The organism is Actinomadura sp. B10D3 (assembly GCF_039871695.1).
In the GTDB taxonomy this organism is placed as follows: Bacteria; Actinomycetota; Actinomycetes; order Streptosporangiales; family Streptosporangiaceae; genus Spirillospora; species Spirillospora madurae.
Genome location: NZ_JBDPLY010000035.1, coordinates 1 through 55,956 on the forward strand (window position 1 = coordinate 1; position 55,956 = coordinate 55,956).

Genomic DNA, 55,956 nt, shown 5'->3' on the forward strand with positions numbered 1-55,956 from the left:
GCGCGCGGCTTCACCATCGACGACGACCTCCGCCAGCGCATCACCAACTGCAAGGACCTCCAGCAACTCGACACCTGGGCCCGACGCGCAGCCACCGCCCAAACCCTCGACGAGATCTTCACCTGACTGACACCCCGCCCGCCAGGATGCACAGACAGCCTGGCGGGCGAATCGTCACCACCGCGAGACACCACCTTCCAAGCGCGGGAAGAACAGCAACGCAGCTCGCGCAGGATCTCCAAGCTTCGAGCTGGGCGTCGACCTATACACCCAATTCGCAGAGCCATGCCTCCAGGCACGCATGGCCTGCCTGGAGGAGATCATGCAAGCCGGCACCTACGAGTGGAAAAGCGACTTCGCCCTGAAACACATAGCCGAAGGCGAAGCCAAGGGCAGGATCGAGGGCGAAGCCAAAGGGGAGATCAAGGTGCTCCTCGTCGTCCTAGAAGCGCGCGGCTTCACCATCGACGACGACCTCCGCCAGCGCATCACCAACTGCAAGGACCTCCAGCAACTCGACACCTGGGCCCGACGCGCAGCCACCGCCCAAACCCTCGACGAGATCTTCACCTGACCTGACGCAGTTTGCGTGAGTCTGCGTGGGCCCTCTACGCGTCGCTGTAGCTGAGGCTGGGGGTGGTGTTGAAGGTTGCTTCGAACGCGATCTGGTCTCCGACGCCGATCAGTTGTGGATCGCAGTCGGCGTCCACCATCGCGACTTCCAGATCGTCGGCGCCGGTGATAGCGAATTCACCGGTGCTGTTGGTCAAGCTCGCGTTGGCTCTGGCGGGCACTCCGGCCGGGCCGGAGATGGAGACATCGCAACCGGAACTGTCGTGATAGGTGAGCTCGAAGCCGGCGAGAGACCCAGAGGCGACTCCGGTGGCGGGGTCGTAGGCCGTCACGGTGGCCTCCCATGGGAACGCCAAAGTGAGTTGCACGACCAAGCCCACGGGGCCGACGCACCCATCGGCGGGATCGCCGAACGAACCGCTGCTGACGACGAGGTTGGGCGGTTGGATCGACGGCACGTAGCCTTCGAACGTCCCGCCGTCGCACACCACGGCCGCGCCGGTGCTCAAGTCGACAAGGGTCGAGTTGGCTGTGAGGGTGACCGGGCCGACGGGGTGAACGCCGGCCTGGGGAACGGCCTCCGCCGTCGCGGGTGCGGCGAGGAGGGCCGCTGCCAGGGTCATGGTCATCAGGAGGGACGCGCTCTTGCGTCGCATGACAGGGCCTCTTTCTCGCTCGAGGGTGGCCGTGCCCGCGGGCGTGCCGCGGGCACGGGCTCGTGTGCGTCAGAGTTCGCTGTACGGCTTGAGGGCCATGTACTCGTTGAAGATGACGGTGTTCTTGCCGGCCGCCGAGGGGAAGCCGCCGACCTGGTTGACGAGCCAGTCGGCGATGCCGCCACCGAAGACGCAGCCCTTCGCGCCGGGCACCGAGAACGCGTTGTCGACGTGCTTGGCGGAGCGCACGGTGGGCGGCGGGTCGGTGCGGACGACCCTCGCCGGCTCGCCGGTGATCGGGGTGTTGGGGGCGGGCGGCGAGGTGGTGGCGGTGGTGAGTTCGAGCGTGATCGGGTTGCTGTCGCTGCCGACCCGGCAGTTGGAGCCGAGGAACGGGTTGACGAGCCGGATCTTCAGGCCGACCTTGATGTGGAAGTCCGCGCTCGTCGGCTGGTCGAAGACGCCGGCGAACTCGGGCTGCGCGTAGACCGCGGTCAGCAGCGGGTCGCCGAACAGGCCGGGCTGGACGAGCATCCGCTCCGCGCGCATCTTGCCGAACACCGCGGTGTACTTGAACGTCTCGGGGTTGTAGGCGTTCGCGAACGTCATGCGGATCGGCTTGTCGATCGTCTGGTCGAAGGCGCCGATCTGGAAGGTTCCGCTGGTGACGACCACGGAGACGCATCTGGAGAGGCGCGGGTCGGAGCCTTCGGGAAGCGGCGGGCAGTCGGAGAAGTCGAAGGTGTCCGGGATGGGGTCGGGGTTGGCGGCGGGGGCGGCCTGCGCCGCGGTCCCCGCGCCCACGGTCAGCGCCGCGCCGAGGGCGGCGGCGGAAAGCGCGAGCCGGGTCACGCGCTTGGCGGGACGGGCGAGCTTCACGGTCGGTCCTTTCTCACGAGGGACGCCGAGCGAACGATGCCGAGCGGCGGGCGGACTTCGAACTGCGAAGATCCGTGATTCTCAATGGGAGGATAAGACCGCTACATTGATGATTCAATACATGCAGAGGAGCCATTTGCGGCAAATCCTCGATTTTTGTAAGGAGATGCCAGAATGACCTTTTGCCGGGACGGAGATATTGTCATCGAAGGCGAATCCGCTTTTTGACGCCTTTTGGCGCGAAGTGTGCGGGGGCGGGTTAGGGGCTGGTCATCGTTTGAGGCGGGCTCACAGCCAGTTGCGCGGCGAGCACGATCCGGTCTCCGGTCGCGATGAACCCGCTCGAACAGGCGAAGTTGACGAATGTGACGCCCATGTTCCCGCCATCGAGACCGAGCACGCTGCCTTCGTTGGTGAAGTCGGCGTCGGCCGCTCCCAGATCGCCGGCGGGATCCGCGACGTCGGCCTGGCACCGGTTCGTGCCTACGATGTTGAGCTGGAATCCGAACAAGGTGCCCGTGGTCTTCCCGGTCCCGGCGTCATAGGACGAGGCGTACATCTCCAGCTGGACGCCGCTGGTCATCGTGACCGTGTAACCGACGCCATCGGGCCCTGCGCAGTTCTCGAACGTCGCTTCGTCGAATTCGACGAGCGGATCGAACTGGTCCCCCGCGCCGGATTCGGCGTGCCCGCTGAACGTCGCCTGACCGCAGTCGATGTTCCACCCGCGGCTGACGTTCTGGACCCGCACCGCACCCGTGGCGGTCACGGCCCCACCGGGAGACACCGTCCAGGCGTCCTCGGCCAGGGCCGACGGCGCGAAGACCGCCGGAACGGCGGCGAGAACGGTCGCCGTCGCGGCGATCCGTCGAAGAATCGGGAGCATAATGCGTCACCTTTCAGACGTCGCCCGGGTGCCGGGGCCGCGCTCCAGAGCCCGCCGCGAACCAGAGGTCCGCGGCGGGCCGGTCATGCCGCTCGGGGTGGTGCGAACGGCGGGACCGTCTCGAGGCACCCGGTCTCCGCATCAGGGTTGGGTGATCCGCTGCTTCGGGTCGAGTTCGAAGGTGACCCCCGAGCGGTCCACCCCTCTTCCCTTCGTGAAACCGGGAATGGCGCACGTTGTGCTGGGCGTGACAATGATCTGGGATGGCGGGACCGTCAGTTTTCCAGTCTGGCTGCTGTATGCCCCGCTTATGTTCGTCGGGACTTCCCGGGGCGGCGGATCCAGGGAGAAGTTCCACACGCTCCCCAGACGCAATGAGCAGTCGAGTTCGTCGGTCTTCACATGTGCGTCGAGCAGTATGCCGTCGAACCTGAGGTTCGCCAGGCCATCGGACGTCATCGACGTTCCTCTGATCCAGGATTCCCCGTCTTGCTTGAGATCGATCGGCACGGTCGTACCACCGGCCATGTGCAGCCGACATCCGCGATATACGTGCTCAACTCGCGCCAGGCCGAATATGCCACGCCAGTGCTGAGCGTCGAGGTGGAACTTGGCGATTGCCTGCGTGCAGCTCACAGACGAGTCTCCACCTGTCACCGAGAAATCGGAAGCAGTGGCCGTGATGTCACCGCCGGGCTCGATCGTCCAGGTGTCCGGATTCGGCCCGTGTCCGCCCTCGTCACAGTTCACGCCGTTTCTCGGATTGCACCACCGCCCGGCATCCAACCGGCCGTAGTTCGCACCACCCGAGATGCTGGCCGTGAGCAGTGGGCTGAGGTCCTCCCCGACGCCACATCCCGAAAATGCAGGAATGCTGAGATCCCGAAGTTGGAGCGTCTGTCCATCCGTGGCATTGACGAACCCCATGTTGGGATCTCCCATATAGGAGTACGCGTCGAACAGCGTCGTCTCGGATCTGCAGTCGTCGCCCAACCTGAGCGGGACTCCATTGACAGACGCGTCGCCGGCCCTGAGCTGGATGTAAGCCCTGGCGAAGAGCTCGGACTCTTCTCCGGCGTTGGGCGGACGGTTCACATTGAACAGGCCGGAAAGTCGGAGGTTTCCCGTCTTCGGCTCGCCTTCCAGCCCCTTCGGTGGCCGAACTTGGATGGCTTGGGAGGTGGCTCGCGTCGGCATGAAGCCAAAGGCAAGAACCGTTGCCGAAATTGGCTGTGCGTCGCTCAACACATAGCCGAACTGCTCAGTTCTGTTGGTGCCGCTCAAGGTGTTCGTGGGCCGATAGCTGTACACTCCTCGCCGCAACTGGGTCTCGACCGACACCGGTACGGCGTTTCCTAGTTTCTCCACATTGGCGAAGCCGGTCGCCGTGATGCAGAAGGGCAGGCCGTCAACATATCCCGACGTGGGAACCCGGACCATGCCCGATGGGATGGCCGGGTCATCCAAAATCTTCTTGAGACCCGGATCCGTCTCGTTGATCGCATAGTTCGGGTCCGTGCCCGGCGGCGGTATCTCCGGGCACGGCTCCCGCGGTTCCTCCGCGGCGGCCGAGCTGGGCGTGCTCCCCGGCACTCCGGGAGAAGCCGTGGTCCTGTGCCCCCGTACCTCGACTCGCCCCAGTTCCGCCGTCTTCTTGAGTGAACACGAGACCGAAGTGCGCTCGCCCCCGGCACCCGACAGTGACAGGGTCAGGTGTCCGGCCAGCCACCTGATGGGGACGCCCTTGGCGCGGGGCTCCACAGGAGGTGTGACGCCGTGCCCTGTCATCAGGACGATGCCATCTCGCTGCTCGCCCACCGCCAGCGCGAAGTCCGGCCATCCCGCTCTGCGTGAGCGTCCTCCTTGCTCGACGGTGACGTCCAGCCGCGCGAACCCCACGGCCTGGTCTTGGACGCCGACTGGTGGGACGTCCCCTGCCGGCGTCTCGGCGGGTTCCGCACCGGACGTCTCGCCCACCAGCTCCGCGGGCAGTTCGACGGTGACCTCGGTCGTCCCGAGTTGGACGGGCTGGCCGACCACGGCGGCGGGCGGCGCGAACGCGCCGATCCGCACGTTGATCTCGTGCGTCCCCGTCGACGTGGTGCACACGTAGCGCAGCGCGGCTCCGATGTCCGCCACGGCGGGCGGCATGCCGGCCTGCAGACCGGTCACCCCCATCACGACGACGGTCGTCGCGAGTGACAGCAATCTCCGAGTCGTCGGCTGCATCAGGTTCCTTTGCGCGGGCTGCGGGCCGTACCCGCGTCGCGGCGCGGGTACGGCCCTGAGTGAGATTTCGCCCCTACATCACGGGCTGGTGATGGTCTGGCCCGGGGTCACCGAGTACTCGCCGTCGAGCACGACCTGGTCGCCCACGCCGATCAGCTGGGGGTCGCAGTCGGCGTCGACGGTCGCGACCTCGAGGTTGCCGCCGGTCACACCGAGCGTGTTGGCGCCGTTGGTGTAGCTGCCCTCGATCGTTCCCGGCGCGCCGCCGGGCCCGGTGATGGTCGCGTCGCATTCGTCACTGCCGTGGATGCTGGCGACGACACCGGTGAGCGTCCCGCTGGTCACACCGGAGGCCGAGTCGTAGGACTCGGCGTTGAAGTTCCACGGCAGGTTCTCCGCGGTGACCTTGACGACGATGCCCACGGGTCCGGTGCACCAGTCGTTGGGGTTGCCGGGCGTTGAGAAGTTGACATCGGTCAGTGAGGCGATGCCGTCGCCGCTGAGGCCGGTGCCGCTCTTCGCCGTCCCGGTCGCGGTCGACACGTCGCAGACGACCGGCGAGCCCGTGGTGGTATCGATGGCGGTCAGCGGACGGGTGTTGGTGCCGCTGATGGTTCCGCCGGGGCTGACCGTCCAGGTGCCGGCCGCCGAGGCCGGGACGGAGATCAGCGCGATGGCGCTGGCCGCCACGGCCGTCACGGTCAGCGCGTTTCGGGTGTGCTTTCGCATGTCAGTTCTGTTTCCCTTCGCGGGGGGTGGCTGCTTTCGACCTAGTAGGGACACTGACTGCGTTTTCTTCAGAAGCGACTCCTTCGAGACAGGTGAGAGCAGGACCCCTGAAGCCGACCTTGCCCGACTCCATTACGAGACCACCCGGCCCTGCTGATCTATAACACGAACCTACGCGCCGGTAACACAACCATCAAGAGGCGGCGAGCACTTTTCTCCCGTCATTTTCAAGCTATTGTCACCGACTTAGCATCTGATCTTTTCGCATTGTCACTTGCAGCAATTCAGGTAAGCCGACTCTTTTCCTGCGCACGTCGAGTGCGGTCCTGTTGCGCGTTGCACATGGTGGGAGCGCAGCTCGGTCGATCGGCCGTCAGGGGCTCGTCACCAACTGCTTCGGAGCCACCTCATATTCACCACCCAGGGAGATCTCGTCGCCCAGAGCCACGAGTGTGGGATCGCAATCGGGGTCGACGCCGGTTGCGACGAGGTTCGTTCCGTAGTCGGTCTCCATCTCTTCGGGCGAAGCACCCACCCACACCTTCCCGGTTCCGTTGTCGTACCTCATCTTCACCCAGCCGGACTGACCATCTGCTCCCGAAAAGGTCACGTCGCACTCGTCCGAGCCATGCGCCTTGACCGTGACACCGACCGCCTTTCCGACGACTTCGCCACTTGCCGGGTCGTAGGACCCGGCGTTTATCTGCCAGGGGAGGCCCACCGGCCGGACGTCGAAGACAATGCCGACCGGGCCGGTGCACCAGTCGTTCGGGTTCCCGGGGGTCGAGAACGTCAGCTCGTCGATCGCCGCGACTCCGGCCGGTTGCAGTCCCGAGCCGCTCTTCGCCACTGCCTTGGCCGTCATCGAGTCACAGACGATGGCGCCTCCCGTGTTCATGTCAACGACGGTGAGCGGCTGGGTGCCGGTCGCGGTCACAGCCCCTCCGGGGAGTACGGTCCAGGTCGTGGCCGCAGCAGCCACCGTTGCGATGACCGCGGAGGCGGCGAGAGCGGCGGTCGTCAGAGTGCTCGTGCCGGCTTTGCGCATCGTTCACTCCTACTGTTCGGGGTGAAGGCGAATGTCAGGCGCCGAGGGTGTCGATGTCGGCGATCTTCCATTGTCCGTTCACCTGGACGGCGTTCACGGCGAAGACGGCGGCCGAGTAGCTGGTCTGGTTCTTGTCGGTTCGGGTGTTGCGCTGGTCGACGAAGACCAGCAGGCGGGCGCGGTCCGCGGTCAGGGACTTGACCGCCGAGTCCGTGACGGTGGTGGTCAGGACCTGTTTCTGCTGGGGCGCCTGTTCGTGGACCAACGCGAAGAGCTGGTTGTACTGCTGGACGGCTTTTCCGGTGAGGACGTCCTGGGCGGCCTTCTCGGTCTTCGCCACGTCGGCGTAGTTGTAGGAGAAGGCCGTGTTCACCGCCGTGGTGATCTGCCCCTTCACCTCGCTCGTCCGGCCGTTGTCGCTGAGCGCCTCATTCTTGGCGGACGCCGCGCCGGTCCGTTCGCCGGCCTGGCCGTGCAGCCATGCGGCGGCGACACCGAACGCGATGGCCAGGACGCCGAGAAATGTGACGAGGCGGTTGCGGCCGGATCCTGGAACCGCGCGCCCGAGCGTGCCGATCGCTGCCATGCGACTCTCCTCGTCAGGACGTTCCGGTCGGAGCCTGCCCGAGGGCCGACAGTTTCCAGCCCGCGGACGTTCTGGTGAGCTGACCGGTGAACCGGCGCAGATTGTTCACCGGCTTTCCGTCCGCTCCCGTGATCGAAATACTGACGGCGGCGATGACGGCGGCCTTTCCGGCGCGGAGGTCGAGTTCGGTGAGGGCCGATTCCTGGATTTTCGCCGTGCTGGTCGTCTTCGCCTTCTGGATATCGCTCTTGAGCCGCTCGCCACCCTGGACGATCTCGTCGTAGAGCTGGGCGGTCGACGAGTCGCGCCAGACCTTCAGCCCCGCGTCGACGTCGCGGTAGTCGAGGGTGTTGAGGTTGACGATCGCCTGGTCCGCCGCGGCGAGGACCTTGTCGCGCTCGGCCGCGTAGGCGAGGGAGCCGTCACCGGACGCGGTGCGGTACGAGTAGCCGAACCACGCGCACACGCCGGCGGCGATCACGGTCACCGCCAAGGCGACCCTGACCAGGGGATCCGCGAAGAGGCCGCGGGGCGGCTTCACGGCCTCCTTCTTCTCCCGCCGCGGCGGGTCGTCGGATGCCGAGTCCTGACGAGGCTCTTCCGCCGCCTCGGGTTCGTCGGCCCGGGGTTCCTGGTCTTCCGCCGCCGGGTCGGCGGTCCTGGTCTCGGTCACCTGAATTCCACCCCTTTCCTTCAGGCGGCCCGGAGGTCGCTGATGCGCCAGCCGTGGTCGTCGCGGGCCGTGACGATGAGCTGGGCCGCGACCGGCGGGCCGGTCGCCGTGCCGCCGCGGGTGGCCGTCTGGTCGAGCATGACCAGCAGGACCGCCGTCCCGTCACGGGTGAGCTTGATGAGCCCGGCCTTGGCGACCTTCGTGGTGAGGGCGAGCCTCATGGCCGGGGCGTTCTGCTTGACCAGGCCGAACAGCCGCCGGTACTCGCCGACGGCCCGCCCGGTGAGGACGCCGTTCGCGGCCCGTTCGGTCGCGGCCGGGTCCGTGTGGACGTAGGTGAAGATCCGCTCGACCTTCGCCGAGACCTCCGCGACGACCTTGGCGGTCCGGGCCTTGTCGACGAGCGCGCGGTTGGCGGCCGGTGACCGCTCGCTCCGCCTGCCGGCCCAGCCGTCGATCGCGAGGGCCGACAGGCAGATCGCCAGGGCGAGGGTCACCGGCCACCCCAGCCCGGCGGCCCGCTTCAGTGCTGAGCCGAGCGAGCGCCGGGCGGCCTTGTCCTTCCGCGGGTTCTTCCGCGGGGTCGGGCGGCGCCGCGCGGGCCGTTCCTCGGTGATGCTCACGGCCTGCTCCCCCCGGGCGCCAGCGGGTTCAGCGAGCTGATCTTCCACGTCCCGCCGACCCGCCGCATCGCGACCTCGTAGCGTTTGCGCTGCTCGGTGCCCTGGGCGGAGTCGCCGGACGGCTCGGTGAAGACCCGGACGGAGGCGATGACGGTCGCCTCGCCCGCGGACCGGTCGAGCCGGGTGACGGCGAGCGCGGTGACGCGCCCGTGCGAGCGGGCCGTCTGCTTGGCGAACCTCGCGCGGGCGGCGGGCATGTCGCGCTTCAGCGCGTCGGCGAACGGGCCGGTGGCGACGTCCAGCCAGTGCTGGAGGTCGAGTTCGGCCACCTTGGGGTCGATGCTGTTGATCAAAGCGAGGTCGCGGACGGCGGTCCGGCTCACCTCGTCGCGCGCGGCGGCCAGGTCGTGGTCGGCGCCGCGCCCGGACTGGAACAGCGACCAGAGCGACAGGCACAGGAAGACCGCGGCGGCGGCCGTGAGGACGTGGCCCGCCGGGCGCACCCATCGGATCAGCGACCCCGGCTTGCGCAGCGACGCCGCGCCGGTCATCGCGGACCTCCCAGGCCGAGGAGGGCGGCCAGGTCCCCGGACGGCGCCGGACGCGCCAGCCCGGTGAGGCCCAGCGAGTCGAGAAGGTCCGTCGTGCCCGTTCCGCTGAGGGTTCCGGGCTTGGCCGGTTCCGGGACGCCCTTGCGCGGCGCGTTTGCGGCGCCGCGGACGTTGATGCCGGTGCTCGGGCTCTCGGCGCAGTGGGCGCCGGTGTTGAACGCCGGCGCGGGCGACAGGTCGAGGCCGTTGCGGTAGCGGGTCCTGCCGTAGCCGCGGGTGCAGGGCTGCGGGTTGAAGAACGTGGTGACCAGGCCGAGCCGGAGCTTGCCGCCGGACACGATGCTGGACCCCACGGCCGCGACGTTCGGGAGGTTCGCCAGCAGTTCCTCGATGGCGGCCTGCCGCGGCTCGCCGACCCGCGCGGTGGTGAGGAGGTTCGCCAGCAGGACGCTCAGGCTCGGATCCAGGTCGTGCAGCAGGCCGGACAGCTCGTTCGCGGCTCCGGGCCCGGCCGCGATGAGCCTGCGCAGGTCGGTGTCGGAGTCGCGGAGTTGCCGCGCCAACAGGCTGGAGCTGGACGCGAACGACTTGAACGCGGCCGACATCTCGTTCTGCGTCCGCAGCACCGCCCGGCCGTTGTGGATCAGTGCGCGCGAGTCCGGGAACGCCGCGTCGGACGCCGACACGAACCGGGCGCTCGTGTCGAGGAGCTGCTGGAGGTGCGGGCCCTGCCCGGCGAACGCCAGGCCCAGCTCGTCGATGAGGATCTTTGTATCGGCGAGCGGCAGCGAGGCGGCGAGGTCGTTGACGCTCTTGAGCGTCTCGTTCACCGGCGCCGGGGTGACGGTGACGCTGCGCGGGATCGTGGAGCCCTGCGCCAGGTAGGGCCCGGAGTCGGCGGCCGGCCGCAGGTCGACGTACTGCTCGCCCACGGCGGACCGGTTCGCGACGACCGCCTGCAGGTTCTTGGGGATCTTCGGGGACGAGTCGTCGATCCGCAGTTCGGCGATGACGCCGTCCCGGCTGAGGTCGAGCCTGCCGACCTTGCCGACGGTCACGCCGCGGTAGGAGACGGCGGAGCCCTCGAAGAGGCCGCCGGTGGTCGCCAGGTCGAGCCGGACGGTGTAGTACCCGCGCATCCCGACGTAGCGGCCGAGGTCGGCGTAGGTGGTCCCGATGTAGCCGACCACCAAGATTGCGATGACGGCGAACACGACGATCTTGATGCGGGTGCCCACGGTGAGCATGTCAGTCCCCCTCCCCGAGGGTCGGGAGCGGCAGGGCGGGCCCATCACCGGGCCCACCGCCAGAGCCGCCGGAGCCGCCGGACGGTGATCGCGGCGCGACCGGCTGCGGCGTGGGCGTCGCCGGGTCCGGCGTGGCGGACGGCCCGGTCCCGCCGCCGTCCGCGGTGCCCGGGCACGGCACCGGCTGTGGGCCGACGGGCGGGGCGGCCAGGGCGCGCGCGTTCGCCAGGCTCTTCGGATTCAGCTCCTTCACCGGAGGGATGACGCAGTCGTTGCCCTCGGCGGCGACGACGGTCAGGTAGCCGTTGAGGTAGTCGCCCTTGACGGCCTTGAGCGCCTCGTCGGTGAACGGGTAGGTGAGCAGGACCTCAAGGGACTTGGGCAGGTCCCGGCCGGAATCGGCGAGCTTGCGCAGGATGACCGCCAGCGAGCGCAGGTTCGCGACCGTGTCGTCCTTGCTGGCGTTGATGGTCCTGACGGCGACGTCCGACAGCTTCTCCAGCCGGCGCAGCATCTCGACGAGCTTGCCACGCTGCTCGTCCAGGACCTTCAGGCCGGGCGAGAGGTCGTCGAGGACGGTCTCGACCTGCCCGTTGCGGGCCGCGACCGTGGACGACAGCCGGTTGAGCCCGTCGAGCGCGTCCACGATCGACCGCCGGTTGCGGTTCAGCGTGCCGGTGAGGCCGTTGAGGTTCCGCAGCGCGGAGCGGACCTTGTCCTCCCGCCCGCCGAGCGCCTGGTTCAGCTCCTTGTTGATCGTCCGGATCTGCGGGAGCCCGCCGCCCGACAGCAGCAGCGACAGCGCGCCGAACACCTCCTCGGTGTCGGCGTTGCGGGTCGTGCGGGACACCGGGATCGTGGCGCCGTCGGTCAGCGGCTGCGGGGACGGCGCCGTGGCGGGCGCGGCGAGCTTGATGTACTTCTCCCCCAACAGGCTCGACTGCTCCAGGTTCGCGGTCGCGTTCGCCGGCAGCCGCACGTCGCCGTTCACGACGAGCGTCACCTCGGCGTTCCACGCGTTCTTCGGCAGCGACACCTTCTTCACCCGCCCGACCGGGACGTCGTTGACCCGGACCGCGGCCTGCGGGACGAGGTTCAGCACGTCCTCGAACTGCACCTTCACCGTGTACGGGTGGTCGCCGAGGTCGGCGCCGCCGGGCAGCGGGATGTCCTCGATCCGGGTCGAGCAGCCCGCCGCGAGGACGGTGCCGGCGGTGAGGGCCGCGACGGCCGTGAGGAGCCTGGGCGTGCGCATCAGCGTCCTCCCTCTCCACCGGGACCGGCATAGGTCGTCCCCGCGGGCGGCAGCGGCAGCGCCGGGACGCCCGGCGTCCGCGACGGCGGGACCGCGACCAGCCCGCCCTTCTCCAGGCGCTCGCACTGCTCGCGCAGCGCCTTCGTCGCGGACGCCGCCGCCGCGCACACCGGCCGCTGGTCTGCGCCGGGCGGGTCGACGCCCGGCTGACTCGTGCTGCCGAACGCCTTGGTGACCTCCAGGAGGTTGCCGCGGGTCATCAGCGAGCGGGTCTTCGGGTCGTAGGCGTTGAGCGCGTTCTGGGTCAGCAGCGGCGCGGTGTCGAGGATCTCGGCGAGGGACGCCCGCTGGTCGACGAGGACCTGGGTGATCCCTGCGAGCTTCCCGACGTTCTTCTTCAGCGCCGCGCGGTTGTCGGACACGAATCCCTTCACCTCGGCGAGCGCCAGGGCGAGGCTCCGCAGCGCCGCGGCGAGCTCCTCCCGGTCGGCGGCGAGGAACCCGCTCACCTCGGCGAGCTGGTTCTCGGCCAGCCGGATCTGCCCGTCGTTCGCGCGGAGCATCTCGCTGAACTTGTTGAGGTTGGCGACGGTGGCGTACAGGTCGCCGCTGGTGTCGGCCAGGGTCTGGGACGCCTTGCCGAGGTCGGCGATCGTGGTGTTGAGCGCCCGGCCGTTGCCGCCGAGGTTGGCGGCGCCGACCCGGACGACGTCCGACAGCGCGCCCTGGGCGTTCAGCCCCTGCGGGCCGAGGTCGCCGGAGAACTTGCGCACCGCGTCGTAGAGCTGGTCGAGTTCGAGCGGCGTCGCGGTGTTGCCGACGTCGATGGACGCGCCGTCGGCCATCTTCGGGCCGCCGTCGTAGGCGGGGTCGAGCTGCACGTACCGGTCGGAGACGAGGTTCGGCGCGATGACGACGGCACGGGCGGTGGCGGGGACGTCCACCTCGTCGTCCAGCAGCATGTCGACCTTGACCCGGTTCCCGAGCGGTTCGACGGAGTCGATCGACCCGACCTTCACGCCGAGGACGCGGACGTCGGAGCCGGGGTAGACGCCGATGGCGGTGGCGAAGTACGCGGTGATCCGGTGCGTCGGCCCGCCGGTCAGCAGCGGGACCAGCGCGATCGCGACCAGGAGGACGAAGGTCGCGATGAGCGCCTGGAGCACCCGCGTGCGGTGGTCGCGGATCGGCGACCCGAGCCGGGGAAGCTTCACCGTGCGTGTCGTGGAGGACGCCATCTCACCGACCCCCCGTCAGACGCGGCGGCTTGCAGCCCGTGACGGGCGGTTTCCACGCGCCGTTCTCCAGGTACTCCTTCGGAACGGTGCCGCACAGGTAGCCGTCCACCCAGCGGCCGTTGCCGGTCGAGTTGGCGACGACGCGCATGTAGGGGGCGGCGGTCTCCAGCGCCCGGTCCAGGTTCTTCTGGTTGCGTTCGAGGACGGTCGTGACCCGGTCCAGGGAGGTGAGCGTCGGGCCCAGCGTGCGGCGGTTGTCCTCGACGAGGCCGACCAGCTCCCGCGCGAGGCGGTTCGTGCCGACGAGCAGCGCGTGGATCGCGTCGCGCCGCCGGCGCAGCTCGCCGAGCAGCAGGTTGCCGTCCTTGAAGAGGGTCTGGAACTGGGCGTTCTGCGCGGAGATCGTGCCGGACAGCTGCTTCGTCCCGGCGAGGAGGCGGGCCAGCTCGGCGTCCCGCGACGCGATGGTGGTCGACAGCGACGACAGGCCGTCCAGCGCGACGCGGACGCTCGGCGGGGTGTCCTCGAACGTCGTGGAGATCGTCTCCAGGCTCGCCGCGAGCTTGGCCGTGTCGAGCCGGTCGAACGTCCGGCCGAGGTCCTCGAACGCGGTCGTGACGTCGTAGGGGGCGACGGTCCGGTCGAGCGGGATGGTCTCGCGCGGGTCCTGCCTGCGGTAGCCGAGGGGGTCGAGCTGGAGGTACTTCGAGCCCAGCAGGGTCTTGATCATGATCATGGCGCGGGTGGCGTTCCCGACCCAGGTGTCCTTGACCCGGAACGTCACCTTGACCTTGTTCCCGTCGAGCTCGACGCCGGTGACCTTGCCGACCTTCACGCCGGCGACGCGGACCTCCTGGCCGTCCTTCAACCCCGCGGCCTCGGAGAAGTACGCGCTGTAGGTCGTCCCGCCGCCGATGACGGGCAGGTCGTCGGCGCGGAAGGCGAGCATCCCGAGCACCAGCAGCAGGGCGACGCCGACGGCCGCGACCCCGATCGGGTTGCGTTCGCGCAGCGGCTTCAACCGCGGCCGGCCCTTCTTCATGCGCGGCAGGGCACGGGGCACGGGGCGCGGCGGCGGTGCCGCCGGACCGCCCGGGGGGTTCGGGGGCGTCATCCGCGGCACCTCGCGTCCTTGATCGGGATGCCGGTCGGCGGCGGCTGGCCCGTGACGTCGGAACCGGCATAGGTCACGCCGATCAGCTGGACCTCACATTGGTAGAAGTTCATCCACGACCCGTAGGAGCCCAGCCGGCCGAACGTCGCGAGCTTCTTGGGCGTCCGCTGGAGGAACCGCTCCAGCAGCGGCTCGTCGCGGTTCAGGTTGTCGCTGAGCCGGCCGAGCTGGACGATGTCGTCCTTCAGCGGGTCCCGCGCGACCTGGAGAAGCCCGGCGGTGGCGCTGGTCAGGTCGGCGATCGACCCGAGCGCCTCGCCGATCGGCCGGCGGTCGGCGGCCAGGCCGGAGGTGAACCGGCGCAGCGTCGAGATCAGGTCGACGAGCTGCCGGTCGCGCCCGTTGATGGTCTGGACGATGCTGTCGAGGTTCGTGATGACCTGGCCGATGACCCGGTCCTTGGCGGCGAGCGTGCTCGTCAGCTGCCCGACCGTGCGCAGCAGGCTCTCGACGGTGCCGCTCTCCCCCTGGAGCACCTTGACGATCGACTCTGAGAGCCGGTTGGCGTCCCCCGGCGACAGCGCCTGCATCAGCGGCTGGAACCCCTGGAACAGCTGGGTGAGGTTGAGCGTCCCGGTGGTGCGCTCGACGGGGATCGTCCCGCCGCGCTTCAACACCTGGCCGGGCGAGCCGGTGCCCTGGCCGAGCGCGATGTACCGCCCGCCGACCAGGTTGAGGTACTTGACCGCGGCGGTCGCCGAGGCGGGGATCGTCCGGGCCCGGTCGACGGAGAACTTCACCCGGGCGAGCCGCCGGTCGCTGACCTCGATCTCCTCGACCTGGCCGACCTCGACGCCCGCGATCCGCACGCCGTGCCCGGGATGCAGGCCGGCGACGTCGGTGAACTTGGCGTAGTAGGTGACGCGGTCGCCGCTGGTGGCGCCGGTGATGCTGGACGCCAGCAGCAGCGTCGCCAGCACCGTCACCGCGATGAAGATCAGCGAGCTGACGAGGGGGAACCCCAGCCCCTTGATCCCCTGTCCGGCGAGCCTCACCTGACCGTCACCTCCGTGCCCCGGTAGATCGGCCCGACGAGAACGCTGGACCAGTCCGGCAGCTCCTCGGGGACCTCGTCGAGCGACGGCCCGGCGAGCTCGTTGACCAGGTCGTTCTCCGACGCCGAGTTCGCGGGCCCGAGGCCGCTGCCGGCCGCGCCGCCGCTGCCCGGGGCGCCGCCGGCGGGCAGCACCCGCACGCCGTTCCCGGACGCCAGGTACGGGACGCTCGGGCAGTGCGGCCCGTCGCCGCCGTCGTAGCGGGGCGCGTCCTTGCCCGGCACGTAGCGGCCCTTGTGCGGGATGGACACGACCACGCCGTGGACGCCGTGCCGGTCGGTGCCCTTGCCGAGGACCTTGTTCATCTTCGGGACGAACTCGGCGAACGTGCGGAACGTGCAGGGCGCGGCCGGGGCGTAGCGGCGCAGCAGGTCCAGGCTTCCGCGGCTCGCCGACGCCAGCTCGATGATGTTCCCGGAGTTGGCGCGCAGGAAGTCGTCGAGGTCGGCGGACGATGCCGAGACCGCGTCGTACAGGCTCGCGAGCGCGAGGCGCTGCTCGACGATCGTCCGGCTGGTGGCGGTGAAGTCGGTGAGCGCCTGGAGCAGGTCGGGGGCGGCGTCGGAGGCGTGCCGCGAGAACTCCGCCAGCTCGTCGAGGTTGCGGGCGAGCGCCGGCACCTCGGGGTTGAGCCTGGTCAGGAACGCGTCGAGCTGCTCGAAGTTGCGGCCGATCTGGTCGCCGCGCCCCTCCAGCGCCCGCGACATGGCGTTCAGCGTCGCCGACAGCTTGGCCGGCTGGACGGTGTTGAGCAGGTCCATCGTGTGGTTGAGCACCTCCGACAGCTCCACGGCGTTCCTGCTGCGGTCCTCGGAGATGACGGCGCCCTCCGCGATCGGCGGGGCCGTCGACCCGTCCGGCGGGACGAGCGACACGAAACGGGCGCCGAACACCGTCGTCGGCAGCAGCCGCGCCTGGACGTCCGACGGGACCCGCCCGGTCATCTCCGGCTTCAGCGCCAGTTCGAGCTTCGCGCCCGCCCCGTCCGCGGTGATGGAGCGGACCTCGCCGACGACGACGCCGCGGACCTTCACGTCCGCGAGCGGGTGCATCTCGTGGCCGGCCGTCCCGGTGCGCAGCGTCACCGTCGTCACCTCGGTGAACTGCTTGTTGTAGATCGCGATCGACAGCCAGATCAGCAGCGCGGGGACGAGCAGGAACGCCACGCCGGTGAGGCGCTGCCCGACGACGTGCCGGGTGGTACGTCTAGCCATGTCAGCCCGTCACCTTCACCGTCGTCGTCGCGCCCCAGATGGCGAGGCTGATGAAGAAGTCCGTCACGCTGATCAGCACGATCGCGGTGCGGACCGCGCGGCCGACGGCCACGCCCACGCCCGCGGGGCCGCCGACCGCGCGGTAGCCGTAGTAGCAGTGCGCCAGCACGACCATGACGCTGAAGATGAGCACCTTGACGAACGACAGCACCACGTCCTCGGGCGCGAGGAAGATGTTGAAGTAGTGGTCGTAGGTGCCTGCCGACTGCCCGTTGAACCAGAGCGTCACCTGTCTGGACGCGACGTAGGAGCTGAGCAGCCCGATCCCGTACAGCGGGACGATCGCCACGCTGCCCGCGATGATGCGGGTGGTCACCAGGTAGGGCACCGACTGGATGCCCATGCCCTCCAGGGCGTCGATCTCCTCGTTGATCCGCATCGCGCCGAGCTGGGCGGTGAAGCCCGCGCCGACCGTCGCCGACAGCGCCAGGCCGGACACCAGCGGCGCGATCTCCCGGGTGTTGAAGTAGGCCGACACGAAGCCGGTGAACGCGGCGGACCCGATCTGGTCGAGCGCGGCGTAGCCCTGCAGGCCGACGACCACGCCGGTGAACACCGTCATGCCGATCATCACGCCGACGGTGCCGCCGATGACCGCGAGCGCGCCGCTGCCGAAGGCGACCTCGCCGAGCAGCCGCAGCGACTCGCGCAGGTAGCGGCGCAGGGCGCGCGGCGTCCACAGCAGCGCCCGCACGTAGAAGCCGAGCTGGTCGCCGGGGTCGTCCAGCCAGGAGACGAGCTTGACCGGCCGGAACCGGCGCGCACCGGGGATCGCCACGTCACGCCCCCTTCGGGGGGACGACCTGGAGGTAGATCGCCGTCAGCACCAGGTTGACGAAGAAGAGCAGGAGGAACGTGATGACGACCGACTGGTTGACCGCGTCGCCGACGCCCTTCGGGCCCGGGCTCGGGTTCAGCCCGCGGTAGGCGGCCACCACCCCGGCGATGAACCCGAACAGCAGCGCCTTCAGCTCGCTGACGTACAGGTCGGGCAGCTGCGCGAGGGCGGAGAACGAGGCGAGGTAGGCGCCCGGCGTCCCGTCCTGCATCATCACGTTGAAGAAGTAGCCCCCGGCGACGCCGACGACGGAGACCAGGCCGTTCAGCAGCACCGCGACGGCCATGCAGGCCAGCACGCGCGGGACGACGAGGCGCTGGATGGGCGAGACGCCCATGACCTCCATCGCGTCCATCTCCTCGCGGATCGTCCGGGAGCCGAGGTCGGCGCAGATCGCCGACCCGGCCGCGCCGGAGATCAGCAGCGCCACGATCAGCGGGCTCGCCTGCTGCACCACCGCGAGGACGCTGGCGCCGCCGGTGAGCGACTGCGCGCCGAGCTGCTTGGCCAGCGACCCGACCTGGAGCGAGATGACCGCGCCGAACGGGATGGACACGAGCGCCGTCGGCAGGATCGCCACCGACGCGATGAACCAGAACTGCTGGATCAGCTCGCGGAGCTGGAACGGCCGGCGGAACGTCATCGCCAGCACCGTCCCGGCGAGCGCGAACAGCCGCCCGACCTGGCGCAGCGCGCCGGCGCCGGGGACGGCGGTGTCAGGTGCCGCCACGCGCGTCTCCTTCCTCGGGCCCGCGCGTGTCGCCGCGCGGTGCGGTCGGCTCGTCAGGCCGCGCCATTGCCGCCGCCTTCCGCCATGTGCCTGCGGTTGGCCCAGATCGCCTCCTGCGCCCGGCGGGAGAGCCGCGGCAGCAGCGCGTCGACGCGCTGCGCGTGCCGGAGCTCGGCCTGCCGCGGAGGCATCCCGGCGGTGGGCCGCAGCTGCGGCGGGATCTCGATGGTGCGGCGGCCGCGCGCCGGGCCGGCGGACCCGCCGGCCTCGGCCGCCGCGGCGGCCTCGGCGGCGAGCAGCGCGGCGTCCTTCTCCTCCGACATCCCGATCGGCCCGCGGGTGTCGCCGTGCAGGAACTGCGTGACGGCCGGCTCGTCGCTGGTGAGCAGCGCCTCGCGGGGACCGAACGCGATGAGGTCGCGGCGGTACAGCATCCCGATGTTGTCCGGGACGGTCGCCGCGATGTCGATGTTGTGCGTGACGATCAGCATCGTCGCGTCGATCCGCGCGTTGACGTCGATCAGCAGCTGGGAGATGTGCGCGGTGCGGACGGGGTCCAGGCCGGAGTCGGGCTCGTCGCACAGGATGATCTCCGGGTCGAGGACGAGGGCGCGGGCGAGGCCGGCGCGCTTGCGCATGCCGCCGGAGATCTGGCCGGGCAGCTTGCGCTCCTCGCCGCCGAGGCCGACCATCTCCATGCGCTCCATCACGATCCGCCGGATCTCGGACTCCTTCTTGCGGGTGTGCTCGCGGAGCGGGAACGCGATGTTGTCGTAGAGGGGCATGGAGCCGAACAGGGCGCCGTCCTGGAACATCAGGCCGAACCGCTTGCGGGCCTCGAAGACCGTGCGGTCGGGGTCGTTGACCATGTCGACGCCGTCGATCAGCACCCGGCCCTCCTCGGGCTTGAGCAGCCCGACCAGCGACTTGAGGAAGACCGTCTTGCCCGTGCCCGAGGGCCCGAGCAGCACGCTGACCTCACCGGCGGGCAACGTCAGGGTGACGCCGCGCCAGATCGTCTGCGTGCCGAAGGCTTTGGTCAGGCCCTCGACGACGACTTCAATTCCCAACGAACACCGCCACTCGCTATAAGGCTGCTCCGTCCGGCGGAACGTTACGACCGAGTAGCTCTCGCATTCAATAGGGCCGCACAGAGTTCCGGACGCAATTCGATAAATGGCTGCCGTTTTTTGTCACCGGCTTAGTCTCCACCCGGTCCGGATTCACCGCCCGGTGACTACCGCCCGGTAACATGATGGCGCGAAGGTCCCTGCCGCACGGAGCTGCCGGCCCCTGGTTGTCACCGGACCAGCAACCGAACGCCGTTCTTGTCACTTCGCGCGCAAAACCGCACCGAACCGGACCCGATCACGCCGCAGACCCTTGCCACCGGCGACGGGCGACTTTATGTTCGCGGTGTTTCCGATCTCGCCCCAGGTGTCGCCCTTCCGTTCGGCACACGCCACCCGGCACCGCCGTCCGGCCGGGACGGAAGGCGCGGCGCCGGACGCCCGGCCGGTCCCGATGCGGAGGTTTCTCTTTCCCATGTCGCAGGCATTGGAATTGTCCGAACACGAACGGAGTCAGATCACCTCCGCCGATTTCCTGGGCCTGCTGCGGGCGGAGCTGGCCGATGTCGCGCAGGAGATCGTCACCGAGATCAAGCGGGCGATCCCGGAGTACGACCGGCCGGAGCGCTCCGCCTACGACCAGATCCTCCGGCACGGCATCGACCTGCTGCTGGCCTCCTTCGTCGACATGGACGCCGACCCCGCCGCCGGCACCGCCCAGCGCGACGAGACCTGCCGCGCCTTCGGGCACTTCGAGGCCGTCGAGGGGCGCACCCTCGACCACCTCCAGGCCGCGACCCGGATCGCCTTCCACGTCGCCTGGCGCCGCACGGTCATCGTCGCCGAACGCGAGCAGGTCCCCACCTCGGTCGTGGCGACCACCGTCGACGCCATGCTCGTCTACCTGGACGACGCCGTCGCGCAGGCCCGCCTCGGCCACCAGCAGGCCACCTGCCACGCGGACGTGCGCCGCCGCGAGGAGCGGCGCCGGCTGCTGCACCTCATCCTGCAGCGTCCCGCCGTCGTCCCCGAGGCCATCGAGGACCTCGCCAGGTCCACCGGCTGGTGGCCGCTCCCCGCGGAGGCCACCCTCGTCGCCATCCACCCCGAGGCGCCCTGCACCCGCTCCGCGCTCGACGCCGACGTCCTCATCGACTTCGACTCGGCCGAACCGTGCCTGCTCGTCCCCGGACCGCTCACCGCGGAACGCCGGGCCATGCTGCACGCCGCCCTGGCCGACGCGAGCTGCGTCCTCGGCCTCACCCTGCCGCTGGAACGCGCTACCCACTCGCTGCGCTGGGCCCGCCGCGTCCTCGCCCTCGCCGAGGAGGGCGTCATCCCGGACGCCTCCCTCATCCCGTGCCAGAACCACCTGATGACCATGTGGCTGCTGTCCGACCCGCCGCTGATCGAGGAGCTCACCCGCCGGCACCTGGAACCGCTGCGGGACGTGTCCGACGGGCAGCGCAAGCGCCTCGTCGAGACGCTCGCCGAGTCGGTCACCACCCGGGCCACCGCCGTCGACATCGGCGAGCGGCTCAAGATCCACCCGCAGACCGTCCGGTACCGGCTCCGCCAGCTGGAGAACTACCTCGGCGACAGCCTCGAGGACGCCGACGCCCGCTTCTCCCTCGACGCCACTCTCCGCGCCGCGAGCCTGTACCGGCGCCGGAGGCCAGGGCGCCGGAGCGTCCCCGGCGGCCGGTGACCGGAGGCCCGACATGGGGCGCCGGTGACGCTTCGGGTCACACGGGACGCCACGGACCGTTATCCTGACCTTCTGGTTACCGGCTCATGACGGGAAGTCGAAGGGGTCCATGCCGACGTCGACCTGGTTCCGCCTGAACGTCGCCAAGCGCGAGCGCGTGCTCGAAGTGGCGATGCGCGAGTTCGGGGAGCACGGGTACTCGACCGGCAGCCTCAACACCATCGCCCGCGAGGCCGGCATCGCCAAGGGCTCGCTCTTCCAGTACTTCAGCGACAAGCTGGAGTTCTTCGCGTTCGTCTGCGACGAGACGTCCCGGCGCATCCGCGAGGAGATGGAGCGCCGCATCGAGCGCATCGACTTCGACCAGAGCTTCGACGAGTGGCTGTTCGACGTCCTGTGCGACTGGACCGAGTACATGGCCGACCACCCGCTGGAGCGCGGCGTCACCGCGGCGACGAACTTCGAGCTCGACAACAGCGTCCGCTCCGTCGTCCGCGACACCGCGAACCAGCACTACCTGATGGTCATCCACCCGACGCTGCAGCTGTGGCGGGAGCAGGGCGACATCCGCGAGGACGCCGACCTCGACGTCCTCGCCACCTGGCTGATGACCATCCTGCCGTTCCTCGCGCTCGCCCCGTACTACGACGGCCTCGACCCCATCCACGACCTGCGCGGCCGCACCCCCGCCGAGCAGCGCCCGGTGATCCGCCAGCTCATCGCGGGCTTCCGCCCCATCTTCGCCGCCGCCAAGTAACCCGCGCCGTTAGTCCTCGATGTCGGCGACGAGGATGTCCATGTGGCGGGTGGCGAAGCGGGCCGGGGGAGGCAGTTCGGCCGCGTCGGCGGCGGTCAGCACCCGCGGGTTGCCGATCCGGCGGACGTGGCCGAGGCGCTCCACGCCGCCGCGCCCCTCGGCGAGCAGGTTGCGGACCCAGTCGGCGTCCCGGCCGTACGGAAGGCCGACGATGAGGCGGCCGCCGCTGCGGAACGCGGTGACCGGCGTCCGGTACTCGCGGCCGGAGCGGCGCCCGCGGTGCACGATCATCGCGAAGGGCGGCAGGTAGGGCGCGTAGACGCCCTGCACCCGGTTCGTGACGACCTTGTTGAAGCGGGCGACCGATCGCGGCATCAGCGGTTTCATCATGACCCCATGCTTATCTCAGCGGGTGAGGACGAACTCCTCCGGCTTCGCCGTGCGGGTGCTCGCCCAGAACTCGAACGTGTGGCCCGGCCAGAGGGTGCGGTTGACGCCGTTCTCGTCCAGGTACCAGCTGTTGCAGCCGCCCTCGTTCCAGACGGCGCGGCGCAGCCGCCTCTGCATGCGGTCGTTGAAGCGGCGGGCGGCCTCGGGCTTCGGCTCGATCGTGTCGCTGCCGGTCTCCTGGAGCAGGCGCAGGCAGCTCAGCACGTGCTGGATCTGAACCTCGATCATGAAGACGACGGAGTTGTGGCCGAGGCCGGTGTTCGGGCCGAGCAGCATGAAGAAGTTCGGCATGCCGGGGATCGTGGTGCCGCGGTGCGCCTCGATGCCGTCCGCCCAGATTTCCTGGAGCTTGGTGCCGTTCCGGCCGGTGACGCGCAGGTCGGTGAGGGCGTCGGTCACCTTGAAGCCGGTGCCGTAGATGATGCAGTCGACCTCGTACTCGCGTCCGTCCTCGGTGACGATGGAGTTCTGGCGGACCTCGGCGACGCCGGACGTCTCGACCTCCACGTGGGGACGGGCGAGCGTCGGATAGTAGTCGTTGGACAGCAGGATCCGCTTGCAGCCGATCCGGTAGTCCGGCGTCACCCTGGCGCGCAGCTCCGGGTCGGGGATCTGCTTCTCCATGTGCCGGCGGGCGAGGCGCTCCTGCGGCCCGGACAGGCGCGGGTCGATGGTGAAGCCGACGGCGCGGGCCTCCAGCGCCCAGTAGATGCCGCCGCGGAAGGCTCGGGCGGCGCCCGGGACCCGCGCGAAGAGGGTGCGGACGGGCGCGGGGATGGCGACGTCCGGCTTGGGCTGGATCCACGGCGGCGTCCGCTGGAACACCACGAGGCGGGACGCCTGGTCGGCGACCTTCGGGACGAACTGGATAACGGACGCGCCCGTCCCGATGACGGCGACCCGCTTGCCCGCGAGGTCGTAGGAGTGGTCCCACTCGGCGGAGTGGAAGGCCGTCCCCTGGAACCGCTCGATGCCCGGCAGGTCCGGACAGGACGGGACGTGCAGGGCGCCGATGCCGGACACGACGGCCTTCGGGGTGAGGACGGACCCGTCGGCGAGGGTGACGTTCCAGCGGCGGGCGTCGTCGTCGTACTCCATGGACTCGACGGCCGCGCCGAAGCGGATGTGCCGGCGCACCCCGTACTTGTCGGCGGTGCGCTCCATGTAGGCGCGGATCTCCGGCTGCGGCGCGAACATGCGCGTCCAGCGCGGGTTCAGCTCAAAGGAGAAGGAGTACATGTGGGAGGGGACGTCGCAGGCGCAGCCCGGGTAGGTGTTGTCGTGCCACGTCCCGCCCAGCGCGTCGCTCTTCTCCAGGACGGCGAAGTCGTGGAAGCCGGACTGCTTCAGCCGGATCGCCATGCCGAGGCCGGCGAATCCCGAGCCGATGATGACGATCGCCGGGGCGCGCTCGCTCATGACCCCTCCTCTCGGATAACCTACTTTCGGTAAGTTACCCGGAGTAGGTTACTGACGGTAGGTCCAACAGAGGGGATTCTTCTGTGAGTGGCGCCACATCGCGGCCCCCGTCGCACCGGCGCCGGATGTCCCGGGCCGAGCGCGAGCGGCAGATGCTGGACGTGGCCGAGCAGGTGTTCGGCGAGCGCGGCTACCAGGCCACCTCCATGGACGAGATCGCCGAGCGGTGCGGGGTCTCCAAGCCGATGCTCTACGAGTACTTCGGCTCCAAGGACGGGCTGCTCGTCGCCTGCGTCGGCCGGTCCAAGGCCGAGCTGTTCGACGTCACGCAGAAGGCCATGGCGGGCGCGTCCACTCCCGAGGACATCCTCTGGCGCGGCATGGTCGCCTACTTCGAGTTCATCGACGAGCACAGCAGGTCGTTCGCGATGCTGCTGCGCGAGCCGACGGCCGCCTCGCCGGAGACCATCGAGGCCGTCGAGGCGACGCGGCGGCAGCAGAGCACGCTGATCGCCGGGGTGCTCGCGACGTTCGCGCCGTCCGCACCGCCCGGCGCCGTGGCCGCCTACACCGAGATCATCATCGGCGCCAGCGAGCGGCTCGCGCAGTGGCAGACGAGCCGGCCCGACGTGTCGGCGCGGGACGCGGCCCGCTACATGACCGAGTTCTGCTGGAAGGGCCTCAGCCCGTACCTGTCCGCCGGGGAAGCGCCTCCAGAGCCCCGATGAGCAGGTCGAGGCCGAACTCGAAGTCGGTCTCGGGATCGACGTCGGCCAGTGCGGGGCCGTAGGCGATGACGTGCGGGAACTCGCCCGGGTCGAGCCGGTTCCACGACTCGGCCCCGTTCTCGGCCAGGTGCCCGAGCATCTTCACCATGCCGATCTCGCGCATCTGGGCGCCGAGCGCGTAGGCCAGGAGGGCGCGCATGATGCGCACGGACGTCTCCCCGTCGAACCCGGCAGCGGCGGCGAGGGCCAGGGCGCGCTCGGCCGGGCGCAGCCCGACCGGGGTGTCGACCTTGTGGGTGAGGACGATCGACATGCACCGCGGGTTGTCGTGGGCGACCTTGCGGAACGCCCGGACGAGGGCGCGGGCGCGTTCCTGCCACGGCTCGGACGGGTCGTCGTGCAGCGCCAGGCCCGCCACGACGTGCTCGGCGACGCCCTCCAGCAGCGCGCTCTTGTTCGGGACGTGGTTGTAGAGGGACATGACGGCGACGTCCAGCTCGGCCGCGACGCGGCGCATCGAAAGCGCGTCCGCGCCCTCCCGCTCGATCAGCGCGACGGCCGCCTGCACGATGCGCGCACGGGTCAGGCCCGGGCGCGGGGTGTCGGAGGTCACGCGCCTCACCATCGCTTCCGCTCGCCTCCCGCCGTTGACACCGCTCAGTGTCCCATGCCACCGTACGTACATTGTACGTAAGACGTACATTGTACGTCTGCGGCTCGGGGAGGAGCTCCCTTGTCGACACACGATCTCTACACCGACCCCGTCCAGACCGAGACCTGGAACGTCCCGATGGCCGGCGACACCAGGTTCACCTGGGAGTACGACGACGGGCGCGACCGTCTCCTCGCCCTCTACCAGAAGGGCAAGGACAAGCAGTGGGACTCCACGAAGCGCATCGACTGGGAGCTTGAGGTCGATCCGCACGACATCCTCGGCGTCCCCGACCAGTCCCTCGCCATCTACGGGACGAAGTACTGGGACATGCTGTCGGAGCAGGAGCGCGGCGAACTGCGGCGGCACTCCACGTCGTGGCAGTTCTCCCAGTTCGTGCACGGCGAGCAGGGCGCGATGGTCACCGCCGCCCGGATCGTGGAGTCGGTGCCCGACCTCGACTCCAAGTTCTACTCCGCCACCCAGGCGATGGACGAGGCGCGCCACGTCGAGCTGTTCACGCGATTCCTGCACGAGAAGGTCGGGATGGTCTACCCGGTCAACACCAAGCTGCAGGACCTGCTGAACGAGACCCTCACCGACTCACGCTGGGACATGCCCTACCTCGGGATGCAGGTGCTCATCGAGGGCCTCGCGCTCGCCGCGTTCGGCGTCATCCGCGACATCACCACCAAGCCGCTGCCCAAGCAGATCCTCGCCTACGTCATGCAGGACGAGGCGCGCCACGTCGCGTTCGGACGCCTGGCGCTCCGCGACTACTACAGGCAGCTCTCCCCCGCCGAGCTCCGCGAGCGTGAGGACTTCGTCATCGAGGGCTGCTACCTGATGCGCGACCGCATCCGCGGCAGGGAGATCTGGACCAACTTCGGCATCGACCCGAAGGAGGTCGACGAGATGGTGGAGAACTCCCCCTACATGAAGATGTTCCAGAGCCTGCTGTTCAGCCGGATCGTCCCGTGCGTGAAGGACATCGGGCTGTGGAGCGAGCGCATCCAGCGGACCTACGACGACATGGGCGTCTTGGACATGTCCAAGGCCGATCTGGACGCCCTCATGAACCAGGACGAGGAGATCGCCGAGAAACTGGACACCGAGCGGTTCGCCGCCGAGGAGGCCGACCGCAGGGCCGAGGTCGACGCAGTGATCGCCGATGCCGCGGCGGGCTGAGTACGGTTGGATCACTCGACCCTGACACCTCGGAGGTTGCGATGCCACTCGCGCACTTCGACGGCGCCCTCGCCGTCGTCACCGGAGCCGGCAGCGGTATCGGGCGGGCCGTCGCCCTCGCACTGGCCGAGGGGGGCGCGAGCGTCATCGCCGCGGACATCGACCGGTCCGCCGCCGAGCGGACCGCCGTCCTCGCCAAGACCCTCGGCGCGGGCGGCACCGCCTACGAGGTGGACGTGGCGGACGCCGCCGCGATGGAGGCGTTCGCCGCCGAGGTGAAGGAGACCCACCGGGTCCCCGACATCGTCGTCAACAACGCGGGCATCGCGGTCGCCGGCTCCTTCCTCGACACCGGCGTGGAGGACTGGGAGCACATCCTCGGGGTGAACCTGTGGGGGGTCGTGCACGGCTGCCGGCTGTTCGGCCGGCAGATGCGCGACCGCGTCCACGCCCTGCCGAACAAGCCCGACAAGCCGAACTTCGGCGGCCACATCGTCAACATCGCGTCCGCCGCAGCGTTCGCGCCCTGGCGGGCGATGCCCGCCTACTGCACGACGAAGGCCGGCGTCCTGATGCTCAGCGAGTGCCTGCGCGCCGAACTGGCCGGGTCCCGGATCGGCGTCACCGCGGTCTGCCCCGGCTTCGTCAGCACCGACATCGTCAAGAACGGGCGCTACGTGGGGGACGACGCCTCCGCCCTGAACCGCCTGCGCGACCGCGGCCACAAGGCCGTCCGGCTGCGCAACTACCCGCCGGAGAAGGTCGCCGAGCGGGTCGTCCACGCCATCGTCAAGAACAAGCCGGTGGTCCCCGTGAACTTCGAGGGCCACCTCCTGCACACCCTCTCCAGGGTGTCCCCGGGTTCCCTGCGCCTCCTGGCCAGAATCCCCACCAAGGCCTAGCACCCGCCCTCAGCCGAACCAGGTGACCTGGACGATGACGATCCTCTCCGCGCGAACATCGGTCAGGTAACTCACCATGAGCCGTCCCCGGCTCTCCCTTCGGAGACCGGGAACATCACCGCTGTGCGCCGCCCCCTCAAGGAAGATCATCGAGTCTCGGGTCGCGATCTCGCGGGCAAGGCGATCGAGTTCGGCGATCGCCTCCGGCGGCAATCCGGCGAGCAGGTCGTCCGGGTCGTGCTCCCAGGTCCAGTCACTCACCGGCGACCGCTCGACCTGCCGCACGGACGATGTCACCGATCTCGCGAATCGCGCGTGCCCTGACCTCGGGATCCTCGTCGGCCATCGCACGTTCGGCCGCATGCAGGCGGCGCGCGGTCTCGGGGTGGCGCTCGATCTCGACGATCTCGCCCCACTGCCGGTAGAACATCCGGATGGGGACGATGCTGTCGTCTTCCCCAGCCTGCGTGAACGCCTTCTCCATGTCCGCGAACAGCTCGGGCAGGCGCGATGGGACCACGGTCGCGACCGCCTTGCGGAGCGCGGGCAGCGTCAGCTCCGGCATGGGGATCAACGCTTCCTCGCGCCCGTCACGCTGTGCGACCATCTTTCGCGCCCTCCCTCTCCCGGCCTGTGGCCAGGATAGTCGTCCCCTCCCGCTCGCAAGGGGCATCGGGCCGCTGCCCGGGATGGCGCAGGCGACGCGGCTGATGGCCGGCCAGATGATCCACCCCTCCTGCTACACGGCGGTGGGGCTGGACCCGCGGCTCGCGCGGCGGGTGGCGGCGCGCAGCCCGCACCGGCGCGCGACGCCGGCGTGGGCGTTCCGGAAGTGCACCTCGTTCTTCGACGAGGTCGGTTTCCTGGACGAGCGGGCGCGTGACGTGTGGAGATGCGCCGGACTCCTGGAACGGTAACCGGTTCTACCCGGCGGCCAATTATCTTGACGTCGAACCGGTTTTAGAAAATGCTTCGATAATTGTGAGCGATGGTCCACCCCGAGAACGCGATAAGGGCCGCGGAGCGGGGTCCACTCCGCGGCCCATCGTCGAATCCAATGGCCTGACCTGGTCCTCGCCTACACCCAGGACACCCCTACCGCTTGGACGGTCACGTCGTCGACCTCCTCCTCCCAGGCTTTCTCATATGCCGACCATCCGACCTGGACCGGGAGCTTGATCGGCATTCCTCCCCTTTACGAAACACCTTAGAAGCTGTTGACAGTGAATATGCCATGATCGGCCGATTCAGGTCAGAAATGATTCAGCGCGGCCAGGACCTCGCGGGCGGCGGCGGTCGCCGTGGCGAGGCAGGCCCGCTCCCGGGCGTCCCGCTTCCCGGCCGAAGGCGCCCGCTCGCTGTAGCTGACCGTGAAGACGGAGTTGCGGATCCGCGCCGTGACCTGCCCGACCACGGTCGGCTGCCCCTCGTCGGCCTTGAACCAGCGGTACGCCTCGTCCCCGATGCCGGTGGCGCGCTCCAGCGTGATGGTGCGGACGAGCGGGGCGTCGTGCGCCTGGGCCCACTGCGCGTCGTAGAAGCCCTCGGCGTCCTGGACCGGCGTCGCGGTGTCGCCCGGCGCGTACAGGTGCGCCTCCACCCGCAGCCAGCGGAAGGCCGAGCCGGTCGAGGAGTACGTGCACGTGGTGAGCGTCGAGTTCGCGTTCTGCCGCTTCGAGGCGTTCGGGACGGCCTTGTCGACGGTGGCCGCGGACACCGTCCCGCAGGGCGCCGGGAGCGCCTTCACGACCCGTCCCCGCTGCATCGGGGCCGCCGGCGCGCTGCCCCGCGGCGTGACGGACGCCCTGTCGGTGCCGCCGTCACCCCGGCCGGGCGCGATCAGGAACACCGCCACCGCCGCCACCGCGAACGCGACGGCCGCCACCAGCAGCACGAGCAGCCGCCTCGGCCGGCGGGCCGGGGCCGGCGGTTCCGGCCCGGCGTACGGCCGGTGGAACGGCTCGACCGGACGCTGAAGGCCCACGCCCCGCTCCTCACTCCCCCGTCTGGACACAGGTCCGCCTCTCGCCAACGTAGCCAGCCCCGCCGCCCCTGACCAGGCCCCCGCCGGGTGCCGACCGTCAGACCCCGTGGTCACAATGAAGGGATGCTGATAGCGGACATCGCGCGGACGTCGGAGGCGGTCGCGGGCACCTCTGGCCGCAAGGCCAAGGTAACCGCGCTCGCGGAGTGCCTGCGCGCGGCCGAGCCCGGCGAGGCGGCGACCGTGGTCGCCTACCTGTCGGGTGAGCTGCCGCAACGCCAGATCGGGGTCGGGTACGCCGCGCTGCGGGACGTCCCCGCGCCGGCGGAGCGGCCGTCGCTGACCGTCCCGGAGGTCGACGCGGCGTTCACCGAGATCGGCGCGGTCTCCGGCACCGGGTCGGTGGCCCGGCGGCGCGAGCTGGTCGCGGCGCTGTTCGGCCGCGCGACCCGCGCCGAGCAGGGGTTCCTCGTCCGGCTGCTGGCGGGCGAGCTGCGGCAGGGCGCGCTGGACGGGGTGATGGCCGAGGCGATCGCGGCGGCGGCCGGGGTGCCGTCCGCCGAGGTGCGGCGCGCGGTCATGCTGCGCGGGTCGCTCGGCCCGGTCGCCACCGCCGCCCTCGCGGGCGGGGTCGAGGCGCTGCGCGAGTTCACGCTGGAGGTCGGGCGTCCGGTCAAGCCGATGCTCGCGGCGGCGGCGCCGTCCCTCGACGAGGCGTTCGGCAAGCTCAAGGCGGAGGCGGCCGTCGAGTGGAAGCTGGACGGGATCCGCGCGCAGGTGCACGTGTCGGGCGGCGAGGTGCGGGTGTTCACCCGGACGCTCGACGAGATCACCGCCCGGCTGCCCGAGGTCGTCGAGGCGGTGCGGGGCCTGCCCGCCGGCACCGCGGTCTTCGACGGCGAGCTGATCGCGCTGCGGCCGGACGGCCGTCCCCATCCCTTCCAGGTGACCGCGGCCCGCACCGCGACCCGAACGGCGAAGAGCACCGAGCCCGTCCCGCTGAGCGTGTTCCTGTTCGACGTCCTGCACCTGGACGGCACCGACCTGCTGGACGCCCCCGGCGCCGACCGGAACGCGGCGCTTGCCCGGGTGGTGCCCGAGGAACTGCGGATGCCGCGGGTGGTGACCGGCGACCCCGCCCGGGCCAAGGAAATCTTCGACGAGGCGGTCGCCCGCGGGCACGAGGGCGTCGTGGCGAAGTCCCTCGACACCCCCTACACGGCCGGACGGCGCGGCGCCGGGTGGATCAAGGTGAAGCCGCGGCACACCCTCGACCTCGTCGTCCTCGCCGTCGAGTGGGGGCACGGGCGCCGCCGGGGCCTGCTGTCCAACCTGCACCTCGGCGCCCGCGACCCCGAGACCGGCGGGTTCGTCATGCTCGGCAAGACGTTCAAGGGCCTCACCGACGAGCTGCTCGCCTGGCAGACCGAGAAGCTCCGCGAGCTGGCCGTCCGGGAGGACTCCTGGACGGTCCACGTCCGGCCCGAGCTGGTCGTCGAGATCGCGTTCGACGGCGTCCAGCACAGCCCGCGCTATCCCGGCGGCATCGCGCTGCGCTTCGCGCGCGTCCTGCGCTACCGCCCCGACAAGGCCGCCTCGGAGGCCGACACGATCGACACCGTCCGCGCGGTCGCCCCCGTCATGGACTAGCCCGGCCGGGCTCGTCCACGGCACCGGACGTCCCCGCCGGGGAGCCCGTGCGCTCCTCGGGCGGTGGTGCTTCCTCCGGGCCTGGGCGCCTGCGCCTGGGCACGGCGCGGGTCCGCGTGCGGGACGCGGCCTTGCGGCGGGTGCGGGAGAAGGTGCGGCTCCCGGCGCGGGCCCCGGACCGCCGTTCGGCCCAGATGCCGGCGGTGCGCTGGGCGAGGGGGCCGCGCTCCCCCTCCGGCGCGGTCCTGCGGGCGCCGCGCCGCCCCGACCGGCGTCCGGACCGGCGTTCGGCGCGGGCCGCGGCCCTGCGCCCGGCGCGGGCGGCGGCGCGGCGTTCGGCGCGGGCGAGCCGGCGGCGGCGGGCCCCTTCGGCGGCCTCGGCGCGGCGCTGCAGCAGCTCCGGCGGGATGAGGTCGTGCCGTCCCGCGATGAACTCCTGCACCCAGATCTTGGCGCGGATGAGCGGCCGCCGGAACATCCTCTCCCGCCGGACGGCCCGCTGGTACTTGCGCGAGTCGGGGTCGTAGCGCCAGCGCGACCACGGCGAGCCGGGCCGCGCCACCCGGATCGCCCCGACGATCAGCAGCGCGGGCACGAACAGGCCGATGAGACCCGTCCAGATCTTGCCCTTCAGCAGCGTCACCACGGCGAACACGAGGTTGACGGCCAGGGAGGCGACGTAGACGCGGGTGAGGACGCCGGTGCCCGGGTCGGGCGCGATCCCCTCGTAGCCGAGCGGGCGGATGCCGAGCAGCAGCAGCCCCGTCACCGCGATCGCGACGAACACGGCGTCGACGGACGCGCGGCCCTTCTCCGTCCAGTACACGTCGCTGAGATGCAGGATCAGCGCGAACTCGTCCAGGACGAGGGCGGAGCCCATGCCGAACACGGCGGCCGCCACCAGGTCGAGGCCGACGTAGGCGTCCGGGACGGCGAGGCTCGCCACCCCGCCGAGCAGCATCAGCACGACGCCGAACACCACGTGGTGGATGTGCAGGTCGCCGGCCGTGATGTTGCGGAACCACCAGCGCACGTTCGCCCGGATCAGCCGGACGTTGATCCGCGTCAGCACGAACGTGATGATGAACGCGACGAAGAAACCGAACAGCGGCAGCCGTCCGGTGGCCACGATGCGTTCGTCGAACATTTCGATCATCTGCCCCCCGCAGGCTCCATGATGCCCTGCGACATGCACGGATATCGTGGGACCCGGCCGATCGACGACGATCGAGGAGAAAACCGCCGTGAGCCGTACCGTGGATCGCTGCGACCCCGGGTACCGGGCGTGGACCGCCGAGGCGATCCGGCTCGTCGTCGCCGACGCCAACCGCAGCGCGGACACGCACCTGCACGTGTTCCCGCTGCCGCCGGAGTGGGGCATCGACCTCTACCTGAAGGACGAGTCCGTCCATCCGACGGGTTCATTGAAACACCGGCTCGCGCGGTCGTTGTTCCTCTACGCCCTCGCGAACGGCTGGATCCACGCGGACACGACGATCATCGAGGCTTCCAGCGGGTCGACCGCGGTGTCGGAGGCGTACTTCGCGCGGCTGCTCGGCCTGCCGTTCGTCGCGGTGATGCCCGCGTCCACCAGCCCGGAGAAGATCCAGCTCATCGAGTTCCACGGGGGCCGCTGCCACCTGGTGGACGACCCGTCCGCGATCTACGACGAGTCGCGGCGGCTCGCCGCCGAGTGCGGCGGCCACTTCATGGACCAGTTCACCTACGCCGAGCGGGCGACGGACTGGCGCGGCAACAACAACATCGCCGAGTCGATCTTCGAGCAGATGCGGCTGGAGCGGTTCCCGGAGCCGTCCTGGATCGTCGTCGGCGCAGGCACCGGCGGGACGTCCGCGACGATCGGCCGGTACGCGCGGTACCGGATGTTCCAGACGCGGCTCGCCGTCGTCGACCCGGAGGGCTCGGCGTTCCACGGCTCGTTCGCCGACGGAGACCCGGAGCGGACCGCGGCGGGCTCGCGGATCGAGGGCATCGGCCGCCCGCGCGTCGAGCCGTCCTTCCTGCCGACGGTGATCGACCGGATGATCCGGGTGCCGGACGCGGCGTCCGTCGCGGCGATGCGCTGGACGAGCGAGGTCAGCGGCCGGGACGTGGGCGGCTCCACCGGCACCAACATGTGGGGCGCGGCGGAGCTCATCGCGGAGATGCGGGCGCACGGCGAGCGCGGGAGCGTCGTCACGCTGATCTGCGACGGCGGCGAGCGCTACGCGCACACGTACCGTTCGGACGCGTGGCTCGCGGCGCAGGGCCTCGACATCGCCCCGTACCTGGCCGCGCTGAACGCCTTCCTCAAGACCGGGGAGATGCCGGAGATCCCGTGACGGCTATCCCGTGACACGGACCGGGTTGAACAGGTCGGCGTAGATGAGCAGGCCGCCCATGACGATCAGGACGACCGCCATCACGTAGGTCACCGGCAGCGCCTTGGCGACGTCCACGTAGCCGGGGTCGGGCCTGCGGAAGACCTTCGCGAACGCCTTCTTGATCGCCTCCAGCAGCGCGCCGGCGATGTGGCCGCCGTCCAGCGGCAGCAGCGGGACCAGGTTGAACAGGCCGACCGCGAGGTTCAGCGAGCCGAGCAGCATGACGAAGAAGGAGACCTTCTCGGCCCCGGAGAAGTCGTCGGACGCGGCGACCTCGCCGCCGATGCGGCTGACGCCGACGACGCCGATCGGGCCGTTCGGGTCGCGCTCGTCGCCGCCGAAGGCCGCGTTCCAGACGCCGACCATCTTCTGCGGCATCCGGAGCAGCGCGCCCGTGGTGCGCGCGGTCAGGTCGCCCATCGTGCTGGCGACCGCGCCCGGGCCCTGCCGCTCGATCGCGCTGTCCGGCGTGATCCCGAGGAACCCGACGTTGACGACCTTGTCCTCGTCCTCCAGGTCGTACATCTGGTTGCGGGTGATCGGGACGTTCAGCTCCAGCTCCCGCCCGTCCCGCCGGACGGTCATCGGGACGGTCTGCCCGCCGTCGCCGCGGATGAGCTTCTGCAGCTGCTCGTAGTCGTCGATCTTCTTGCCGTCGAACGCGACGATCCGGTCGCCCGGCTGGAGCCCGACCTGCCGGGCGGGCGTCGGCGCGGCGTTCGCCGGGCACGAGGTGACCTCGGAGCTCGCCGGCACCATGCACTCGGCGACCTCCTTGATCACCGGCTGCGGCTGGTTGGTGCCGATGCCCATCAGCAGGATCGCGAAGAACATCACCGACAGCAGCAGGTTCATGGCGGGGCCGCCGAACATGATCAGCAGCTTCTGCCACCACTTCTTGGCGTAGAAGACGCGGTCCTCGTCGCCGGGCCCGACCTCCTCCAGCGCCGCGCCGCGGGCGTTCTCGATGAGGCCCTGCCACGGGCCGGTGCTGACGCGGCGGACCCGCCCCGGGGCGTCGCCCTTGCGCGGCGGCAGCATCCCGATCATGCGGATGTAGCCGCCGAGCGGGATCCACTTGACGCCGTACTCGGTCTCGCCTCGGTGCCGGGACCACATCGTCGGGCCGAACCCGACCATGAACTGGGTCGTCCGGACCTTGAACAGCTTGGCGAAGGAGAAGTGCCCGAGTTCGTGCAACGCGATGGACACCAGCAGGCCGAAGAAAAGGATCAACGCCCCAGCCAGGTAGTAGACCATGCGTCGTGCCCCTCCGGTCGTGCACCCCGCGCCGGGGGGTGAGCGTTGGCAATCACCTCAGAGTACGTTAACGCGCCCCGGTTGGGTTGAAGCCCGCGGCGAACCGGAGACGACCTCACCGTCCGGGCGATGCAATAATGAGGCCCGCCGTTCATCCCGTGCGGGAGAGTCCCCTGTAGCCAGCCGGGGACGCCGAAGGAGCAAATCCTCCCCGGAAGCTCTCAGGCCCACGGACCGCACGGGCCAGGCGACCTCTGGAAAGCGGGGACCCCGGGTCCCCCGCCGAAGGTGAAAGCCCGCCGCGCAGGCGGGTGAAGCTCTCAGGCGCCGATGACAGAGGGGGAGGCACCGAGACGCCCGGTGCGCGAGTGGGACGATGGACCACGTGCGCCCGTGACGAAGGAGCCGAGCCCATGTCCGCCGATACGAGTCCGAAGAAGACGCCGCTGCACGAGGTCCACGAGGATCTCGGTGCGCACCTCGTCGACTTCGCCGGTTACCTGATGCCGCTGCGCTACGCGAGCGAGACCGCCGAGCACCAGGCCGTCCGCACCGGGGCCGGGCTGTTCGACCTGTCGCACATGGGAGAGATCTTCCTCTCCGGTCCGGGCGCGGGCGCGACGCTCGACTACGCGCTGGTCGGGAACCTGTCGCCGATGCCGGTCGGCAAGGCCCGCTACACGATGATCTGCGGGCAGGACGGCGGCGTCCTGGACGACCTGATCGTCTACCGGCTCGCGGACGAGACCTGGATGGTCGTCGCGAACGCCGCGAACAAGGACGTCGTCCGGGATGCGCTGGCCGAGCGCGCCGCGAACTTCGAGGCGGCCGTGGACGACCGGTCCGCGTCGTACGCGCTGATCGCCCTGCAGGGCCCGCGCTCCCAGGCGATCCTCGAAGGCATGACCGGCGCGCCGCTCGCGGACCTCAGGTACTACGCGATCCTCGCCGACCGGGTCGCGGGCGTCGACGCGCTCATCGCCCGTACCGGCTACACGGGCGAGGACGGCTTCGAGCTGTTCGTCGACGCCGCGGACGCCGTCCCGCTGTGGAAGGCGCTCGCGGCGGTGGACGGGGTCGTCCCGGCGGGACTGTCGGCCCGCGACACGCTGCGCCTGGAGGCGGGCATGCCGCTGTACGGCAACGAGCTGACCGCCGAGACCACCCCGTTCGAGGCGGGCCTCGGCCGGGTCGTGAAGCTGGACAAGCCGGGCGACTTCGTGGGTAAGACCGCCCTGGCGGCGCAGGCGCAGACCCCGCCGGGCCGTAGGCTCGTCGGACTGGTCGCACGGGGCCGGCGCGCGCCCCGCAAGGGATACCAGGTCGTCACGTCCGGCGGCACGCCGTGCGGGGTCGTGACGAGCGGCGCCCCGTCGCCCACACTGGGCACGCCGATCGCCATGGCGTACCTCGACAGCGGCGTCGAGGAGACGGACCTCGCCGTGGACGTCCGCGGCCGGCAGGAGCCGGTGGACGTGGTGACCCTGCCGTTCTACAAGCGTTCCTGAAGTCGTTGACCGGGGGCGTGGGGGCCGGCCCCCACAATGAGAAGAAAGAGAAGTGATCGTGAGCGTTCCTGAGGAGCTCCGCTACAGCGAGGAGCACGAGTGGGTGTCGGGCCTTGGCAACGAGGACGGCATCGTCACGGTCGGCATCACCGCGCACGCCGCCGACGCGCTCGGTGAGATCGTCTACCTGGAGCTGCAGCCGTCCGAGGGCGACACCGTCGAGGCGGGCGAGCCGTGCGGCGAGGTGGAGTCGACCAAGTCGGTCAGCGACATCTACTCCCCCGTCACCGGCGAGATCACCGCGATCAACACCGCCGTGGTGGACGAGCCGAAGGTCATCAACGACGACCCGTACGGCGAGGGCTGGATCTTCAAGGTCCGGATCTCGGAGGAGCCGGGCGACCTGCTCGACTCCGCCGCCTACTCCAAGCTGATCGAGGAATCATGAGTTTGGACGACTCCCTGGCGGCGGCCGACCCCGAGGTCGCCGAGGCGGTCGCGGCGGAGCTGCGGCGGCAGCAGCAGACCCTGGAGATGATCGCGTCGGAGAACTTCGCCCCGGTCTCGGTGCTGGAGGCGCAGGGCTCCGTCCTGACGAACAAGTACGCCGAGGGGTACCCGGGCCGCCGCTACTACGGGGGCTGCGAGCACGTCGACGTCACCGAGCAGCTCGCGATCGACCGGGCCAAGGCGCTGTTCGGCGCGGACCACGCCAACGTCCAGCCGCACAGCGGGGCCCAGGCGAACACGGCGGTCTACTTCGCGCTGCTCCAGCACGGCGACACGATCCTCGGCCTCGACCTCGCGCACGGCGGGCACCTCACGCACGGCATGCGGCTGAACTACTCCGGCAAGGTGCTCAACGTGGTGCCGTACCACGTCCGGGCCGAGGACGGCCTGGTCGACATGGACGAGGTGGCCGCGCTCGCGGCGGAGCACCGGCCGAAGATGATCGTGGCGGGCTGGTCGGCCTACCCGCGGCAGCTCGACTTCCCGGCGTTCCGGCGGATCGCCGACTCGGTCGGGGCGCTGCTGATGGTCGACATGGCGCACTTCGCCGGGCTCGTCGCGGCGGGCCTGCACCCGTCGCCGGTGCCGCACGCCGACATCGTCACGACCACCACGCACAAGACGCTCGGAGGCCCGCGCGGCGGCCTGATCCTCGCTCGCGAGGAGTACGGCAAGAAGATCAACTCCGCGGTGTTCCCCGGCATGCAGGGCGGCCCGCTGGAGCACGTGATCGCCGCCAAGGCCGTCGCGCTCAAGATCGCCGCGTCGGAGGAGTTCAAGGCCCGGCAGGCGGCCACCGTCGACGGCGCGAAGATCCTCGCCGAGCGACTGCTGGCCGAGGACTCCGCCAAGGCCGGCGTGAAGGTGCTCACCGGCGGGACGGACGTCCACCTCGTCCTGGTCGACCTGGTGGACTCCGACCTCACCGGGCGGGACGCCGAGGACCGCCTGCACGACATCGGCATCACCGTCAACCGCAACGCGGTGCCGAACGACCCGCGCCCGCCGATGGTGACGTCCGGGCTGCGGATCGGCACGCCCGCCCTCGCCACCCGCGGCTTCACCGCCGCGGACTTCACCGAGGTCGCGGACGTCATCGCGCTGGCCCTCCAGCCGTCCTTCGACCGCGACGCCCTCGCGGCCCGCGTGAAGGCCCTGGCCGACGCGCATCCCCTGTACCCGAACCTGTGACGGCCGGTCGCCCCCTCCCCTTCCGGGAGGGGGCCGCGGCTACACCGAGGTAGCGCATGGCCATCAGCGTCTTCGACCTGTTCAAGATCGGTATCGGACCGTCGTCGTCCCACACGGGCGGCCCGATGGCCGCCGCGCACCGTTTCGCCCGCGGCCTCGGCCAGGACGGCCTGCTGGAGAAGACGGCGTCCGTCCAGGTCGTCCTGTACGGCTCTCTCGGCCTCACGGGGAAGGGCCACGGCAGCGACAAGGCCGTCATCCTCGGCCTCGAAGGGGACAAACCCGAACTGGTCGACGTCGACCGCGTCGACGAACGCCTCGCGGCGGTCCGCGAACGCGGCGCCCTGCGCCTCTTCGGCGACCAAGACATCCCCTTCGTGGTCAACGAGCACCTGCATTTCGAGCGCAAGAAATCCCTGCCGGGCCACCCCAACGGCATGCTCTTCACGGCCCTGGACGCCTCGGGCGGAGAACTGCGCTCGAAGGTCTACTACTCCGTCGGCGGCGGCTTCATCGTGGACGAGAACGCCACCGGCGCCGACCGCATCAAGCCCGACGACACCGTCCTGCCCCACCCCTTCGAGGCGGCCGCCGAACTCCTCCAACGCTGCCGGGAGACCGGCCTGTCGATCTCCGCGCTGATGCTGGAGAACGAGAAGGCGTTCGGCCGCACCGCCGCCGAGATCCACGAGGGCCTCCTCGACCTCTGGCACGTGATGCGCGCCTGCGTGACCCGGGGCTGCACCCGCGAGGGCCTCCTGCCGGGCGGCCTGAAGGTCCGCCGCCGCGCCCCGCAGCTCCACCGGCAGCTCTCCACCGAGAAGGCCTCCGACCCCCTCCACGCCATGGACTGGGTCACCCTCTTCGCCCTCGCCGTCAACGAGGAGAACGCCGCCGGCGGCCGCATCGTCACCGCGCCCACCAACGGCGCCGCCGGCATCATCCCGGCCGTCCTCCACTACTACGACCGCTTCGTCCCCGGCTGCGACGACGACGGCGTCGTCCGCTTCCTGCTGACCGCGGGCGCGATCGGCGTCCTGTTCAAGCAGAACGCGTCCATCTCCGGCGCCGAGGTCGGCTGCCAGGGCGAGGTCGGCTCCGCCTGCTCCATGGCCGCCGCCGCCCTCACCGAGGTCCTCGGCGGCACCCCCGAGCAGGTCGAGAACGCCGCCGAGATCGGCATCGAGCACAACCTCGGCCTCACCTGCGACCCGGTCGGCGGCCTCGTCCAGGTCCCCTGCATCGAACGCAACGCCGTGGGCGCCATCAAGGCCATCAGCGCCGCCCGCATCTCCCTCCGCGGCGACGGCCGCCACTTCGTCTCCCTCGACAAGGCCATCAAGACGATGCGCGACACCGGCCGCGACATGCTCGACAAGTACAAGGAGACGTCGCGGGGCGGCCTGGCCGTCAACGTCATCGAATGCTGACGCCGCGGCACCGCCCGGGAGTATCCGGCGGCGTGCGGCGTACGTCGTCTGCGGTAGTGCGGGTGTCTCCTCCGAGCAGATGTCCAGCTGGGGGCTCCTAGCAAGACTGGCGTGCAGTCGATTCGAGGAGAAAGCCCCATGCGCGCCCTGATGACTCGCACGGAGACGACGACGCCCCGTCCGATGTGGCCGACGGACATGCCCGCCGGACTGATGCTGGCCTTGGTCGCCGTCGGACTGCCGAGGACCATTCTCGCCGACCTGGACATCGTGGAGCCGGAAAGCGGTCTGCTGTACTACTTCCTGGCCCTGACCCCGTTCGCCGTCTGGCTCGCGGTGGCGGTCTTCCGCAGGACCCGCAAGCCGTTCATGGACTTCCTCGTCCTCGGTGGGCTGTACGCGCTCTCGCTGTCGATCGTCCACCAGGTGCTGTGGAATGCGGCCGCGGGGTACGGGAACAAGCCGACGGCCGGCGCGGTGAACTTCGCCGAGAAGTTCGGCCCGGCGTTCCAGGAACTCGCCCTTCGCGGCTACACGGTAGGGATCGCCACGATCATCGGCGTGGGCACGGGCCTGATCTTCGCCGCCATCGCCGCCACGGTCCGCCTCGTTCGCACCCGCTGAGAGGTTCCTCGGTCGCCGGGAGTAGGTCCTGCGCCCCATGTGCGGCTCGAATCTGCTGGCTAGGGTCGGCACTCATGCAGACCACGGGCACTGTTCACCGCGAGACGGCCGAGCGTAGGCGCGACACCTTGGAACGGCTCAGGACCGAGCGGGACATATGGGTGGCGACATCACATCCTGAGCACGGCCCGCACCAGATCCCGCTGTGGTTCGTGTGGGACGGGCAAGCGGTGTGGATGTGCACCAGCGCCTCTTCCGTGACCGCGCGCAACGTCCGCGAGGAGCCGCGCGTACGCCTGGCCCTGCCGGACACCCTCGACGTGGTGCTCCTCCAGGGCGAAGCGGAATGCTTCCCAGACCAGGATGTGCCCGCGGACGCAGCGAACGCCTTCACCGCCGAATTCGACTGGGACCCGCGTGCGGCAGAAGACGCATTCCTTTACATTCGCGTGGCGCCGAAAGTAGTGCGCGCCTGGCGCGGCGAACCGGAACTGCGCGGCAGAATGATCATGCGCGACGGCGCCTGGCTGGATTAACATCCGCCTCTTCACGATCAGCGGCGCCGGACGTTACCGCCCATGGTTGACCTGTCGTGCGTTGTCACCGACTTGCACCCTTCGGCCACCGTGACGTTGTGTGTGGCCGCGTCCAGCCGCGCCAGAACTTCGGCGTCGCCCTCCGCACCCCGATCCAGCAGTGCCCTGACCAGCGGGTCCTCCCCCGTGTCCGGGACGTTCTCGTGCTCCGCGAGAGTGATCTCGACAAGGCCCGCCAGACGGTCCTGGCAGGGACGCGCAGGGCGCAAGCGCGAGCGCCGGGCGGCTCTTCGGCTCTATCCGGTTTCATGTGCAGGTGGGGGCGTGTGATGATCGGCGACATGCCGGTCGATGCGCATCTTCTCGCGATCTTCTTCGTGACCTCGGTCGTCGCCATGGTGATCCCCGGGCCCGACATGCTGTTCATCCTCGGATGCGGGATGCGCGGCGGCGCGCGGGCGGGGCTGCTCGCCACGGCCGGGGTCGCGACGAGCGAGGCGGTGCACGTCGCGGTGGCCGCAGCGGGGCTGGCCGCACTCTTCGCGGCGGTGCCGGTCGCGTTCACGGTGGTCCGAGTCGTCGGTGCCGCCTATCTGATCTACCTGGGCGTGCAGACCCTGCGCCACCGGAACGACATGGACGCGACACCGGCCGGGGTGTCGGGACGCCGCGCCTACCTCAACGGGCTGGTGACCAATCTGCTGAACCCGAAGATGGTCACCTTCACGATCGCGTTCCTGCCCCAGTTCATCGATCCGGCGCTCGGGCACGTGTGGGCGCAGTTCGCGATCCTCGGCGCCATCCTGATCGCGCTGGAGTTCCTCGTGGACGGCACGGTCGGCGTCCTCGCGGGACGGATCGGCGACTGGCTGCGCCGCCGACACACCGCCCGCCGCCGGCTCAACGTCACGGTGGGAACCCTCTTCATCGGCCTAGGCGCCCGCCTGGCCGCAGAACGCTGAACCGAGAACGCGGACCGGTGAACGTCTCGACCACCGGCCGTCAGCAGCCAGCACGCCACCGCCACGCACCGGGCACCGCCGCCCCCCGCCCGGACGACCGGGTCCAATGGCGGGCCGCCCACCGCGTAGAACCCGGACGGGACGGGCCGCGCCCGCACTTCTCGGCCCGATGACGATCATGCCGACCCGACGGTCAGGCGGTCCGGGCGCCTCGGCCGGTCGGGGAGTGGGCGCCCTGGCGGGCCTCGTTGCCGCAGTAGCGGCAGATGACCAGGGGGTTGACCGGCTCGCCGCAGGAGTGCTGCCACTGGACGGGCGGGTCGTCCGGATGCAGGTGCCGGTCGCCCCAGGCCATCAGGACGAGCAGCACGTCGCACAACTCCACCCCGGCGGGCGTCAGGTGGTACTCGTAGCGGGCCGGGTGGTCGCTGTAGCGCTCGCGGCGGATGATGCCGTTCGCCTCCAGCTTGCGGAGCCGGGACGTGAGGATGTCTCGGGACGCCCCCGTGTTGTAGACGATCTGGTCGAAGCGCCGCACGCCGTAGCTCAGCTCCCGGATCGCCAGCAGGCTCCAGCGCTCGCCGACCAGGTCAAGGGTGTCGGCGATCGAGCATTCGCGCGGGTCGGCGTCCTTCGGCATACGGAAAAGCCTAGTCGTCAGAGCCGTTCGACGATCGTGGCGTTGGCCAGGCCCCCCGCCTCGCACATGGTCTGGAGGCCGAACCGCGCGCCGCGGTCTTCGAGGGCGTGGAGCAGCGTGGTCATGATGCGGGCGCCGCTCGCGCCGAGCGGGTGGCCGATCGCGATCGCGCCGCCGCGCACGTTGACGCGCGCCAGGTCGGCGCCGGTCTCGCGCTGCCAGGCCAGGACGACCGGCGCGAACGCCTCGTTCACCTCGAACAGGTCGATGTCGCCGAGGGTGAGGCCGCCGCGCTTCAGGACCTTCTCGGTCGCCGGGATGATCGCGGTGAGCATCAGCAGCGGGTCGTCCCCGGTCACGGCGAACGCGTGGAAGCGGGCGCGCGGGCGCAGGCCGAGGCGCTCGGCGACGTCCGCGCCCATGACCAGGACGGCGGCGGCGCCGTCGTTGATCGGGGAGGCGTTGCCCGCGGTGACCCGCCAGCCGATCTCAGGGAAGCGCTCGGCGGTCCGCTCGTCGTAGTAGGCGGGCTTGAGGCGGGCGAGGATCTCCGGCGAGGTCCCAGGGCGGACGGTCTCGTCGCGCTGCCCAGCCCAGGCGACCTCCCGGTCGAACTCGCCGTTCTTCCACGCCTCGGCGGCACGGCGGTGCGACTCGTTGGCGTAGGCGTCGAGCTCCTCGCGGGCCAGGTCCCAGCGGGCGGCGATCAGCTCGGCGCTGATGCCCTGGCCGACGAGGCCGCCCGGGTAGCGGTCGGCGAGCATCGTCCCGAACGGGTCGCTGCCGGGCAGGACGCTCGACCCCATCGGCACCCGCGACATGGACTCGACGCCGCATGCGATCGCGATGTCGTAGGCGCCGCTCTGCACGCCCTGCGCCGCGATGTGCAGGGCCTGCTGGGACGAGCCGCACTGCCGGTCGACGGTCATGGCGGGGACACTCTCGGGGAACCCCGCGGCGAGGACCGCCGAACGGGTGATGTTGAGCGCCTGGTCGCCGGCCTGGGTGACGACGCCGCCGATGACGTCGTCGACCGCCGCCGGGTCGATGCCCGCGCGCTCGACCAGCGTCGTCAGCGTCCGCGCCAGCAGGTCGGCCGGGTGGTCGCCGTGCAGGGCCCCGTCTGGCTTGCCCTTGCCCACCGGAGTGCGCACCGCCTCCACGATCACCGCGTCCCGCATGACCCACCTCCGTTGTCTTCTCCAACTCTTTCTCGCAGTATCCGACCTAAAGGTTGGAAAACACAACCCACTGCCCCTGGTGAGTTGGGTAACACAACGAAACAGGAAAACCCGGGGGCCGCAGCGCATCGCCGCGTCCCCCGGGCCGTCGGGCCGCTCAGCGGGAGGGGCCCATGCCGTGGTCCGTCTGTCCCTTCCATACGTCGAAGAGCCCCTTGGCAGAGCCGCCCAGACCTGCACAATCGGACAAGCGTGCCTCCTCGGTCTCCTTGACGTCGCGTTCCCTTCGGACATTAGCGGCGCATGCCGCCATAGACCCCAAACGGCATGTCAAGGGCCCGTCAAGCATCGGAGGGCGTCGCCCGACCGTCTCCCGATCAGCCCTTGAACATCTCGCGCATCTTGCGGGCCGCATCGCCCGGTTTCTTCTTCTGCCCCTTCCCCGGGGCCTCCTCGGCGCTGGACGGCCGCCTCTCGCGATCGCGCTCGGTCTCCGGCGTCTTGCCCGCGCTCTCGCCGGGCTTACCAGGCTTGTCGCTCACGACAACTCCCCCGATGTCGGTTCACTGTCGTCCCATAGGTACCCCGTTCACCCCGGGTAGAAGCGCACCTCCGGGCGTCCCACCTGGCCGTAGTGGGGCTTGCGGTACGCGAGGCCGTTCTCCGCGAGGTACTCCAGGTAGCGGCGCGCGGTGACACGGGAGACACCGGTGAGGTCGGCGGCGGCCGCGGCGGAGAGGCCGTCGGCGGCGCCGGCCAGCACGTCCGTGACGGCCTGGAGCGTCTCGCCGCTCATGCCCTTGGGCAGCGAGCGGTGATCGGGGGTCCGGAGCGTGGCGAGCATCCCGTCCACGTCGGCCTGCCCGCTGACCTCCCCCGTCCCGACCGCCTGCTCACGGAACCGCGCATACCGGACGAGCTTGTCGCGCAGCGACGCGAACGTGAACGGCTTCAGCAGGTACTGGACCACGCCGACCGACACGGCGGTGCGGATCACCGCGAGGTCCCGGGCGGACGTGACGGCGATGACGTCCACGTCCCGTCCCCCGGCGCGCAGCGCCCGGCAGACGGTGAGGCCGTGCGTGTCGGGCAGGTAGAAGTCCAGCAGCACGACGTCGACCGGGGTGCGCTCGCAGAACCGCAGCGCGTCCGCGCCGGAGTGGACGACCCCCGCGACGGTGAAGCCGGCGACGCGTTCGACGTAGGTGCGGTGCGCCTCCGCGGCGACCGGGTCGTCCTCGACGATGAGCACCTTGATCATCGCTTGTCCCGGGGCAGCCGGACGGTGAACACGGCGCCGGACTCGCGGCCCGCGCCGACCGTGACCTCGCCGCCGTGCCGCCGGACGGCCTGGCCGACCAGCGCGAGCCCGAGCCCGTGCCCGACCGGTCCGGTGGACGACTTGGTCGTCCAGCCGCGCCGGAACATCGCGGGCACGGCGGACGGGTCCACGCCCGGCCCGCTGTCGGACACCTCCAAGACCAGCTCCCCTTCCTGCTCGCGCGCCGCGACGACGACGCGCGGCGGCCGGTGGGTCGCGCTCTCGATGGCGGCGTCCACCGCGTTGTCGATCAGGTTGCCGAGGATCGTGACCAGGTCGCGGGGCTCGATCACGGCCTCGATCACGGCGTCCTCGGCGATGACGAGCTCGACGCCCCGCTCCCCCGCCTCCGCGGACTTGCCGAGCAGCAGCGCGGCCAGCACCGGCTCGGTGACCGACCCGACGACCCGGTCGGTGAGCCGCTGCGCGGTCTCCAGCTCGGCGGTCGCGAACTCCACGGCCTGCCCTGGACGGCCCAGCTCCACGAGCGACACCACCGTGTGCAGCCGGTTCGCCGCCTCATGCGCCTGGGAACGCAGCGACTCGGCGAACCCGCGCACCGTGTCCAGCTCCCCCGTCAGCCCCTGCAACTCGGTGTGGTCGCGAAGCGTGACGACATTCCCCATCGCCCGGTCCCGCGACCGGACGGGCGAGGTGTTCACGACGAGCACCCGCGTGTCAGCCACGTGGATCTCGTCCGACCGCGGCTCCGGCGACATCAGGGTGGCCACAAGCTCCTCCGGCAACCCCAACTCGGTCACCAACCGCCCCTGAACATCGCCCGCGGCCGCAACCCCCCGAGCCCGGCCCCCGTTCTCACCACCCCACCGCGACCGATCCCCCACACGCCCCCGCGCAGCCGACCCCTCCGCCCCACGCACCACACCACGCCGCCCCGCAGGCTCCACTCCAGAGTCTGCGGCGGTCTCCGTCCCGGTCTCCGCATCGCGCCGTTCCGCAGGGCCCACGCCCGGCTCCGCCGGCCCTCGCGCCACACTGGGCCGTTCCACTCGCTCCGCGCCCGGGTTCAAGACGGCCTCCGTTTGCGGCGCATTGCGCCGGTCTGCGGGTTCCGTGGCTAGGTTCGTGGTGGCCTTCGTCGTGTGCGGCGTATCGCGTCGTTTCGTTGGGTTCTCGTCCGGGGGCGCGGCGGCATTGGGGTCGCGCGCTGCGCCAGTCCGTTCCGTGGGTTTTGTGGCGGACTTCGGCTCGGGTACTGCACCGCGCCGTTCGGTCAGGTCCAGGAGGTCGCGGGCGGCGTCGTTGCAGAGGACTACCCGGCCCGTGCGGTCGAGGATGAGGAGGCCCTCGCGGACGGCGTGGAGGATCGCCTCGTAGTAGTCGAACATCTGGCGCAGCTCGTCCGGGGCCACGCCGCGGGTCTGGCGGCGGAGGCGGGCGGAGACCAGGTAGCTGCCCACCATGCCGACGGCGAGGACGACGGCCGCGACGACGGCGAGGGAGAAGAGGCGCTGGCGGAGCTCGGCGGAGATCGCCCGGATGGTGATGCCGACCGAGACGAGCGCGACGACGCGGCCGTCTTCGCCGAAGACGGGGGCCACGGCGCGGACGGACGGGCCGAGCGTGCCGGTGTAGGTCTCGGTGAAGGTGCGGCCGGCGACGGCGGGGGCGGTGTTGCCGACGAACGTGCCGCCGATCCGGGACGGGTTCGGGTGGGTGTAGCGGATCCCGGCCGGGGTCATGATCGTGATGAAGTCGACGCCGGTGTCGTGGCGGACGCGTTCGGCGTACGGCTGCAGGAGCCGGCTCGGCTGGGGGTCCGCGAGCGCGGCCTGCACGTTCTGCGAGTCGGCGATGCTCGACGCGAGCGCCGTCACCGTCTGGCGGGCGGTGTCGTCGGCGGCGCGGCCGGAGTCCAGGTACGCCAGGATCGCGCCGGCCGCCACGAGCAGCCCGACGATCGCGGCCTGCAGGACGAGCAACTGCCGCGCCAGGCTCCAGCGGCCCGGCATCGCCCATCGGGGACGCCGCATCTGCCTTCTCTCCGTTCGGACACCACCGTGAACGAAATGTACACAAGGGTGACCCCCGTCACAGAACCGCGCATAGTCACGGGTGCAGCACACCCCACCCCCCGCCGACCCATCGCCTGACCTGCGAGCCTTACCGGGCTCGGGCGCCCATCGTGTGCCTGCGCCGGCCCCAGCGGCGCAGGGGCGCCCGACGGGGCGGCGGTCGCCCCGGCCGGGACCCGTGCCTCACCGGTCCCGGCCGGGCGCCGCCCTCGCGGCCGGGCGCCGTTCCGGTGGACGGAAGGAGTTCCCGTGTCCGACACCGCCGACGCCCGTCCGAAGAAGGACCGCGTCCACTACCTGTATCTCGCCGTGGTCGCGGCGGTGATCGCCGGTGCCGCCGTGGGGCTGGTCGCCCCGGACTTCGCGCAGGAGCTGAAGCCGGTCGGCACCGCGTTCGTGAACCTGATCAAGATGATGATCTCGCCGATCATCTTCTGCACGATCGTGCTCGGCATCGGGTCGGTGACCAAGGCGGCGAAGGTGGGCAAGGTCGGCCTGGTCACCATCGTCTACTTCATGGTGATGTCGACGTTCGCGCTCGCGATCGGGCTCGTGGTCGGGAACGTCCTGCACCCGGGCGACGGCCTGCACCTGGATCCGTCGTCGGTCGCGGAGGCCAAGGAGCAGGCGAAGGGCAGCGAGGGCACCACCGACTTCCTGCTCGGCATCATCCCGTCCACGCTGGTGTCGGCGCTGACGGAGGGGCAGGTGCTGCAGGCGCTGCTGGTCGCGCTGCTCACCGGGTTCGCGCTGCAGGGCCTCGGTCCGGCGGGCGCGCCGATCCTGCGGGGCATCGAGCATCTGCAGCGGTTGGTCTTCCGCATCCTCTGGATGATCATGTGGGCGGCGCCGGTCGGCGCGTTCGGCGCGATCGCCGCGGTGGTCGGGTCGAGCGGCTGGGACGCGCTGAAGAGCCTCGCGGTGATCATGCTCGGGTTCTACGCGACGTGCGTGGTGTTCGTGTTCGTGGTGCTCGGCGCGATGCTGTGGGCGGTCAGCCGGATCAACGTGTTCGCGCTGCTGCGCTACCTGGCCCGCGAGTTCCTGCTGATCCTGTCGACGTCGTCGTCGGAGTCGGCGCTGCCGCGGCTGATCGCGAAGATGGAGCACTTCGGGGTGAGCCGCCCGGTCGTCGGCATCACCGTCCCGACCGGGTACTCCTTCAACCTGGACGGCACCGCGATCTACCTGACGATGGCGACGCTGTTCATCGCGTCCGCGCAGGACCAGCCGATGTCGATCGGCGCGCAGATCCCGCTGCTGCTCTTCATGATCGTCGCGTCGAAGGGCGCCGCGGGCGTGACCGGGGCCGGGCTCGCCACCCTCGCGGGCGGGCTCCAGTCGCACAAGCCCGCCCTGGTGGACGGCGTGGGCTTCATCGTCGGCATCGACCGCTTCATGTCCGAGGCCCGCGCGCTGACGAACTTCGCCGGCAACGCGGTCGCCACCGTGGTGATCGGGACGTGGACGAAGGAGTTCGACGCCGAGCAGGCCCGCCGCGTCCTGTCCGGCGAGGACCCGTTCAACGAGGCCACCCTGCTGGACGACCACCACGGGGTGCCCGAGAAGCCGGTGCCCGAGCAGCGGCCCGCCGCCACCACCGTGGCGGACGGCGCGCGGGCCTGACAGGCCGGCCGTCCAGCGCCGGCGTTCGCGCCCCGCTCCCGGCGCTGGGCGGCCTCACGCGGGCGGGACCAGAACGCCCGGGTTGAGGATGCCCGCCGGGTCGAGGGCCGCCTTGGCGGCGGTGAGCGCGGCGGCGAACGGGCCGGGACGCTGCCGGTCGTACCAGGGCCTGTGGTCCCGGCCGACGGCGTGGTGGTGGGTGATCGTGCCGCCGCTCGCCGCGATCGCCTCGGAGACGGCGGTCTTGATCTCGTCCCACTGGGCGACGGTGGAGCCCCAGCGGCCGGGCGCGTAGACGCCGAAGTAGGGCGCCGGGCCGTCCGGGTAGACGTGGGTGAACCGGCAGGTCACGACGCCGTCGCCGGCGACCTCGCGGATCGCCCGCCGGGCCGCGCCGGTGACCGCGCGGTGCAGCTCCTCGAACCGGTCCCAGGTGCAGGCCGTCTCGAACGTCTCGACGATCATCGAGTGCCGGGCCAGCGCGTCCCGCTGGTAGGGCATCCGCAGGAAGGACGACCGCCAGGTGTCGCCGGCGCTCTCCCCCGCAGGCTCCTCGGGCACCTCGCCGCCGTGGTCGCGGCACAGGTCGAGGGCCTGGTCCAGCGACGCGCGCACCGGAGGGCCCGCGGACTCGAAGCCGAGCAGGAGCAGCCCGCCGCCGACCCCGGCGCCGGTGTTGATCAGCGCTTCGGCGGCGTCGAGCAGCCGGCAGTTCGCCGGGTTCAGCCCGCTCTGCGCGACCGCCCGGGTGGCCGCCACCGCGGCGCCGTAGTCCGCGAACCGGACGGCCGCCTTCGCCCGCCGGGTGGGACGCTCCTGGACCCGCATCCACGCCTCGGTGATGATCCCCAGGGCGCCCTCGCTGCCGAGGAAGAGCCCGTCCGGGGACGGCCCGGCGCCGGAGCCCGGCAGCCGCCGCGACTCGCCGGCCCCGCTCGGCGTGACCACGCGCATCGACTCGACGAGGTCGTCGATGTGCGTGTAGAGGGTCGCGTAGTGGCCGCCGGACCGGGTCGCCAGCCAGCCGCCGAGCGTGGAGAACTCGAACGACTGCGGGAAGTGCCGGAGGGTCAGCCCGTGCGCCCGGAGCCCCTCCTCCAGCCGGGGCCCGAACACGCCCGCCTGGACGCGCGCCGCGCGGCTCACCGGGTCGATCTCCAGGATCCGGTCCAGGCGGGCGAGGTCGACGGTGACCGCGGGCCCGTCGAACCGCGGCTCGACGCCGCCGACCACCGAGCTGCCGCCGCCGTAGGGGATCACGGCGATGCCGGCGCCGCCGCACCAGTCGAGCAGGTCGACCAGGTCGCGCTCGTCCCGCGGCCGGGCGACGAGGTCCGGCACGTGCCGCAGGTCCCCGTGCAGGTTGCGGACGACGTCCCGGAACGCCTTGCCGTGCGCGTGCGCGGCCCGGTCCTCCGGGTCCGCCGAGCAGAGGCCGGCGAGCGCGTCCGGCGCCCGGACGCGCGGGTCCGGCAGCCCGAGCTCGCCGATGCCGGGCGGTTCGTGACCGGTCGGCTCCCCGGACGTCAGCGCCCGGACCCGGGACAGCAGCGCGTCGAGTTCCGCACCGCGCACCGCGTCCTCGACCGAACCCCATCCCCACCACGACCGCGCCATCCCCGCTCCCTCCTCCGACCCGGCCCATTGTCCCCGCTGCCGCCCGGGCGGCGCGGACACCCGGGCGGGCGCGGGTGGTGGAGTCAGGCGGTTTCGAGGTGGGGGTGGTGGCGGCGGCGGTCGGTGGCCGGGCGGAAGCGGATCACCACTGGGAGGTCGGGCATGCCGACTGCGGCGCGGTAGCGCTCTACCGGGCCCGCGCCCAGTTCCCCGTACACCTCGCTGACGAGGGTGTCGCTCGCGCAGGACACCGTCAGCCGGAGCCGCGGTCGGTCGGCCGTTCCGGTGAGGCGGACGCGGGTGTCGTGGACGCCGGGCAGGCCGCGGGCGTCCAGGGTCAGGTCGGCCGCGGCGGTGCGGGCGCGGGCGCGGGTCTCCGGGTCCAGGTCCGGCCACCAGTGGTGGACGGCGGCGCGGCACTGCATGACCAGCCACAGCTGGCCGGCGAGCGCGAGCAGTTCGGACGCGCCGGCCGCGGCGGGCAGGAACCAGCCCGCGTCCCCGGCGAACGCGCGCAGCGCCGGGTCGAGCAGCGGGCGCGACGACACGGCGCCGGACGCGTCGAAGGCGCCGAGGCCGGCGGCGAGGGCGGACGCGCCGGCCAGCAGCAGCACCGCCCCGGTGGCGGCGATCGGGATCCTCATCGTCAGTCCTTCCGCCAGCGGAGCCGGACGTCGACGTCGGGCCGCCGCATCGGCTCGATCGCGTCCAGCCGGGTCTCGACCGCGGTCCGGACGAGTTCGGCGATGTTCGCCGGGTTCCGGTACCCGGTCGCCGCCCGGACGACGACGCCGCGGCGGAACGGGCCGAACCCCCGGACGCGGGCGCGCTCGATGCCGGGGACGTCCAGCGCCGCGTCGGCGAGCGTCCGGCGGAGGGCCGCCCGGCCGATGACGCCCGCCATCCGCGGATCAGGCGCGGCCAGCGGCACGCCGCGCGGGCGGCCGGGCAGTGCGGCCAGCAGGAACGCGATGCCGAGCGCGGCCATCCCTCCCGCCACCACCAGGACGTTGGGGTCGTTCCATGAATGGCGGCGCAGGACGTCGGCGACGGCGGCGACGCCCGGCACCGGGTGGACGGCGGAGCCGAGCGCGCCGGCGAGCAGTTCGATCGCGGCCACCCCCGCGGTGGTGGTCACCAGCAGCGCCGCGGCGGCGCCCGCGAACGCGCGGCGGGGCCGCAGCTCGCGGACGGCGAGGCGGCAGGCCCGCCGCCTGGCCTGCTCCTCCTCGATCAGATCCCTGACCAGCGTCTCCGCCATAGCCACCCCCGTGGGCCGTCGGCACTTCCGACATCATCACCCATGGTGCGCCATCGTCACGCTGAGTGAAACACGCCATGCCGACGCGGGTCAGCGGAAAACGACCGTCCGGTCACCGTTGAGCAGGACGCGGTGCTCGGCGTGCCACCGGACGGCGCGGGCGAGGGCGAGGCATTCGACGTCGCGCCCCACGGCCACCAGTTCCTCCGGGCTGTGGGTGTGGTCGACGCGGGCGACCTCCTGCTCGATGATCGGGCCCTCGTCGAGGTCGGCGGTGACGTAGTGCGCGGTCGCGCCGATCAGCTTGACGCCGCGCGCGTGCGCCTGGTGGTAGGGGCGGGCGCCCTTGAAGCTCGGCAGGAACGAGTGGTGGATGTTGATGATCGCGCCGGGGAGCTTGGCGCAGAAGTCGTCGGAGAGGATCTGCATGTACCGGGCGAGGACCACCAGGTCGACGCCGTAGTGCTCCACCAGCGTGAGGATCTCCGCCTCCTGGGCGGCCTTCCCGCCCGGCCCGACCGGCAGGTGGTGGTAGTCGATGCCGTACGACTGGGTGAGGGGCCGCAGGTCGGGGTGGTTGGACGCCACCGCGACGATGTCGATGTCGAGCAGCCCGGACCGCGTCCGGTAGAGCAGGTCGTTCAGGCAGTGCCCGCCCTTCGACACCATGATCAGCACGCGCGGGCGCTCGGCCAGCGGGTGCAGCCGCCACTCCAGCCCGAGCTCCGGGACGAGGGAGCCGAAGGCGCCGCGCAACTCGTCGGGGTCGGTGTCGTCCAGGGTCGCGAACTGCACCCGCATGAAGAAGGTGCCGGACTCCCCGTCGCCGAACTGCTGGCTCTCCACGATGTTGCACCCGCGCTCGGCGAGCAGCCCCGAGACGGCGGCGACGATACCGGGCCGGTCGGGGCAGGACAGGGTCAGCACGTACTCGTTCACAGGTCTCACTCTCGCGTGTGAGAAGCGGCAGCTCAGGAAGGGTGCTTCGAGCTTACGCGCTCCCCCGCCCCGGCGCCGGGGAGCCGCCGCAGCATGTCGCCGCCGTGAGGCCCGGCGAGGGGGGCATGTGACCGGCTTGTCTACTGGTGAGTAGTTTGCGGGCTCGTATTGAGGTTACCTTTGCCGTCATGCGGCGAATCGCGCTCGTGACGATGGCGGTCGTCCTCCTGCTCGCGGGCTGCACCGAGGAGCCCGCGGAGAAGGGCACGGCGGAGGGCCGTCCGGCGAAGGTCGACGGCATCCCCACCTCCGAGGGCACGCACAAGCAGAAGCTCGACGTCGGCACGATCGGCCACCGGGAGTACCTGCTGCACGTCCCGGCCAAGGTGGCGGACGGGACATGGAAGGACGGCAGGCCGGCGGACCCGCCCCCGCTCGTCATCGCCCTGCACGGCGGCCTCGCGAACATGGGCACGATGCGAGACCTCACCGGGTTCGACGAGCAGTCGGACGAACACGGCTTCCTCGTCGCCTACCCCGACGGGTTCATGACCACGTGGAACGCGGGCGCCTGCTGCGGCGCGGCGAAGATCGGCGACATCGACGACGTCGGCTTCCTCACCACGCTGATCGACAAGATCACCGAGGCCGGGCTGGCGGACCCGAGGCGCGTCTACGTGACCGGGTTCTCCAACGGCGCGGGGATGGCGTACCGGATGGCCTGCGAGCGGCCGGGCAAGGTGGCGGGCATCGGCGTCGTGGAGGGCGCGCTGGTCACCCCCTGCGACCCGGACCGGCCGGTGTCGGCGATGATCTTCCACGGCACCGCGGACCGCAACGTGCCCTTCAACGGCGGCGGGCACCGGGACTTCAACGACCGGCGCCCGTTCCCGCCGGTGTCGGAGGCGGTCGACTTCTGGCGTAAGGTCGCTGGACTGCCCGAGCCGCGCAGGCGGGTGAAGGCGGCGGACGGCGACACCGAGTGCGGGAGTACCGGCGAGGGCGCGCGGGGCGTCGCGGTGACGTTCTGCAAGATCAACGGCGGCACGCACCGGTGGCCGGACGGCGCCACCGCGATGCTCTGGGACTTCTTCGACTCCCACCCCCGCACGGGCTGACCGACGGGATATGAGGGCTTTTCACATTTTCCCGCTATGGTGGGTGACGTGACGAGCATCAACCTCCGGGACCGCTACGACGCCGCGACGGCCGCGATCGAGGCGCCGTTCGCCGTCGTCGACATGGCGGCCTTCCGCGCCAACGCCGCCGGCCTCGTACGCCGCGCCGCGGGCAAGCCGATCCGCGTCGCCAGCAAGTCGGTGCGCTGCCGGGCGCTCCTGGAGGACGTCCTCGCGATGGACGGCTTCTCGGGGATCATGGCGTTCACCCTCCCGGAAGCGCTCTGGCTGGCCGCCGAGGGCGTCGGCGACGACATCCTCGTCGCCTACCCGACCGCCGACCGCACGGCCGTCGCCGCGCTGGCCGCCGACCCCGCCGCCGCCCGCGCCGTCACGCTGATGGTCGACTGCCCCGAGCACCTCGACCTGATCGAGTCCGCGGCCGGCGACCGGCGGATCCGGCTCTGCATCGACATCGACGCCTCCTACCGTCCGCTCGGCGGGCGCGTCCGGATCGGCGCGCTGCGCTCCCCGCTGCGCACCGCCGCCGAGGTCGGCGCGTTCGCCGAGCGGATCCTCAAGCGGCCCTCGCTCGACCTCGTCGGGCTGATGGCCTACGAGTCGCAGATCGCCGGCGTCGGGGACCTCCCGCCGGGGCGTCCCGCCCGGGGCCGCGTCATCCGCGCCATGCAGCGGCAGTCCCGGTTCGAGCTGGCCCGCCGCCGCGCCGCGATCGTCCGGGCCGTCCGCGAGCTGACCGACCTGGAGTTCGTCAACGGCGGCGGCACGGGCAGCGTGGAGACGACCGCCGCCGAGCGCGCCGTCACCGAGGTCGCCGCCGGCTCCGGCCTCTACCAGCCGCACCTGTTCGACCAGTACTCCAACTTCACCGGACGGCCCGCCGCCCTGTTCGCGCTGCCCGTCGTCCGGCGCCCCGGGCCCGGCGTCGCGACCTGCCTCGGCGGCGGCTACCTGGCGTCCGGGCCGGCCGACGCCGTCCGCCTCCCCCAGCCGTACCTGCCGGCCGGGCTGTCCTACGACGGCAACGAGGGCGCGGGCGAGGTGCAGACGCCGCTGCTCGGCCGGGCCGCCGACCTGCTGTCCATCGGCGACCGCGTCTGGTTCCGCCACACCAAGGCCGGCGAGCTGTGCGAACGCTTCGACGCCCTCCACCTCATCGAGGACGACCGCCACACGCGCACCGTCCCCACGTACCGGGGCGAAGGCAAGACCTTCCTCTGACCGGCCCCTCACCACCGTCTAGGTTGGGGGCATGGGAGACGCTCCGGTGACCGACGTTCGGGGAGAGCCGCGGTGAAAATCGCGATCATCGGGGCCGGCAGCGGCTACATGCCGGGCGTCATCCGGGGCCTGCTGCACCGCGCGGACGACCTCGCCGGCACCGAGCTGGCGTTCCACGACGTCGACACCGCGCATCTCGACGTCATGACGCGGCTGGCCCGCGGCATGTTCTCCGCGCGCGGCGCCGCGTTCACCGTCGAGGCGCACACCGGCCTCAAGCCCGCGCTGAACGGCGCGTCCTACATCTTCACCACGTTCCGGCCGGGCGGGCTCGCCGCGCGGCACCTGGACGAGTCGATCCCGCTCGAGCACGGCGTCGTCGGGCAGGAGACAGCCGGGCCGGGCGGGTTCCTGATGGCGCTGCGGTCGGTGCCCGTGCTGCTGGAGATCGCGTCGGCCGCCGATCCGGGCGCCTGGATTGTCAACTACACCAACCCCACGAACATCGTCACCGACGCCGTGGCGCGCACCACCGGCGCGCGCATCATCGGCCTGTGCGACCAGTTCATCGGCGACACCGAGATGTGGGCGGACCTGCTCGGGCTCCCGTTCGAAGGGCTGGAGGCCGACTGGATCGGCCTGAACCACGCCACCTGGGCGCAGCGGCTCCGGCTCGACGGCCGCGAGCTTGACGTCCCGCTGCTGCTGGACGGCCTGGAGGTCCCCGGCGACGGCGCGACGCCGTGGCGCGACCCGTCCCGCATGGCCGAGCTGGCGAAGGCGCTCGGGTTCCTGCCGAACTCCTACTCCAAGTACTACTTCTTCCACGACGAGGTCGTCGGGGAGCTGCGCGCGAAGGGCACCACCCGAGCGCAGGACATCCTCGCCATGCTGCCCGGCTACTACGAGCAGGTGGCCGCGGAGTCGCGGAAGGCCGACCCGGACCCGTCCCGCGAGCGCGGCGGCGGCGAGCACGGGGAGTTCGCGGTGGACGTCATCTGCGCCATCCACCGCGACGAGGGGCGCCGGATGATCGTCAACACCCGCAACGGCGGCGCGGTCCCCTCCCTCGACGCGGACGCGATCGTCGAGGTCCCGTCGCTGGTCGGGCGGTCCGGGCCCGTCCCGCTGACGATGGGCGCGCTGCCGGGCCCGGTGCGCGGCCTCACCCAGGCGATCCACGCCTACGAGCGGCTGGCGTCCGAGGCGGCCGTCACCGGCGACCGCCGCACCGCGCTGCAGGCCCTCATGGCGCACCCGTTCGTCCGGAGCAAGCACACCGCCGAGCACATCCTCGACGAAGGCCTCGCGGCGCACCGCGCCCATCTCCCGCAGTTCGGCTGAACGGCACAGGTCCCGGCTCCGTACTCCATGGCGTGGGAGGAACGGATTGCGGGGCGTACCGGATCGGCCTCGGCGTCTATGCCATCGGACGGCTGGCGGGCGCCGAGGCCGACGAGCTGTCGGCGCACCTGCGCGGCTGCCCGCCCTGCCGCGAGGAGCTCGCCGAGCTGCGCGGCGTGGCCGAACTCCTCACCTACTCCGCCCGGCAGTGGGGCGGCGTGATCCCGGCACGCCGAAGCGCCGGCCGCAAACCGCGGACCGGCGCCTCCAGGATCGGCCTCAGCGGCGCCTGCGCCTACGGCGCCACAGGACCAGGGCGGTCACGGTGACGGCCGCGGCGGCGCCCGCGAGCAGCAGCCGCTTGTCGAGCTGACCGCCCTCGCGGTCGTCCTCCTGGTCCTTGGCCTCACCGGACGGGCGCACCAGCGCGCCGACCGCCTTGGCGACCTGGTCCGCCTCTTCCCTCAGCCGCTC

At 71.0% G+C, this 55,956-nt stretch carries 58 protein-coding genes and 1 riboswitch (1 of these 59 only partly in view); of the genes, 21 read left to right on the plus strand and 37 right to left on the minus strand.

The genetic code is table 11. The features are described from left to right. The first annotated feature begins 322 nt into the window (after positions 1-322). Positions 323-574: a hypothetical protein gene (locus tag ABGB11_RS36200; protein ID WP_347640004.1), complete on the plus strand. Its 252-nt coding sequence runs from the start codon at positions 323-325 to the stop codon at positions 572-574. Between the two features lie 34 nt (positions 575-608). On the opposite strand, the gene ABGB11_RS36205 is transcribed toward ABGB11_RS36200, so the two are convergent. From ABGB11_RS36205 to ABGB11_RS36295, 19 genes are all read right to left on the minus strand, one after another. Next, entirely contained in the window at positions 609-1,229 is a 621-nt protein-coding gene (locus ABGB11_RS36205) for a hypothetical protein (RefSeq protein WP_347640005.1), read from the minus strand. A 69-nt stretch (positions 1,230-1,298) separates the two neighbouring features. Further along, positions 1,299-2,108, minus strand: coding sequence for a hypothetical protein (locus ABGB11_RS36210; protein ID WP_347640006.1), 810 nt, complete (start codon positions 2,106-2,108; stop codon positions 1,299-1,301). 259 nt (positions 2,109-2,367) lie between these two features. Continuing rightward, entirely contained in the window at positions 2,368-2,877 is a 510-nt protein-coding gene (locus tag ABGB11_RS36215; RefSeq protein WP_347640007.1) for a hypothetical protein, read from the minus strand. A gap of 258 nt (positions 2,878-3,135) precedes the next feature. After that, positions 3,136-5,223, minus strand: coding sequence for a hypothetical protein (locus ABGB11_RS36220; protein WP_347640008.1), 2,088 nt, complete (start codon positions 5,221-5,223; stop codon positions 3,136-3,138). Positions 5,224-5,301: 78 nt separating this feature from the next. Further along, positions 5,302-5,952, minus strand: coding sequence for a hypothetical protein (locus ABGB11_RS36225; RefSeq protein ID WP_347640009.1), 651 nt, complete (start codon positions 5,950-5,952; stop codon positions 5,302-5,304). A 373-nt stretch (positions 5,953-6,325) separates the two neighbouring features. After that, a complete protein-coding gene (locus ABGB11_RS36230) occupies positions 6,326-7,000 on the minus strand; it encodes a hypothetical protein (RefSeq protein WP_347640010.1) in 675 nt (224 codons plus the stop codon). A gap of 34 nt (positions 7,001-7,034) precedes the next feature. Then, complete coding sequence (locus ABGB11_RS36235; protein ID WP_347640011.1) at positions 7,035-7,586, minus strand: hypothetical protein; 552 nt, start codon at positions 7,584-7,586, stop codon at positions 7,035-7,037. A 13-nt stretch (positions 7,587-7,599) separates the two neighbouring features. Continuing rightward, positions 7,600-8,259 carry a hypothetical protein gene (locus ABGB11_RS36240; protein ID WP_347640012.1) on the minus strand — a complete coding sequence of 220 codons (660 nt, stop codon included), beginning with the start codon at positions 8,257-8,259 and terminating at the stop codon, positions 7,600-7,602. 20 nt (positions 8,260-8,279) lie between these two features. Further along, positions 8,280-8,882: a hypothetical protein gene (locus tag ABGB11_RS36245; protein WP_347640013.1), complete on the minus strand. Its 603-nt coding sequence runs from the start codon at positions 8,880-8,882 to the stop codon at positions 8,280-8,282. Beyond that, complete coding sequence (locus ABGB11_RS36250; RefSeq protein WP_347640014.1) at positions 8,879-9,433, minus strand: hypothetical protein; 555 nt, start codon at positions 9,431-9,433, stop codon at positions 8,879-8,881. Before ABGB11_RS36250 ends, ABGB11_RS36245 begins: the two co-directional genes overlap by 4 nt. Further along, positions 9,430-10,680 (minus strand): MlaD family protein, encoded by a 1,251-nt coding sequence (locus tag ABGB11_RS36255; RefSeq protein ID WP_347640015.1) that lies wholly within the window; start codon positions 10,678-10,680, stop codon positions 9,430-9,432. Before ABGB11_RS36255 ends, ABGB11_RS36250 begins: the two co-directional genes overlap by 4 nt. 1 nt (position 10,681) lies before the next feature. Continuing rightward, positions 10,682-11,935: an MCE family protein gene (locus tag ABGB11_RS36260; RefSeq protein WP_347640016.1), complete on the minus strand. Its 1,254-nt coding sequence runs from the start codon at positions 11,933-11,935 to the stop codon at positions 10,682-10,684. Then, the gene (locus tag ABGB11_RS36265) at positions 11,935-13,149 is read right to left on the minus strand and encodes an MCE family protein (protein WP_347640017.1); all 1,215 of its coding nucleotides are present in this window, start codon (positions 13,147-13,149) and stop codon (positions 11,935-11,937) included. Before ABGB11_RS36265 ends, ABGB11_RS36260 begins: the two co-directional genes overlap by 1 nt. Positions 13,150-13,174: 25 nt before the next feature. Continuing rightward, positions 13,175-14,287 carry an MCE family protein gene (locus ABGB11_RS36270; RefSeq protein ID WP_347640018.1) on the minus strand — a complete coding sequence of 371 codons (1,113 nt, stop codon included), beginning with the start codon at positions 14,285-14,287 and terminating at the stop codon, positions 13,175-13,177. Further along, on the minus strand, positions 14,284-15,342 hold the full coding sequence (locus ABGB11_RS36275) for an MCE family protein (protein WP_347640019.1): 1,059 nt from the start codon (positions 15,340-15,342) through the stop codon (positions 14,284-14,286). The genes ABGB11_RS36270 and ABGB11_RS36275 overlap by 4 nt, the downstream gene beginning before the upstream one ends. Continuing rightward, positions 15,339-16,616, minus strand: a complete 1,278-nt coding sequence (locus tag ABGB11_RS36280; RefSeq protein ID WP_347640020.1) for an MCE family protein — start codon at positions 16,614-16,616, stop codon at positions 15,339-15,341. Before ABGB11_RS36280 ends, ABGB11_RS36275 begins: the two co-directional genes overlap by 4 nt. Position 16,617: 1 nt before the next feature. Then, complete coding sequence (locus tag ABGB11_RS36285) at positions 16,618-17,454, minus strand: ABC transporter permease (RefSeq protein WP_021596426.1); 837 nt, start codon at positions 17,452-17,454, stop codon at positions 16,618-16,620. 1 nt (position 17,455) lies between these two features. Further along, positions 17,456-18,157: an ABC transporter permease gene (locus ABGB11_RS36290; protein ID WP_152564000.1), complete on the minus strand. Its 702-nt coding sequence runs from the start codon at positions 18,155-18,157 to the stop codon at positions 17,456-17,458. Positions 18,158-18,297: 140 nt separating this feature from the next. Further along, complete coding sequence (locus ABGB11_RS36295) at positions 18,298-19,314, minus strand: ATP-binding cassette domain-containing protein (RefSeq protein ID WP_347640021.1); 1,017 nt, start codon at positions 19,312-19,314, stop codon at positions 18,298-18,300. A 475-nt stretch (positions 19,315-19,789) separates the two neighbouring features. Here ABGB11_RS36295 and ABGB11_RS36300 point away from each other — a divergent pair, with 475 nt between their 5' ends. Both ABGB11_RS36300 and ABGB11_RS36305 read left to right on the plus strand, forming a co-directional pair. Further along, positions 19,790-21,022: a helix-turn-helix domain-containing protein gene (locus ABGB11_RS36300; protein ID WP_347640022.1), complete on the plus strand. Its 1,233-nt coding sequence runs from the start codon at positions 19,790-19,792 to the stop codon at positions 21,020-21,022. 109 nt (positions 21,023-21,131) lie between these two features. Next, complete coding sequence (locus ABGB11_RS36305) at positions 21,132-21,779, plus strand: TetR/AcrR family transcriptional regulator (RefSeq protein ID WP_347640023.1); 648 nt, start codon at positions 21,132-21,134, stop codon at positions 21,777-21,779. 9 nt (positions 21,780-21,788) lie between these two features. On the opposite strand, the gene ABGB11_RS36310 is transcribed toward ABGB11_RS36305, so the two are convergent. Both ABGB11_RS36310 and ABGB11_RS36315 read right to left on the minus strand, forming a co-directional pair. After that, entirely contained in the window at positions 21,789-22,169 is a 381-nt protein-coding gene (locus ABGB11_RS36310) for a nitroreductase family deazaflavin-dependent oxidoreductase (RefSeq protein ID WP_347640024.1), read from the minus strand. 15 nt (positions 22,170-22,184) lie between these two features. Beyond that, positions 22,185-23,648 carry an NAD(P)/FAD-dependent oxidoreductase gene (locus tag ABGB11_RS36315; protein WP_347640025.1) on the minus strand — a complete coding sequence of 488 codons (1,464 nt, stop codon included), beginning with the start codon at positions 23,646-23,648 and terminating at the stop codon, positions 22,185-22,187. A gap of 83 nt (positions 23,649-23,731) precedes the next feature. On the opposite strand from ABGB11_RS36315, the gene ABGB11_RS36320 reads away from it, so the two are divergent. Beyond that, the gene (locus ABGB11_RS36320) at positions 23,732-24,376 is read left to right on the plus strand and encodes a TetR/AcrR family transcriptional regulator (protein ID WP_347640026.1); all 645 of its coding nucleotides are present in this window, start codon (positions 23,732-23,734) and stop codon (positions 24,374-24,376) included. Here ABGB11_RS36320 and ABGB11_RS36325 read toward each other — a convergent pair. Beyond that, entirely contained in the window at positions 24,330-24,989 is a 660-nt protein-coding gene (locus ABGB11_RS36325) for a TetR/AcrR family transcriptional regulator (RefSeq protein WP_347640027.1), read from the minus strand. The genes ABGB11_RS36320 and ABGB11_RS36325 overlap by 47 nt on opposite strands. 120 nt (positions 24,990-25,109) lie before the next feature. On the opposite strand from ABGB11_RS36325, the gene ABGB11_RS36330 reads away from it, so the two are divergent. Together ABGB11_RS36330 and ABGB11_RS36335 are read left to right on the plus strand one after the other, a co-directional pair. Continuing rightward, positions 25,110-26,216 (plus strand): ferritin-like domain-containing protein, encoded by a 1,107-nt coding sequence (locus tag ABGB11_RS36330; protein WP_347640028.1) that lies wholly within the window; start codon positions 25,110-25,112, stop codon positions 26,214-26,216. Positions 26,217-26,257: 41 nt separating this feature from the next. Next, positions 26,258-27,118: an SDR family NAD(P)-dependent oxidoreductase gene (locus ABGB11_RS36335; RefSeq protein WP_347640029.1), complete on the plus strand. Its 861-nt coding sequence runs from the start codon at positions 26,258-26,260 to the stop codon at positions 27,116-27,118. Positions 27,119-27,127: 9 nt separating this feature from the next. On the opposite strand, the gene ABGB11_RS36340 is transcribed toward ABGB11_RS36335, so the two are convergent. Continuing rightward, on the minus strand, positions 27,128-27,379 hold the full coding sequence (locus ABGB11_RS36340; protein ID WP_347640030.1) for a hypothetical protein: 252 nt from the start codon (positions 27,377-27,379) through the stop codon (positions 27,128-27,130). Beyond that, positions 27,372-27,725, minus strand: a complete 354-nt coding sequence (locus ABGB11_RS36345; protein ID WP_347640031.1) for a hypothetical protein — start codon at positions 27,723-27,725, stop codon at positions 27,372-27,374. The genes ABGB11_RS36340 and ABGB11_RS36345 overlap by 8 nt, the downstream gene beginning before the upstream one ends. Before the next feature lie 82 nt (positions 27,726-27,807). Between ABGB11_RS36345 and ABGB11_RS36350 the strand changes: the two genes are divergently transcribed. Then, positions 27,808-28,035, plus strand: coding sequence for a diiron oxygenase (locus tag ABGB11_RS36350; protein ID WP_347640032.1), 228 nt, complete (start codon positions 27,808-27,810; stop codon positions 28,033-28,035). 335 nt (positions 28,036-28,370) lie between these two features. Here ABGB11_RS36350 and ABGB11_RS36355 read toward each other — a convergent pair whose 3' ends face one another. Beyond that, positions 28,371-29,102: a hypothetical protein gene (locus tag ABGB11_RS36355; RefSeq protein ID WP_347640033.1), complete on the minus strand. Its 732-nt coding sequence runs from the start codon at positions 29,100-29,102 to the stop codon at positions 28,371-28,373. A gap of 123 nt (positions 29,103-29,225) precedes the next feature. Here ABGB11_RS36355 and ABGB11_RS36360 point away from each other — a divergent pair, with 123 nt between their 5' ends. After that, positions 29,226-30,752 (plus strand): ATP-dependent DNA ligase, encoded by a 1,527-nt coding sequence (locus ABGB11_RS36360; protein ID WP_347640034.1) that lies wholly within the window; start codon positions 29,226-29,228, stop codon positions 30,750-30,752. Here ABGB11_RS36360 and ABGB11_RS36365 read toward each other — a convergent pair. Further along, the gene (locus ABGB11_RS36365) at positions 30,742-31,908 is read right to left on the minus strand and encodes a hypothetical protein (protein ID WP_347640035.1); all 1,167 of its coding nucleotides are present in this window, start codon (positions 31,906-31,908) and stop codon (positions 30,742-30,744) included. The two genes, ABGB11_RS36360 and ABGB11_RS36365, sit on opposite strands and share 11 nt — an antisense overlap. An 88-nt stretch (positions 31,909-31,996) precedes the next feature. On the opposite strand from ABGB11_RS36365, the gene ABGB11_RS36370 reads away from it, so the two are divergent. Further along, a complete protein-coding gene (locus ABGB11_RS36370) occupies positions 31,997-33,094 on the plus strand; it encodes a PLP-dependent cysteine synthase family protein (RefSeq protein WP_347640036.1) in 1,098 nt (365 codons plus the stop codon). A gap of 3 nt (positions 33,095-33,097) precedes the next feature. Here ABGB11_RS36370 and ABGB11_RS36375 read toward each other — a convergent pair whose 3' ends face one another. Further along, entirely contained in the window at positions 33,098-34,396 is a 1,299-nt protein-coding gene (locus ABGB11_RS36375) for a site-2 protease family protein (protein ID WP_347640037.1), read from the minus strand. Positions 34,397-34,547: 151 nt separating this feature from the next. Further along, a riboswitch (glycine riboswitch) is annotated at positions 34,548-34,643 on the plus strand. A gap of 166 nt (positions 34,644-34,809) precedes the next feature. Between ABGB11_RS36375 and gcvT the strand changes: the two genes are divergently transcribed. The 7 genes from gcvT to ABGB11_RS36410 all read left to right on the plus strand — a co-directional run bounded on the left by gcvT (position 34,810) and on the right by ABGB11_RS36410 (position 41,157). Further along, positions 34,810-35,904: a glycine cleavage system aminomethyltransferase GcvT gene (gene gcvT, locus ABGB11_RS36380; RefSeq protein ID WP_347640038.1), complete on the plus strand. Its 1,095-nt coding sequence runs from the start codon at positions 34,810-34,812 to the stop codon at positions 35,902-35,904. 58 nt (positions 35,905-35,962) lie between these two features. Beyond that, on the plus strand, positions 35,963-36,352 hold the full coding sequence (gene gcvH / locus ABGB11_RS36385; protein WP_347640039.1) for a glycine cleavage system protein GcvH: 390 nt from the start codon (positions 35,963-35,965) through the stop codon (positions 36,350-36,352). Continuing rightward, complete coding sequence (gene glyA, locus ABGB11_RS36390; RefSeq protein WP_347640040.1) at positions 36,349-37,605, plus strand: serine hydroxymethyltransferase; 1,257 nt, start codon at positions 36,349-36,351, stop codon at positions 37,603-37,605. The genes gcvH and glyA overlap by 4 nt, the downstream gene beginning before the upstream one ends. Before the next feature lie 56 nt (positions 37,606-37,661). Further along, entirely contained in the window at positions 37,662-39,035 is a 1,374-nt protein-coding gene (locus ABGB11_RS36395) for an L-serine ammonia-lyase (protein WP_347640041.1), read from the plus strand. Positions 39,036-39,173: 138 nt separating this feature from the next. Next, positions 39,174-39,659 carry a hypothetical protein gene (locus tag ABGB11_RS36400; RefSeq protein WP_347640042.1) on the plus strand — a complete coding sequence of 162 codons (486 nt, stop codon included), beginning with the start codon at positions 39,174-39,176 and terminating at the stop codon, positions 39,657-39,659. 74 nt (positions 39,660-39,733) lie between these two features. Then, positions 39,734-40,195, plus strand: coding sequence for a pyridoxamine 5'-phosphate oxidase family protein (locus tag ABGB11_RS36405; protein ID WP_347640043.1), 462 nt, complete (start codon positions 39,734-39,736; stop codon positions 40,193-40,195). 341 nt (positions 40,196-40,536) lie between these two features. Then, positions 40,537-41,157 carry a LysE family translocator gene (locus tag ABGB11_RS36410; protein WP_347640044.1) on the plus strand — a complete coding sequence of 207 codons (621 nt, stop codon included), beginning with the start codon at positions 40,537-40,539 and terminating at the stop codon, positions 41,155-41,157. Positions 41,158-41,350: 193 nt separating this feature from the next. On the opposite strand, the gene ABGB11_RS36415 is transcribed toward ABGB11_RS36410, so the two are convergent. The 5 genes from ABGB11_RS36415 to ABGB11_RS36435 form a co-directional block, all read right to left on the minus strand. After that, entirely contained in the window at positions 41,351-41,797 is a 447-nt protein-coding gene (locus tag ABGB11_RS36415; RefSeq protein WP_021594860.1) for a helix-turn-helix domain-containing protein, read from the minus strand. A 17-nt stretch (positions 41,798-41,814) separates the two neighbouring features. Next, the gene (locus ABGB11_RS36420) at positions 41,815-42,978 is read right to left on the minus strand and encodes a thiolase family protein (RefSeq protein WP_347640045.1); all 1,164 of its coding nucleotides are present in this window, start codon (positions 42,976-42,978) and stop codon (positions 41,815-41,817) included. Between the two features lie 377 nt (positions 42,979-43,355). Next, the gene (locus ABGB11_RS36425; RefSeq protein WP_347640046.1) at positions 43,356-43,520 is read right to left on the minus strand and encodes a hypothetical protein; all 165 of its coding nucleotides are present in this window, start codon (positions 43,518-43,520) and stop codon (positions 43,356-43,358) included. A gap of 47 nt (positions 43,521-43,567) precedes the next feature. Beyond that, positions 43,568-44,239, minus strand: coding sequence for a response regulator (locus ABGB11_RS36430; protein ID WP_347640047.1), 672 nt, complete (start codon positions 44,237-44,239; stop codon positions 43,568-43,570). After that, positions 44,236-46,293: an ATP-binding protein gene (locus ABGB11_RS36435; RefSeq protein ID WP_347640048.1), complete on the minus strand. Its 2,058-nt coding sequence runs from the start codon at positions 46,291-46,293 to the stop codon at positions 44,236-44,238. The genes ABGB11_RS36430 and ABGB11_RS36435 overlap by 4 nt, the downstream gene beginning before the upstream one ends. 291 nt (positions 46,294-46,584) lie before the next feature. Between ABGB11_RS36435 and ABGB11_RS36440 the strand changes: the two genes are divergently transcribed. Then, positions 46,585-47,961: a cation:dicarboxylase symporter family transporter gene (locus ABGB11_RS36440; RefSeq protein ID WP_347640049.1), complete on the plus strand. Its 1,377-nt coding sequence runs from the start codon at positions 46,585-46,587 to the stop codon at positions 47,959-47,961. 54 nt (positions 47,962-48,015) lie between these two features. Here the strand turns inward: ABGB11_RS36440 and ABGB11_RS36445 are convergent, their stop codons facing one another. From ABGB11_RS36445 to purU, 4 genes are all read right to left on the minus strand, one after another. Then, positions 48,016-49,578 (minus strand): FAD-binding oxidoreductase, encoded by a 1,563-nt coding sequence (locus ABGB11_RS36445; protein WP_347640050.1) that lies wholly within the window; start codon positions 49,576-49,578, stop codon positions 48,016-48,018. An 83-nt stretch (positions 49,579-49,661) separates the two neighbouring features. Next, positions 49,662-50,222: a hypothetical protein gene (locus tag ABGB11_RS36450; protein WP_347640051.1), complete on the minus strand. Its 561-nt coding sequence runs from the start codon at positions 50,220-50,222 to the stop codon at positions 49,662-49,664. A 2-nt stretch (positions 50,223-50,224) separates the two neighbouring features. Continuing rightward, positions 50,225-50,839: a DUF6286 domain-containing protein gene (locus tag ABGB11_RS36455; RefSeq protein ID WP_347640052.1), complete on the minus strand. Its 615-nt coding sequence runs from the start codon at positions 50,837-50,839 to the stop codon at positions 50,225-50,227. Positions 50,840-50,929: 90 nt separating this feature from the next. After that, the gene (purU, locus tag ABGB11_RS36460; RefSeq protein ID WP_347640053.1) at positions 50,930-51,778 is read right to left on the minus strand and encodes a formyltetrahydrofolate deformylase; all 849 of its coding nucleotides are present in this window, start codon (positions 51,776-51,778) and stop codon (positions 50,930-50,932) included. Between the two features lie 188 nt (positions 51,779-51,966). Here purU and ABGB11_RS36465 point away from each other — a divergent pair, with 188 nt between their 5' ends. From ABGB11_RS36465 to ABGB11_RS36480, 4 genes are all read left to right on the plus strand, one after another. Then, positions 51,967-52,896 (plus strand): PHB depolymerase family esterase, encoded by a 930-nt coding sequence (locus ABGB11_RS36465; RefSeq protein WP_347640054.1) that lies wholly within the window; start codon positions 51,967-51,969, stop codon positions 52,894-52,896. 57 nt (positions 52,897-52,953) lie between these two features. After that, a complete protein-coding gene (locus ABGB11_RS36470) occupies positions 52,954-54,138 on the plus strand; it encodes an amino acid deaminase/aldolase (RefSeq protein WP_347640103.1) in 1,185 nt (394 codons plus the stop codon). A 72-nt stretch (positions 54,139-54,210) separates the two neighbouring features. Then, positions 54,211-55,482 (plus strand): glycoside hydrolase family 4, encoded by a 1,272-nt coding sequence (locus ABGB11_RS36475; protein WP_347640055.1) that lies wholly within the window; start codon positions 54,211-54,213, stop codon positions 55,480-55,482. 32 nt (positions 55,483-55,514) lie between these two features. Then, positions 55,515-55,811, plus strand: a complete 297-nt coding sequence (locus tag ABGB11_RS36480) for a zf-HC2 domain-containing protein (RefSeq protein ID WP_347640056.1) — start codon at positions 55,515-55,517, stop codon at positions 55,809-55,811. Here the strand turns inward: ABGB11_RS36480 and ABGB11_RS36485 are convergent. Next, positions 55,762-55,956 carry the 3' portion of a DUF3618 domain-containing protein gene (locus ABGB11_RS36485; protein ID WP_347640057.1) on the minus strand. It continues 129 nt past the right edge of the window, so the window shows 195 of its 324 coding nt (coding positions 130-324); the start codon falls outside the window, past its right edge; it ends in the stop codon at positions 55,762-55,764. The genes ABGB11_RS36480 and ABGB11_RS36485 overlap by 50 nt on opposite strands.

Excerpts from the sequence above, each read along its gene's own strand:
- ABGB11_RS36205 (WP_347640005.1), bottom strand. The coding sequence starts at position 1,229 with ATGCGACGCAAGAGCGCGTCCCTCCTGATGACCATGACCCTGGCAGCG.
- ABGB11_RS36405 (WP_347640043.1), top strand. The coding sequence starts at position 39,734 with ATGCAGACCACGGGCACTGTTCACCGCGAGACGGCCGAGCGTAGGCGC.
- ABGB11_RS36450 (WP_347640051.1), bottom strand. The coding sequence starts at position 50,222 with ATGAGGATCCCGATCGCCGCCACCGGGGCGGTGCTGCTGCTGGCCGGC.
- ABGB11_RS36270 (WP_347640018.1), bottom strand. The coding sequence starts at position 14,287 with ATGACGCCCCCGAACCCCCCGGGCGGTCCGGCGGCACCGCCGCCGCGC.
- ABGB11_RS36420 (WP_347640045.1), bottom strand. The coding sequence starts at position 42,978 with ATGCGGGACGCGGTGATCGTGGAGGCGGTGCGCACTCCGGTGGGCAAG.
- ABGB11_RS36250 (WP_347640014.1), bottom strand. The coding sequence starts at position 9,433 with ATGACCGGCGCGGCGTCGCTGCGCAAGCCGGGGTCGCTGATCCGATGG.
- gcvT (WP_347640038.1), top strand. The coding sequence starts at position 34,810 with ATGTCCGCCGATACGAGTCCGAAGAAGACGCCGCTGCACGAGGTCCAC.
- ABGB11_RS36235 (WP_347640011.1), bottom strand. The coding sequence starts at position 7,586 with ATGGCAGCGATCGGCACGCTCGGGCGCGCGGTTCCAGGATCCGGCCGC.
- ABGB11_RS36350 (WP_347640032.1), top strand. The coding sequence starts at position 27,808 with ATGGCGCAGGCGACGCGGCTGATGGCCGGCCAGATGATCCACCCCTCC.
- ABGB11_RS36445 (WP_347640050.1), bottom strand. The coding sequence starts at position 49,578 with ATGGCGCGGTCGTGGTGGGGATGGGGTTCGGTCGAGGACGCGGTGCGC.
- ABGB11_RS36435 (WP_347640048.1), bottom strand. The coding sequence starts at position 46,293 with ATGCGGCGTCCCCGATGGGCGATGCCGGGCCGCTGGAGCCTGGCGCGG.
- ABGB11_RS36315 (WP_347640025.1), bottom strand. The coding sequence starts at position 23,648 with ATGAGCGAGCGCGCCCCGGCGATCGTCATCATCGGCTCGGGATTCGCC.
- ABGB11_RS36305 (WP_347640023.1), top strand. The coding sequence starts at position 21,132 with ATGCCGACGTCGACCTGGTTCCGCCTGAACGTCGCCAAGCGCGAGCGC.
- ABGB11_RS36465 (WP_347640054.1), top strand. The coding sequence starts at position 51,967 with ATGCGGCGAATCGCGCTCGTGACGATGGCGGTCGTCCTCCTGCTCGCG.
- ABGB11_RS36200 (WP_347640004.1), top strand. The coding sequence starts at position 323 with ATGCAAGCCGGCACCTACGAGTGGAAAAGCGACTTCGCCCTGAAACAC.
- ABGB11_RS36335 (WP_347640029.1), top strand. The coding sequence starts at position 26,258 with ATGCCACTCGCGCACTTCGACGGCGCCCTCGCCGTCGTCACCGGAGCC.
- ABGB11_RS36280 (WP_347640020.1), bottom strand. The coding sequence starts at position 16,616 with ATGGCTAGACGTACCACCCGGCACGTCGTCGGGCAGCGCCTCACCGGC.
- ABGB11_RS36260 (WP_347640016.1), bottom strand. The coding sequence starts at position 11,935 with ATGCGCACGCCCAGGCTCCTCACGGCCGTCGCGGCCCTCACCGCCGGC.
- ABGB11_RS36310 (WP_347640024.1), bottom strand. The coding sequence starts at position 22,169 with ATGATGAAACCGCTGATGCCGCGATCGGTCGCCCGCTTCAACAAGGTC.
- ABGB11_RS36375 (WP_347640037.1), bottom strand. The coding sequence starts at position 34,396 with ATGGTCTACTACCTGGCTGGGGCGTTGATCCTTTTCTTCGGCCTGCTG.
- ABGB11_RS36255 (WP_347640015.1), bottom strand. The coding sequence starts at position 10,680 with ATGCTCACCGTGGGCACCCGCATCAAGATCGTCGTGTTCGCCGTCATC.
- ABGB11_RS36230 (WP_347640010.1), bottom strand. The coding sequence starts at position 7,000 with ATGCGCAAAGCCGGCACGAGCACTCTGACGACCGCCGCTCTCGCCGCC.
- ABGB11_RS36220 (WP_347640008.1), bottom strand. The coding sequence starts at position 5,223 with ATGCAGCCGACGACTCGGAGATTGCTGTCACTCGCGACGACCGTCGTC.
- ABGB11_RS36400 (WP_347640042.1), top strand. The coding sequence starts at position 39,174 with ATGCGCGCCCTGATGACTCGCACGGAGACGACGACGCCCCGTCCGATG.
- ABGB11_RS36410 (WP_347640044.1), top strand. The coding sequence starts at position 40,537 with ATGCCGGTCGATGCGCATCTTCTCGCGATCTTCTTCGTGACCTCGGTC.
- ABGB11_RS36415 (WP_021594860.1), bottom strand. The coding sequence starts at position 41,797 with ATGCCGAAGGACGCCGACCCGCGCGAATGCTCGATCGCCGACACCCTT.
- ABGB11_RS36365 (WP_347640035.1), bottom strand. The coding sequence starts at position 31,908 with ATGATCGAAATGTTCGACGAACGCATCGTGGCCACCGGACGGCTGCCG.
- ABGB11_RS36455 (WP_347640052.1), bottom strand. The coding sequence starts at position 50,839 with ATGGCGGAGACGCTGGTCAGGGATCTGATCGAGGAGGAGCAGGCCAGG.
- ABGB11_RS36360 (WP_347640034.1), top strand. The coding sequence starts at position 29,226 with ATGCTGATAGCGGACATCGCGCGGACGTCGGAGGCGGTCGCGGGCACC.
- ABGB11_RS36430 (WP_347640047.1), bottom strand. The coding sequence starts at position 44,239 with ATGATCAAGGTGCTCATCGTCGAGGACGACCCGGTCGCCGCGGAGGCG.
- ABGB11_RS36300 (WP_347640022.1), top strand. The coding sequence starts at position 19,790 with ATGTCGCAGGCATTGGAATTGTCCGAACACGAACGGAGTCAGATCACC.
- ABGB11_RS36345 (WP_347640031.1), bottom strand. The coding sequence starts at position 27,725 with ATGGTCGCACAGCGTGACGGGCGCGAGGAAGCGTTGATCCCCATGCCG.
- ABGB11_RS36395 (WP_347640041.1), top strand. The coding sequence starts at position 37,662 with ATGGCCATCAGCGTCTTCGACCTGTTCAAGATCGGTATCGGACCGTCG.
- ABGB11_RS36225 (WP_347640009.1), bottom strand. The coding sequence starts at position 5,952 with ATGCGAAAGCACACCCGAAACGCGCTGACCGTGACGGCCGTGGCGGCC.
- ABGB11_RS36290 (WP_152564000.1), bottom strand. The coding sequence starts at position 18,157 with ATGACGTTCCGCCGGCCGTTCCAGCTCCGCGAGCTGATCCAGCAGTTC.
- glyA (WP_347640040.1), top strand. The coding sequence starts at position 36,349 with ATGAGTTTGGACGACTCCCTGGCGGCGGCCGACCCCGAGGTCGCCGAG.